Source organism: Nocardia sp. NPDC046473, assembly GCF_040645995.1.
GTDB lineage: Bacteria > Actinomycetota > Actinomycetes > Mycobacteriales > Mycobacteriaceae > Nocardia.
On sequence record NZ_JBEYZJ010000005.1, the window covers coordinates 115,344 to 173,014 of the forward strand.

50 protein-coding genes (2 of these 50 cut by a window edge) are annotated in these 57,671 nt (G+C 66.6%); 23 read left to right on the top strand and 27 right to left on the bottom strand.

The window, feature by feature from the left end; all coding sequences use genetic code 11:
* The 7 genes in view from ABZ942_RS18370 to ABZ942_RS18400 are tightly spaced (at most 44 nt apart) and all read left to right on the top strand, a layout consistent with a single transcriptional unit that may run on beyond the window.
* Window positions 1-173 carry the 3' portion of an LLM class flavin-dependent oxidoreductase gene (locus tag ABZ942_RS18370; protein ID WP_357383407.1) on the top strand. It extends 940 nt beyond the left edge of the window, so 173 of the gene's 1,113 nt are visible here — the last part of the coding sequence; its start codon lies beyond the left edge, outside the window; its stop codon occupies window positions 171-173.
* Window positions 174-217: 44 nt separating this feature from the next.
* A complete protein-coding gene (locus tag ABZ942_RS18375; protein WP_357383409.1) occupies window positions 218-1,450 on the top strand; it encodes an MFS transporter in 1,233 nt (410 codons plus the stop codon).
* Window positions 1,447-1,935, top strand: coding sequence for a cobalamin-dependent protein (locus tag ABZ942_RS18380; protein ID WP_357383411.1), 489 nt, complete (start codon window positions 1,447-1,449; stop codon window positions 1,933-1,935). Before ABZ942_RS18375 ends, ABZ942_RS18380 begins: the two co-directional genes overlap by 4 nt.
* A complete protein-coding gene (locus ABZ942_RS18385; RefSeq protein WP_357383413.1) occupies window positions 1,935-3,173 on the top strand; it encodes an ATP-grasp domain-containing protein in 1,239 nt (412 codons plus the stop codon). Before ABZ942_RS18380 ends, ABZ942_RS18385 begins: the two co-directional genes overlap by 1 nt.
* Window positions 3,170-4,657: a hypothetical protein gene (locus tag ABZ942_RS18390; RefSeq protein WP_357383415.1), complete on the top strand. Its 1,488-nt coding sequence runs from the start codon at window positions 3,170-3,172 to the stop codon at window positions 4,655-4,657. The genes ABZ942_RS18385 and ABZ942_RS18390 overlap by 4 nt, the downstream gene beginning before the upstream one ends.
* Before the next feature lies 1 nt (window position 4,658).
* Window positions 4,659-5,906 (top strand): methylaspartate mutase, encoded by a 1,248-nt coding sequence (locus tag ABZ942_RS18395; RefSeq protein ID WP_357383417.1) that lies wholly within the window; start codon window positions 4,659-4,661, stop codon window positions 5,904-5,906.
* Between the two features lie 20 nt (window positions 5,907-5,926).
* Window positions 5,927-7,168: an ATP-grasp domain-containing protein gene (locus tag ABZ942_RS18400; protein ID WP_357383419.1), complete on the top strand. Its 1,242-nt coding sequence runs from the start codon at window positions 5,927-5,929 to the stop codon at window positions 7,166-7,168.
* Window positions 7,169-7,234: 66 nt separating this feature from the next.
* On the opposite strand, the gene ABZ942_RS18405 is transcribed toward ABZ942_RS18400, so the two are convergent.
* A complete protein-coding gene (locus ABZ942_RS18405) occupies window positions 7,235-8,359 on the bottom strand; it encodes an NAD(P)/FAD-dependent oxidoreductase (protein ID WP_357383421.1) in 1,125 nt (374 codons plus the stop codon).
* 104 nt (window positions 8,360-8,463) lie between these two features.
* On the opposite strand from ABZ942_RS18405, the gene ABZ942_RS18410 reads away from it, so the two are divergent.
* The gene (locus tag ABZ942_RS18410; RefSeq protein WP_357383423.1) at window positions 8,464-9,165 is read left to right on the top strand and encodes a TetR family transcriptional regulator; all 702 of its coding nucleotides are present in this window, start codon (window positions 8,464-8,466) and stop codon (window positions 9,163-9,165) included.
* Between the two features lie 67 nt (window positions 9,166-9,232).
* Here ABZ942_RS18410 and ABZ942_RS18415 read toward each other — a convergent pair whose 3' ends face one another.
* On the bottom strand, window positions 9,233-9,697 hold the full coding sequence (locus ABZ942_RS18415) for a helix-turn-helix domain-containing protein (RefSeq protein WP_357383425.1): 465 nt from the start codon (window positions 9,695-9,697) through the stop codon (window positions 9,233-9,235).
* Between the two features lie 92 nt (window positions 9,698-9,789).
* Between ABZ942_RS18415 and ABZ942_RS18420 the strand changes: the two genes are divergently transcribed.
* Complete coding sequence (locus ABZ942_RS18420; protein ID WP_357383426.1) at window positions 9,790-11,010, top strand: MFS transporter; 1,221 nt, start codon at window positions 9,790-9,792, stop codon at window positions 11,008-11,010.
* 54 nt (window positions 11,011-11,064) lie between these two features.
* Here the strand turns inward: ABZ942_RS18420 and ABZ942_RS18425 are convergent, their stop codons facing one another.
* The 8 genes from ABZ942_RS18425 to ABZ942_RS18460 form a co-directional block, all read right to left on the bottom strand.
* On the bottom strand, window positions 11,065-11,925 hold the full coding sequence (locus tag ABZ942_RS18425; RefSeq protein ID WP_357383428.1) for a GNAT family N-acetyltransferase: 861 nt from the start codon (window positions 11,923-11,925) through the stop codon (window positions 11,065-11,067).
* Window positions 11,926-12,031: 106 nt separating this feature from the next.
* Window positions 12,032-13,252: a helix-turn-helix domain-containing protein gene (locus tag ABZ942_RS18430; protein WP_357383430.1), complete on the bottom strand. Its 1,221-nt coding sequence runs from the start codon at window positions 13,250-13,252 to the stop codon at window positions 12,032-12,034.
* A gap of 143 nt (window positions 13,253-13,395) precedes the next feature.
* Complete coding sequence (locus ABZ942_RS18435; RefSeq protein WP_357383432.1) at window positions 13,396-14,643, bottom strand: helix-turn-helix domain-containing protein; 1,248 nt, start codon at window positions 14,641-14,643, stop codon at window positions 13,396-13,398.
* Between the two features lie 282 nt (window positions 14,644-14,925).
* Window positions 14,926-20,532 (bottom strand): SDR family oxidoreductase, encoded by a 5,607-nt coding sequence (locus ABZ942_RS18440; protein ID WP_357383434.1) that lies wholly within the window; start codon window positions 20,530-20,532, stop codon window positions 14,926-14,928.
* Window positions 20,529-21,929, bottom strand: coding sequence for an acyltransferase domain-containing protein (locus tag ABZ942_RS18445; protein ID WP_357383436.1), 1,401 nt, complete (start codon window positions 21,927-21,929; stop codon window positions 20,529-20,531). Before ABZ942_RS18445 ends, ABZ942_RS18440 begins: the two co-directional genes overlap by 4 nt.
* 22 nt (window positions 21,930-21,951) lie before the next feature.
* Window positions 21,952-23,751: an acyl-CoA dehydrogenase gene (locus ABZ942_RS18450; protein WP_357383438.1), complete on the bottom strand. Its 1,800-nt coding sequence runs from the start codon at window positions 23,749-23,751 to the stop codon at window positions 21,952-21,954.
* A 14-nt stretch (window positions 23,752-23,765) separates the two neighbouring features.
* Window positions 23,766-24,749, bottom strand: coding sequence for an acyltransferase domain-containing protein (locus ABZ942_RS18455; protein WP_357383440.1), 984 nt, complete (start codon window positions 24,747-24,749; stop codon window positions 23,766-23,768).
* The gene (locus ABZ942_RS18460; protein WP_357383442.1) at window positions 24,746-25,825 is read right to left on the bottom strand and encodes a ketoacyl-ACP synthase III; all 1,080 of its coding nucleotides are present in this window, start codon (window positions 25,823-25,825) and stop codon (window positions 24,746-24,748) included. The genes ABZ942_RS18455 and ABZ942_RS18460 overlap by 4 nt, the downstream gene beginning before the upstream one ends.
* 306 nt (window positions 25,826-26,131) lie before the next feature.
* On the opposite strand from ABZ942_RS18460, the gene ABZ942_RS18465 reads away from it, so the two are divergent.
* Complete coding sequence (locus ABZ942_RS18465; protein WP_357383444.1) at window positions 26,132-27,286, top strand: LLM class flavin-dependent oxidoreductase; 1,155 nt, start codon at window positions 26,132-26,134, stop codon at window positions 27,284-27,286.
* Between the two features lie 71 nt (window positions 27,287-27,357).
* Here the strand turns inward: ABZ942_RS18465 and ABZ942_RS18470 are convergent, their stop codons facing one another.
* The gene (locus tag ABZ942_RS18470; RefSeq protein ID WP_357383445.1) at window positions 27,358-27,531 is read right to left on the bottom strand and encodes a hypothetical protein; all 174 of its coding nucleotides are present in this window, start codon (window positions 27,529-27,531) and stop codon (window positions 27,358-27,360) included.
* Window positions 27,532-27,649: 118 nt separating this feature from the next.
* Here ABZ942_RS18470 and ABZ942_RS18475 point away from each other — a divergent pair, with 118 nt between their 5' ends.
* Both ABZ942_RS18475 and ABZ942_RS18480 read left to right on the top strand, forming a co-directional pair.
* Entirely contained in the window at window positions 27,650-28,537 is an 888-nt protein-coding gene (locus tag ABZ942_RS18475; protein WP_357383447.1) for an LLM class flavin-dependent oxidoreductase, read from the top strand.
* 64 nt (window positions 28,538-28,601) lie between these two features.
* Entirely contained in the window at window positions 28,602-28,763 is a 162-nt protein-coding gene (locus ABZ942_RS18480) for a hypothetical protein (RefSeq protein ID WP_357383449.1), read from the top strand.
* A gap of 10 nt (window positions 28,764-28,773) precedes the next feature.
* On the opposite strand, the gene ABZ942_RS18485 is transcribed toward ABZ942_RS18480, so the two are convergent.
* A complete protein-coding gene (locus ABZ942_RS18485; RefSeq protein ID WP_357383451.1) occupies window positions 28,774-30,888 on the bottom strand; it encodes a prolyl oligopeptidase family serine peptidase in 2,115 nt (704 codons plus the stop codon).
* A 204-nt stretch (window positions 30,889-31,092) separates the two neighbouring features.
* Here ABZ942_RS18485 and ABZ942_RS18490 point away from each other — a divergent pair, with 204 nt between their 5' ends.
* From ABZ942_RS18490 to ABZ942_RS18510, 5 genes are all read left to right on the top strand, one after another.
* Window positions 31,093-31,521 (top strand): hypothetical protein, encoded by a 429-nt coding sequence (locus tag ABZ942_RS18490; protein ID WP_357383453.1) that lies wholly within the window; start codon window positions 31,093-31,095, stop codon window positions 31,519-31,521.
* The gene (locus ABZ942_RS18495; RefSeq protein WP_357383455.1) at window positions 31,518-35,153 is read left to right on the top strand and encodes a tetratricopeptide repeat protein; all 3,636 of its coding nucleotides are present in this window, start codon (window positions 31,518-31,520) and stop codon (window positions 35,151-35,153) included. The genes ABZ942_RS18490 and ABZ942_RS18495 overlap by 4 nt, the downstream gene beginning before the upstream one ends.
* 549 nt (window positions 35,154-35,702) lie before the next feature.
* A complete protein-coding gene (locus ABZ942_RS18500) occupies window positions 35,703-37,022 on the top strand; it encodes an ATP-binding protein (protein ID WP_357383457.1) in 1,320 nt (439 codons plus the stop codon).
* A 114-nt stretch (window positions 37,023-37,136) separates the two neighbouring features.
* On the top strand, window positions 37,137-38,528 hold the full coding sequence (locus ABZ942_RS18505; protein WP_357383459.1) for a cytochrome P450: 1,392 nt from the start codon (window positions 37,137-37,139) through the stop codon (window positions 38,526-38,528).
* Between the two features lie 66 nt (window positions 38,529-38,594).
* The gene (locus tag ABZ942_RS18510; protein WP_357383461.1) at window positions 38,595-39,134 is read left to right on the top strand and encodes an ester cyclase; all 540 of its coding nucleotides are present in this window, start codon (window positions 38,595-38,597) and stop codon (window positions 39,132-39,134) included.
* Here ABZ942_RS18510 and ABZ942_RS18515 read toward each other — a convergent pair.
* Both ABZ942_RS18515 and ABZ942_RS18520 read right to left on the bottom strand, forming a co-directional pair.
* The gene (locus ABZ942_RS18515; protein WP_357383463.1) at window positions 39,131-39,523 is read right to left on the bottom strand and encodes a hypothetical protein; all 393 of its coding nucleotides are present in this window, start codon (window positions 39,521-39,523) and stop codon (window positions 39,131-39,133) included. The two genes, ABZ942_RS18510 and ABZ942_RS18515, sit on opposite strands and share 4 nt — an antisense overlap.
* A gap of 30 nt (window positions 39,524-39,553) precedes the next feature.
* Window positions 39,554-39,973 carry a DUF2000 domain-containing protein gene (locus tag ABZ942_RS18520; RefSeq protein WP_357383465.1) on the bottom strand — a complete coding sequence of 140 codons (420 nt, stop codon included), beginning with the start codon at window positions 39,971-39,973 and terminating at the stop codon, window positions 39,554-39,556.
* A 50-nt stretch (window positions 39,974-40,023) separates the two neighbouring features.
* On the opposite strand from ABZ942_RS18520, the gene ABZ942_RS18525 reads away from it, so the two are divergent.
* Window positions 40,024-40,833, top strand: coding sequence for an AraC family transcriptional regulator (locus tag ABZ942_RS18525; RefSeq protein ID WP_357383467.1), 810 nt, complete (start codon window positions 40,024-40,026; stop codon window positions 40,831-40,833).
* Window positions 40,834-41,021: 188 nt separating this feature from the next.
* Here the strand turns inward: ABZ942_RS18525 and ABZ942_RS18530 are convergent, their stop codons facing one another.
* Both ABZ942_RS18530 and ABZ942_RS18535 read right to left on the bottom strand, forming a co-directional pair.
* Window positions 41,022-41,897: an LLM class F420-dependent oxidoreductase gene (locus ABZ942_RS18530; RefSeq protein WP_357384549.1), complete on the bottom strand. Its 876-nt coding sequence runs from the start codon at window positions 41,895-41,897 to the stop codon at window positions 41,022-41,024.
* Window positions 41,898-42,056: 159 nt separating this feature from the next.
* On the bottom strand, window positions 42,057-43,343 hold the full coding sequence (locus ABZ942_RS18535) for a cytochrome P450 (RefSeq protein ID WP_357383469.1): 1,287 nt from the start codon (window positions 43,341-43,343) through the stop codon (window positions 42,057-42,059).
* Between the two features lie 203 nt (window positions 43,344-43,546).
* Here ABZ942_RS18535 and ABZ942_RS18540 point away from each other — a divergent pair, with 203 nt between their 5' ends.
* Together ABZ942_RS18540 and ABZ942_RS18545 are read left to right on the top strand one after the other, a co-directional pair.
* Window positions 43,547-43,624 (top strand): tryptorubin family RiPP precursor, encoded by a 78-nt coding sequence (locus ABZ942_RS18540; RefSeq protein WP_218023992.1) that lies wholly within the window; start codon window positions 43,547-43,549, stop codon window positions 43,622-43,624.
* 81 nt (window positions 43,625-43,705) lie between these two features.
* The gene (locus ABZ942_RS18545) at window positions 43,706-44,767 is read left to right on the top strand and encodes a cytochrome P450 (RefSeq protein ID WP_357383470.1); all 1,062 of its coding nucleotides are present in this window, start codon (window positions 43,706-43,708) and stop codon (window positions 44,765-44,767) included.
* 81 nt (window positions 44,768-44,848) lie between these two features.
* On the opposite strand, the gene ABZ942_RS18550 is transcribed toward ABZ942_RS18545, so the two are convergent.
* The 9 genes from ABZ942_RS18550 to ABZ942_RS18590 all read right to left on the bottom strand — a co-directional run bounded on the left by ABZ942_RS18550 (window position 44,849) and on the right by ABZ942_RS18590 (window position 50,716).
* The gene (locus ABZ942_RS18550; RefSeq protein ID WP_357383472.1) at window positions 44,849-46,078 is read right to left on the bottom strand and encodes a DUF6596 domain-containing protein; all 1,230 of its coding nucleotides are present in this window, start codon (window positions 46,076-46,078) and stop codon (window positions 44,849-44,851) included.
* Entirely contained in the window at window positions 46,075-46,467 is a 393-nt protein-coding gene (locus ABZ942_RS18555; protein ID WP_357383474.1) for a YciI family protein, read from the bottom strand. The genes ABZ942_RS18550 and ABZ942_RS18555 overlap by 4 nt, the downstream gene beginning before the upstream one ends.
* 81 nt (window positions 46,468-46,548) lie before the next feature.
* Entirely contained in the window at window positions 46,549-47,553 is a 1,005-nt protein-coding gene (trpS, locus tag ABZ942_RS18560) for a tryptophan--tRNA ligase (RefSeq protein ID WP_357384551.1), read from the bottom strand.
* Between the two features lie 380 nt (window positions 47,554-47,933).
* Entirely contained in the window at window positions 47,934-48,110 is a 177-nt protein-coding gene (locus ABZ942_RS18565; RefSeq protein ID WP_357383476.1) for an ATP-grasp domain-containing protein, read from the bottom strand.
* The gene (locus tag ABZ942_RS18570; protein WP_357383478.1) at window positions 48,107-48,325 is read right to left on the bottom strand and encodes a hypothetical protein; all 219 of its coding nucleotides are present in this window, start codon (window positions 48,323-48,325) and stop codon (window positions 48,107-48,109) included. Before ABZ942_RS18570 ends, ABZ942_RS18565 begins: the two co-directional genes overlap by 4 nt.
* A 106-nt stretch (window positions 48,326-48,431) precedes the next feature.
* The gene (locus tag ABZ942_RS18575; RefSeq protein ID WP_357383480.1) at window positions 48,432-49,082 is read right to left on the bottom strand and encodes a serine hydrolase domain-containing protein; all 651 of its coding nucleotides are present in this window, start codon (window positions 49,080-49,082) and stop codon (window positions 48,432-48,434) included.
* 72 nt (window positions 49,083-49,154) lie between these two features.
* Window positions 49,155-49,829, bottom strand: a complete 675-nt coding sequence (locus tag ABZ942_RS18580) for a DUF1877 family protein (protein WP_357383482.1) — start codon at window positions 49,827-49,829, stop codon at window positions 49,155-49,157.
* Window positions 49,830-49,864: 35 nt separating this feature from the next.
* On the bottom strand, window positions 49,865-50,323 hold the full coding sequence (locus ABZ942_RS18585; RefSeq protein ID WP_357383484.1) for a DUF1801 domain-containing protein: 459 nt from the start codon (window positions 50,321-50,323) through the stop codon (window positions 49,865-49,867).
* Window positions 50,324-50,365: 42 nt separating this feature from the next.
* Window positions 50,366-50,716, bottom strand: coding sequence for a VOC family protein (locus ABZ942_RS18590; RefSeq protein ID WP_357383486.1), 351 nt, complete (start codon window positions 50,714-50,716; stop codon window positions 50,366-50,368).
* Between the two features lie 159 nt (window positions 50,717-50,875).
* Here ABZ942_RS18590 and ABZ942_RS18595 point away from each other — a divergent pair, with 159 nt between their 5' ends.
* On the top strand, window positions 50,876-53,671 hold the full coding sequence (locus ABZ942_RS18595) for a LuxR C-terminal-related transcriptional regulator (RefSeq protein ID WP_357383488.1): 2,796 nt from the start codon (window positions 50,876-50,878) through the stop codon (window positions 53,669-53,671).
* An 8-nt stretch (window positions 53,672-53,679) separates the two neighbouring features.
* Here ABZ942_RS18595 and ABZ942_RS18600 read toward each other — a convergent pair whose 3' ends face one another.
* A complete protein-coding gene (locus tag ABZ942_RS18600; protein ID WP_357383490.1) occupies window positions 53,680-54,309 on the bottom strand; it encodes a glyoxalase in 630 nt (209 codons plus the stop codon).
* A gap of 186 nt (window positions 54,310-54,495) precedes the next feature.
* On the opposite strand from ABZ942_RS18600, the gene ABZ942_RS18605 reads away from it, so the two are divergent.
* Window positions 54,496-55,029, top strand: a complete 534-nt coding sequence (locus tag ABZ942_RS18605; RefSeq protein WP_357383492.1) for a nuclear transport factor 2 family protein — start codon at window positions 54,496-54,498, stop codon at window positions 55,027-55,029.
* A gap of 26 nt (window positions 55,030-55,055) precedes the next feature.
* On the opposite strand, the gene ABZ942_RS18610 is transcribed toward ABZ942_RS18605, so the two are convergent.
* Window positions 55,056-57,026 carry a S9 family peptidase gene (locus tag ABZ942_RS18610; protein ID WP_357383494.1) on the bottom strand — a complete coding sequence of 657 codons (1,971 nt, stop codon included), beginning with the start codon at window positions 57,024-57,026 and terminating at the stop codon, window positions 55,056-55,058.
* A 148-nt stretch (window positions 57,027-57,174) separates the two neighbouring features.
* Between ABZ942_RS18610 and ABZ942_RS18615 the strand changes: the two genes are divergently transcribed.
* Window positions 57,175-57,671 carry the 5' portion of a DUF2993 domain-containing protein gene (locus ABZ942_RS18615; RefSeq protein WP_357383496.1) on the top strand. The gene runs 199 nt beyond the window's last position, so the window shows 497 of its 696 coding nt (coding positions 1-497); it begins with the start codon at window positions 57,175-57,177; the stop codon falls past the right edge of the window.

Sequence of the window (57,671 nt, forward strand, 5' to 3'; positions counted from 1 at the left end):
CCGCGCTGTGCGTGGTCGGCAGCTATCAAGAGGTTGCCGACTACCTCTATCAATACAAGGCGGTCGGGGTCAGCGAATTCATCTTCTCCGGCTGGCCGACTCGCGACGAGATGCGCATCTTCTATACCCACGTGCTGCCGCTCATCCGTGAACACGAGAGACGGCTGGGGTGAAGCAACGGGCGGTGCCACGGCGCCCAGGGACGGCAGCCGACAGGGTGGGTAAGCACAACGCGTTGTTCGCCACCGGCGTTCTGCTAGGTCTGATTGCCGAACAAGTTGTGCTGTTCGCGGTGCCGCTGTTGATCTTTCACGACACCAAACAGGTCTCGACTCTCGGCTTCGCGTTCGCCCTGGAGTGGTTGCCCGCGCTGATCGCCTACCCGTTCGCAGGTCTGCTCGCGGACCGCGACGGTGGCGCAAGGCTGTTCACCCGGGTCGCGGTGATGCGCGCGGTCATCCTGGTCATCGTCGTGCTGGTCTGCCTGACCCGGCCGGGCTGGATGGTGCCCGCGTTGATGACCGGCGGTGCGTGCCTGTCGGTCTGCGTGGCACCCATCCGCATGTCGATCGAGCGGATGGTGCCGCAGATCGCCCGCGACTCGCAGATCGCCACGGTGCAGTCGTTGGTGCAGAACATGGAATTGCTTGCCATGGCCCTCGGGCCCGCCCTGGCGATCTTGGCCGCGGCCTTCCTCGGCAAGCTGTGGCTGCTGCTCGTGGCCGCCGCCGCGTTCGCGATCAGCGCGGTCACCTGGCTGCCGCTGCCCCGACCGAAGGTGCGCACCGCCGTCGGGTGGGCGGCCCGAGAAGTGTTGGCGGAGTTGGCGATCGGCTGGCAGCTCATGGTGCGCATCCGGCCGGTGCTGCTGCTCGGCATCCTCAACTTCACCATCAACCTGGTGGTCGGCGTGCTGATCGTCTCCAACGCGGCACTGGTCACCGATGTCTTTCACGCGCCCGACTCCGCGTACGGCCTGCTCAATGCGGCCGTCGGTGTCACCGGGCTACTGAACCTCCTGCTGATGCCGGCCTTGTTGCGTCGCTTCGGCGTCGAACCCATTGGGGCGATCGGCTTTTGGCTGATGTGCGGCACAGTACTGATAGCCGCCCTCGCACCCTCTTATCTGGTCTATGCCCCCGCCTTTGTCGCGATGCTCGTCGGGGATGCGCTCTACAACATCTACAACCGCACCCAGCGGGTGAAGGTGATTCCCGGCGAGCATCTCGGCAAGGTGATGGGTCCCTTCTATCTGCTCAACCTGTTGTCCTATCCGATCGCGGGCCTGCTGATCGGTGGTCTGGGCGCCTCCATCGGCGCACAACGACTCGCGCTGTGGATGGGTGGACTGCTCTGCCTGTTCGGCGCGGTTTTTCTGCCGTTGACGATGGCCAGTTTCCGAAAAGCCTTGCTGGCCCGCGAGAACGCTAACGTTGAGGTCGTGACATGAACGCTCGTTTCCGGTGCGTGCTGAGCACCGTCGAGTCCGATTCCCATCTCTGGAACCTGGTTTATCTGCAGAAGCTGCTCGAGGAGCACGGCGCGACGGTGAACAACCTCGGCACGTGTACGCCGGTGCAGCATGTGGCCGACGCGATCCGCGCGGACCGGCCCGACCTGCTGGTCGTGTCGAGCGTGAACGGTCACGGATTCCACGGCGCGCAGGTGCTGCTGTCCGGCCTGCGGGAACGCGGGCTGGAGGTGCCGTGCGCGATCGGCGGCAAGCTGACCACCGCGGTATCCGACGACGACCGAGTCCGCCGCGAACTGCTCGCACTGGGATACACCGACGTGTTCCTCGGCGACGACGCCATCGAGCGGTTCCGCGGTTTCCTGCGTTTCGGTTTGGCCCAAGGATTTTCGGCCTGGCGCGCGGATCGGGCGCTCATCAGTCCCTGGGACAGTGAGGACGCGGCAACGCGAGAGGTGTTCTGATGCATATCGTCATCGTCAATCGGTGGCCGCGGTTCTTCGACGGGATCCGCTGGGACAACGAGCTCACTCGGTACGAGGAGTTCGTTGATCACGAGGCCAATCAGGTCAGTTACGTCGTGGACGGTCCCGGAGCCGATGGCGTGCTTGCGGATCCGGCGAAGATCGCCTGCCAGGTGCGGGTCGACGACGTCAATGATGTGGCGGCGCTCGGCGCGGCCGTTCGGGAGATCATCGAACGGGTCGGGCCGGTGGACGAGCTGATCGCGTTGTCGGAATTCACGCTGGAGATCGCTGCCAAAGTTCGTGCGGAGCTTGGTATTCCGGGTCCGACCGTCGATGAGGTCGCCGTGTACCGGGACAAGGTACGGATGAAGCAGGTGCTGGACGAGGCGGGCATCCCGGTGCCGCGGTTCGCCGACTGTACGAGCGTCGAGCAGGTGCGGGCTTTCGCCGAATCCTGCGGCTATCCACTGATTCTCAAGCCGCTCGGTGGTGCCGCGAGTATCGGCGTGCGCAGGGTGGACAACGCTGCGGAATTGGATGCCGCGCTGGCGTCGATCGAGTTGGCGGACTACGAGATCGAGGAGTTCATCGCGGGACAGATCTACCATGTGGACGGCTTCGCGGACGACGATGCCCGCGTCGCGTTCCAGGCGGTCTCCCGCTACCTCAACGACTGTCTGTCCTTCGCGCACGGAACGCCGCTCGGCTCGGTGCTGATGGGGCCGTCACCGCAACGGACGTTGATCGAGGACTTCTCGCAGCAGATCATCGCGGCACTCGGCTTGCGCCGCTTGCCCTTTCACCTCGAGGTGTTCCTCACCCCGTCGGGCGATCCGGTGTTCCTGGAGATCGGTGGGCGAGTGGGTGGCGCCGAGGTGCCGCATCTGCTCTATCGAGTGTTCGGCGTCAACCTGTACGAGATGTTCCTGCGGGTGCTCTCGGGTGGTCCGGTCCCGCCGGTCCCCGAGGTGGTCGACTCCTCCGGGGGTTGGCTGATCATGCCCAAGTCGGCCGAGCGGTCCGAACGGGTGCTGCGGGTTTCGTCCATGCGGGACCAGGTGCCGATCGTCTGGCGTGAGCTGCTGCCCGCGCCGGGCGAGGTGCTGGCGCCGGGCGGCGCGTACGACGCGCTGCATCGTGGCCGCTTCATTGTGGTGCACGAGGATGAGCACGTCGTCGAGGCCGGCATCCGAAAGATCATCGAGAACTTCGACTTCGAGGCGGAACCGCTGTGAATGCTGGACATGATGCCAAAGACGATCTAGCGCGTTACGAGCAGCTGATCGGATTCCTCACCGAGGACGAGCGCCGCGGGGTGGCGGCGGTCGGCGACAAGCTGATCGAGGACGCGGGCGGTCTCACCAAGCTCGCCGACTACAAGGTCATGGTGGCTTACGGCGGCGGCAAGGACAGCACCTATGTCGTGGCCTTCGTGCGGGCCGTGCAGTTGCGTCTGCAACTCGCCTACGGCAGAACGTTTTTGATGCGGGTGGCCAACATGCGGCACGCCGGTGTGGTGAGCGCGGTGATGGAGAACATCGATCGGGTGTACTCGGCGCTGGGTCTGCTCGACGATGATCGGGCCGAGCTGCTCACCATCGACCACACCGAGATCCGCCGCTTCCGTGTCGATTTGCCGCTGCCGGACAAGCTGGTGGCGATCAACCGGCTCGACGTGTTGATGAACGGACACCGGTCGGCCGGTGACGGACGACCCACCTTCTGCAACAGCTGCAACCTGGCGGTCGCCGACTTCTACGGTCGGGCCGCCTGGTGGCGCGGCGGCGTCGACGCGATCATGACCGGCGACTCCCGACGGGAACAGGCGCTCTACGCCGCGTGGATTCTGCGGCTGGCCAAGGGAATCGGCATCGACGTGCAGCGCAAAGGTATGACGTTCCAGGATCTGCTTGCCGCGCTGCGTGGCGTCGGCGACGCGTATTTCCGCGAACTGTTCGGCGACGACGAGCACGAGCCCGCCGAACGCGAAGTGGCCGTGGGTGATCGGTCGGTGCAGCCCACCTTTGTGTCGATCTATGACCTGGTCAGCTATCGCGTGCACGATCATTGGGATCTGATCGTCGATTTCCTCGGCTTCCGGTTCGATGACCTGGCCTTCAGCTTCACCGAATCCGATTGCGCCAACCCGACTCTCATGGCACATCTGCGCGGGCTGCGGGTCGAGTACGTCGAGGGGCGGACCTATCAGGCCGGGATTTCGGAGTATCTGGAGTTCGCCGAGACGATGATGCGCCGGAAGGAGATGCCGGACAGTCTCATCGCGCTCGCCCTCGGTCGCTACGAATCGCCGGACAAGGTCGTCGAACAGCGTCGAGTTGCGGCCACCTACGCCGAGAATGCGTTCGGGCTGGGCGAGGACGAGCTGGTCGCGATGGTGTTCTCGCCGTTCACCGATGCAGGTGCGCGACTGGCGGAATTCGTCGAACGGTGCCATCCCGAGCGGGTCGACGAGGTACCGGCCTTGCACGCCGCGCTGCGTGGTGAGCCGGGGAGCGACAGCGCGGCGGGGTGGCTGGCGGAGGTGTCCGGGCTGTCCATCACGCACCTGCGCACGCTGTATCGCAGCGCGCTGGTGGACTTCGCGGCCGGTGACACGGTGATGGCCAGGGTGCGCGCGGGTGATCCGCACAAATCCCAGGTGCACACCGTCGACGCGCGCTCGGGATTGCCGACGCTCGAGCTGATCTCGGGTCGGTGACGTGGCTGGGTTCTTCGACAGTTTCGTAGCGGACCGCGCTGCCGCCGGGCAGTTGGTCGTCCAGCCGCGGATGGGCATGGGCAGCTTGTCGGCGATGCGGTCCGGTCTCGCGCGGGTGGCCCACCTGGATTTTCCGGTGATCGGCACGCTCACCCTCGACAGCTACACCCGGGTCGGCGACTACCAGAGCCCGCTGGAACGCCTCGCCGCGGGGGAGGAGCTGAACGGGTATCCGCTTGTCTCCCATTCGATCGAGGAGACCAAGAAGGTGCTCGCCGACCTGTACGGACCGACGTTCCCGGTTCAGGTGCGACACGGTACTGCGTTGCCGCTGCGGGTCTTTCAACGGTTGGTCGAGGTCGGCCTGGACGCGACGGAAGGCGGGCCGGTCTCGTACTGCCTGCCCTACAGCAGGCTGCCGCTGCGCGATGCGCTCGAGGCGTGGGCGGAGAGCACCCGGTTTCTTGCCGACGCGGCCGAATTCGGGCATATCGAGAGCTTCGGCGGTTGCCTGCTCGGCCAGCTGTGCCCGCCGTCGCTGCTGGTGGCGATGGGGATTCTGGAGGGGTGTTTCTTCCGGCAGCACGGCCTGCGGTACATGTCATTCAGTTACGCGCAGGGGACACTGGCCGAACAGGACCGGGGCGCGTTGCGAGCGTTGCGGACCCTTGCCGCGGAGTACCTGGGCGATGTGACCTGGCATGTCGTGTTCTACACGTATATGGGTCTTTTCCCGAGGACACCCGACGGCGCGACTCGGCTGATCCGCGACAGTGCCCGGTTGGCCATGGCGACCGGGTGTGAACGGATGATCGTGAAGACGGTGTCGGAGGCGTGGCAGATTCCGTCCGTCGCGGAAAACATTGCGGCGCTGCGTATTGCGTCGGAAGAGGCGGACGGGCCGCTGGATCCGGCGTCCCCGGCCGAGGCGCAGTATTTCGGTGAGGTGCTCGATGAGGCGCGGACCCTCATCGATACGGTGCTCAACCTCGACGCGGACGTGGGAGTGGCGCTGCTGCAGGCCTTCACCGAAGGGCTGCTCGATGTCCCGTTCTGCCTGCACACCGACAACTTCGGGGCCGCCACCTCCGTTATCGATGAGCAGGGCGCGCTGCGCTGGGGAAAATTGGGCCGACTTCCGCTGCCCGCCAGTGCCGGTCGCGAGGATCTTGCGCGCCTCGGTTCCGACGCGCTCTACGGGATGCTCGACCACGTTGCGAATAGTTATGACAGCAGGCTGATTCCATGACCGAACCGATGAGAGATGCCATGACCGAGGTTGATTCGTCCATCGTTGTGCTGGTGGATGCGTTTTCCACGGGAGCGCTGCTCGCTCAGCAGGCGCGGCACAAGCACCGGCTGATCCATGTCCAGTCCCGTTCCCAGCTGCCCGCGACCTTCTCCGCGAGCCTGCCTGCCGAGCTGTTCGCCGAGGATCTCTCCTACGCGGACCAGGCCGACGACGTACTGCGCAGGCTCGCCGAACTGGGACCGGTCGCGGTCATTGCGGGCAGCGAGTACGGCGTCGAGGTGGCCGACGAGATCGCCGCGAAACTCGGCTTGCGCGGCAATGATCCGGCGCTCTCGCACGTGCGACGGGACAAGTTCTACATGCTGGAGGCGGTGGCCGGTGCGGGGTTGCGGACCACGCGGCAGCGGCGCGGCAGCGATGCGGGGCGGCTGTTGGCATGGCGGCGGGCCGAGGGCCTCGGGCGGGTGGTGGTCAAGCCGCTCGACAGTGCGGGATCCGATGACGTGTTCATCAGCGATTCCGAGACGGAGGTTCGGGCCGCCGTTCACGCGATCATCGGCAAGACGAACCTGATGCTGCGGACCAATGCGGCGGTGCTGGCGCAGGAGTATCTGGTCGGGGACGAGTTCATCGTCAATTCGGTCAGCCGGGACGGCAAGCACTGGTTCACCGACGCGTGGATCAGCCACAAGTTGACGGTGCGGGACAACCGCCGGATCTATGACTGCGAGGATCTGCTGTCGCAGGAGGATCCGCGGTTCACCGAGATCCTCGACTACGTTTCGGGCGTGCTCGACGCGCTCGGCATCGCGAACGGGCCGGCGCACACCGAATTGATCTATACCGCAGCAGGTCCCGTGCTGTTGGAGACCGGGGCACGGCTCTCGGGGCTGGCCAACCCACGCGCACTCGATCGCGGCACGGGCGTGAACCAGGTCGACCTGACGATGGACTGTTACCTCGGCGAGGGGCGCGCGCTGGCGGCGCAGCCGTCGGTGTATTCGCGGCGAGAGCGGGCACGCTGTGTGAATCTCATTGCACACCGGGAGGTTCCGCTGCCCGCGCGGACGCTGCGGGCGGAGCTCGAACGACTGCCCGCAATCGAGAGCGTGCGGTTCCGTATCGCCGATCAGGCGATGACCAGGCCGACAGTCGATCTCAATTCGTCGCCGGGCGTGGTGTTTCTCGTGCATCAGGATGCCGCCGAGATCGAACGGTCGTACCGGACGCTGCGCCGGCTGGAGCACGAGCTCCTGTAGGAGCCGCCGCACAGACCGAGAGCGTCGACGACGAATACATCGGTGCGGACGCGCCGATCCAACGGTCTACTCGTGTCCGGTGAACATGGTGACCAGGCTGTGCGGTGCTTTGTCACCGGACATGAGCTCGTGCAGTTCGGCGCCGTCGATGGCGATTTCGGTGCTGCGCGGGAACAAGGCGAGCTCGTATTCGGTGATCGCGGCCTCGATGTCGTCGGGGTGGGCGGCGAGGGCTTTGCCGAGTTCGGCGCCGTCGAGCATGGCCAGGTTGGCGCCCTCGCCGTTCGGGGGTGCGAGGTGGGCGGCGTCGCCGACCAGGGTTACGCCGGGCACTCGGTCCCATTGGTGGTCGATCGGCAGGGTGTAGTGGGGGCGGAAGACCGGTGCGGTGTCGGCTTCGGTGATCAGTGCGGTGAGTTCTGTTGCCCAGCCGTCGAATTCGTGGGCGATGCGCGCCTTGGTTGCGGCGGCGTCGGTGAAATCGATTGCGGCGAACCAATCCAACGATCTGGTCAGCGACACGTAGGTGTGCAGGGTGTCGCCGCTCTCGCGGTGCGCCTGGATTCCCTTGCCGGGCGCTGGTGCGATCAGTGACCCGCCGCCGACTGCTTTCGCGGCGGCGGGGTGGCGGGTGTCGGCGTCGTACAGGTAGGTCTCGACGTAGGAGATGCCGGTGTATTCAGGTGTGGCAGTGGACAATAGGGGCCGGACCTTTGACCACGCGCCATCGGCGCCGACCAGCAGGCTCGTCGTGATAGTGCTGCCGTTGGTGAAGGTGACCTCATGGCGGCCATAGCCGAGTGCGCGGGTACCGCTGACCTTGTGCCCCCACTGGATGGTGCCGACAGGTAGCGAGTCGATCAGCATCTGTCGCAGCTGGCCGCGTTGCACCTCGGGGCGGCCGCCGGTGCCGTCGTCGGGCTGGTCGAACAGGACGGACCCGTCGCGGTCGAGGACTCGGATCGCCTGGCGACCTTCCAGGATGAGGCTGCGGAACTCGTCCGATAGGCCGGCCGCCTCGATGGCGAGCTGCCCGTTGTAGTCGTGGATGTCGAGCATGCCGCCCTGTGCGCGGGCTGTCGGTGAGGGTTCGGCCTCGTAGACCGTGACCGGGATGTCGTGGACGTGCAGGACGCTGGCGAGGGTGAGTCCGCCGAGTCCGGCGCCGATGATCGTGACTGGAGTGGGCATGGTGGGTCCTTCGGGATCGAGGCCGGTGCGGTTCGGCAACTATGGAATGCCGTTCCAACCTAACACAGGTTGGAACGGCGCTCCAGACGTGTCAAGATGGCGGTATGGCATCGCGGGCGGGTAAGGAGAAGCGGCGGACGGATGCGCTGTCCCGGGAGCGCATCGTCGAGGCGGCCGTCGAACTGCTCGACACGGCCGGTGAGGGCGGGCTGACATTCCGGGCGCTGACCGAGCGTCTCGCCACCGGGCCGGGGGCGATCTACTGGCACGTGGCGAACAAGGGTGAGTTGCTCGCCGCCGCGACCGACGTCGTTGTCGCCGCGGCACTGGCCGCCGAGCCCGCCGAATCCGTGGCTTCCCCGCAGGACGAGATCCGTGCCGTCGCGCTCGGGCTGTTCGACGCGATCGACGAACACTCCTGGCTCGCCACGCAACTCGCCGTGCAGTTCTCCCGCAGCCCATCGGGGTCGGTAGCGCCGCAGATCGTCGAGAGCATCGGGCGACGGGTCCAGGCGCTCGGTGTCCCCGAGGGCAGCTGGTTCACCGCGACCTCGGCACTCGTGCACTACATCCTCGGCGCGACCAGTCAGTACGTCACGAACAGTCAGGTCCTGGCGGCCGACTTGGATCGCGGCGAGTTCCTCGGCGACGTAGCGAAGGCGTGGGCGGAACTCGACCCCGCCGACTACCCATTCACCCGGGCCGTCGCGGGCCAGATGCGCGAACACGACGACCGGGAGCAGTTCCTCGTCGGCATCGATCTCGTGCTCACCGGCATCGCCGGTCTCCATCGGACCGAGGGATAGGTCGAATGCGAGCTGCGACATGGCGATTGGCTCGCCGAAGGTGGTAATCGCTTGTCGTGCAGCCGAGTTACCGAGATGACTCGGGCACCTTGCGAACTCGGGTGGTCGCCGCGGTGACGCGCTTGCCCGCGTGGTCTTCGGGGCGTAGTCGGGCGACGGGTCGGCCGTCGTGGTCGACGAGGGTCGAGTGGGGCTCGTTGCCGGTGAAGGCGTGGCGTTCGCCCCATTGGCGCAGTGCCACGACGGTGGTGAAGAGGTCCTGGCCTGCTGCGGTGAGTTCGTAGCTGTGCCGCTTGCCGCCGGGGGCGGTGCTGGTGGTGAGGATGCCGTGGTCGACGAGCTTGCGCAGGCGATCGGTGAGGATGTTGCGGGCGATTCCGAGGCGCTGCTGGAAGTCGGTGAAGGTGGTTGCGCCGTCCATGGCGTCGCGCACGATCAGCAGGCTCCAGCGGTCGCCGACGAGGTCGACGGTTCGCGCGACCGGGCAGGTGGGGTCGGTCCAATCGCGGCCGGCGCCGGGTGTCGCGGTCATGTGCCTCCGTTCAATCAGTTGCACTTTGAAACTATTATGCCCTATCGTCAAATAGTTGCATTTTGCTACTAATTTCGGGAGGTGTTGTGGCCATGGGAGTCACAAGATCGCAGCGGTGGGTGCTGGCGCTGGTGTGCGCGGTGGCCGTGTCGACGATCTATGCGATCCAGCCGGTATTGGAGACGGCGGGCACTGGCCTGGGGCTGGCGCGCGGGTCACTCGGCTGGCTGGTCGCGGCCGGGCAGGTCGGCTACTTCGCCGGTCTCGTCCTGCTCGTTCCGCTCGGCGACGTGCTGAATCGTCGTCGGCTCATCACCGTGCATCTGGTACTTACCGCCGTGGGGGCCGTGGTCGTGGCCGTTGCGCCGAATGGTGTCGTCGCGGTGGCGGGGCTGGTGGTCGCGGGTCTGTTCGCGGTGGTGGTTCAGGTGACGGTGGCCTATGTCGCCGCCGTTTCCGCGCCGAACGAGCGGGGTCGCAATATCGGTGCGGTCACCTCCGGTGTGGTGATCGGCATCCTCGGTGTCCGCGTCCTCGCGGGCGTCCTCGGCGACACGGTCGGCTGGCGGGCCGTGTACGCGCTGCTCGCCGTGTTGTGCGTGGCACTGGCGCTCACCGTTCGCGCGACGCTCGACTCGGACAGCAGGACGCCCGGCGCACGGTACGCACAGGTTTTGGCATCGATGGGGCGGCTCGTGCGCACGGATCGGCTGTTCCTGAGCCGAGGACTGATCACCCTCTTCCTCTTCGCGTCCTTCGGAACCCTCTGGAGCGGGCTCGCCCTACCGCTCGGCACCGATCCATGGAACTTCGGCACCACGCAGATCGGCCTGTTCGCAGTGGTGGGCTTGGCCGGAGCGCTCGGCGCAGGCCGCGCCGGACGGTGGGCCGATTCCGGTCGCGCGCAAGTGATTACGGGCTCCGCGCTGGTGTTGCTCACCGCCTCCTGGTTACTCATCGCCCGAACCGAATCAACCCTGTTGCTGCTCATCATCGGCATCGTGCTGCTCGACTTCGCCGTCCAGGCAGTACACGTCAGCAGCCAGCACCTGCTGACCGCAGCGCACCCGAACCGGGCCAGCAGCGTCATCGGCGCCTACATGGCCTGCTACTCCCTCGGATCCGCCCTCGGCGCGATCACCACCACCTGGGCCTACAGCACCTGGGGTTGGTCGGCCGCCTGCTGGCTCGGGGCCGCCTACTCACTGTCCGCATTGGTCCTGTGGGGACTGGCCCAGGTCACCGGCCGCACCGCCGCGAGTTCGCCCGAGCCCCAACCGAAGTCCCGAGAAGCGGCAACCCTGCAATGCTGATGAGGCGTGGGCGGCGCGGGTTTCGGTCCATGCGGCTCAGGTGACAGCGTCGCCTCACACCGTCGAAGAAGATTCAGCGATCGGCGCTGAGCCGGCTCGCGGTAGTGAACCGACCGCTTCCCGTCGGCGCAGTTGTGCGCCGGTCACGAGTCGGTACACCGAAGTGCCGTCGGTGGCCTTTCGACAGGACACAGCCTGGAAACCGCTGGCGATCAAGTCGCTGAGGACGGCGCATACTCGCCGTCGCAGCGCCGCGCCGTCGTGTCCGCATTGATCGTCGTACGCGGTCGGAATGGCCAAGAGCATGGTCTCGGCGTCGCCGCGCGGATCGAGCTCGGGGCTGCCGACGACGAGCCCGGAGGGTGGTTGCGGCCAGTGGACGGCGGGTTTGGTGAGTTCCCAGCGGGCGATGATCCGGTCGGTGGGGTGCCCGCGGTCGCGTCCGGAGTCCTCGATGCCGTAGAGATTGGGGGCGAAGCCGCAGCCGCGGGCGCCGAGGACGTCGAGGTAGAAATATGCGTTCGCGGACCGTAGTGGGTCGTAGGCCCACTGGATGGTGCGTAATCCACGGGTGAGGGAAATACTACGCAAGAAATGCATCAATGCTCGACCGATGCCGGTGCTTTGCCGGTCGGCTCGTACTACCAATAGCTCCATGTAGTGGTATATCGAAGCAATGCGTCCGCCGCCATCCAGGTCCAAACCGGGAAAGCCGTAGCTGAAGCCGACCAGTTCCCCATTTACCCGTGCCCCGAGTGCGATGCTGCCATTGTGTGCCAACGCGGTCAGCAGTCGGGGGCTCGGCGCGGGGTCCTCCGGCCGTAAAGCGAAGACATCACGATAAAGAGCTATGGGGTCCGACAGGCTGCCGGGCTCGATCAGTTCGCTGACGATCACGTCAGTAATCGCGGTCATATCGCGAGGCTACCGTTCGCTTCCAGATGGAAGTGGTAGACATGAGCTAGCGTTCACCATTCGGTTATCAACCGGCAATCGCGCGGACCGGCTCGGTCTGCGTGATTCAGCGGAGTCCGGCCACTCGGGCGAGTTCGTGCAACTCCGGGCGTATGAGTCGATTGTCCTGCTTGATGAGATATTGCAGCGTCGACTGAGTGCCGGAGCCATAGCGAAAGTCCTCGGGACAGACATCGACGGCCTTGCCGAGAGCGGACGAGGCTCCGGCATAGTCGTTTCGGCGAGCGCAGGCGTAGGCGCCGGCCAGGTGGAATCGCATTCTTCCGCCGACCGGGTGGGCGTCCGGGACATGCTGGTGCGCCGCGAGCTCGGCGGCCTGGTCGCAGTGGCCGCCCCAGAGCATGATCTCGAGGCGAGCGATCAGGGATTCGGTGGGGCCGAACGGAATACCGTACACCGCGTGATCGCGATCGAATCGGTTCGCCTCGTGCGTCGCGGCGACAGTCAGCCTGTCCGACTCGGCAATATTGCCTGCCGCGGCGGCGCCTTTTGCCGCGAGTAACCGCAGCGCGCCGACCAATACGGTTTTGTCGACGGAATCGGCGGCCTCGGTCAGGCGCTGCGCGGCGGCCATGGCGTAGTCATAACACTCGCGCGCTTGCGACAGTCCCAGCATGCCGTTGCCGGTATGCCAGGCGCAGGCCGCCAGCTGCCATGGGTTTTGCCGCTGTTCGGCAACCATCGTCGCCCGATCCGCAGCGGTGAAGGCAAGGTGGTGTGAGCCGACTCTGGTAAGAAATCGCCGGGACAGATGATAGCTGAGTAACAGTATCTCCCCGGCTTCGTCGTCGGGCGACAGCGAATACAGCAGGCGAGCGTCGGTCACCACCGGGGGGAGGGATTCCGCCAATTCCGTGTACCTGGTCGGTGAGTGTTCCCATATACGCTGGCACCGATGTAACCGTTCGGTCAGATCGCGAATCGATTCGGTGGCCGCTCCGGTGTGGCCGTGGCCTCGAATTGGCGAATGGCCGATAATGCTGTGTTTCAAGGATTCGGCGAGGTTATCCCCGGCCTCGACGCTCGCGGGCGCCAACTGTGGCGGCAGTGCTATCAACTCGCCCATGTCTTCTATATGCAATGCCTCGGCGAGCCGGAAGATCACCGCTATGCTGTCTAGCGGCTTATAGCCCGACTCGACGAGACGTAGCCATTCTTCACTGCGGCCGACTTGCTCAGCGAGGGCGCGACGGGACAGGTCGCGTTGTCGCCGCCGCAATTCGAGTCGCTCCCCGATGGTCAGCGGTCCTGTTCTGGGACCTGGCATGCTGTTCACAAATCCCCCGTTCGGCTATCGAATGGTTGCGGCGACCGGTACGTGCGAACTGACTTGTGACAGCATTGTCATCTGGAGTTTTACCCATCCGTCGGCGGAGTAATCCGCGAACTTTCTCGGCTTCGGCCGATGGGTCAGGCCAGGCCGGCGGCGGCCAGTAGCTTGGCTAGGTCACGTCTGGTCAGGTGATGGTCGTGGCGGGAGAGTTTCTGCAGCGTGCGGTGTGCCATCCAGTCGAAACGGAGGTCTTCCGGACTGGCCAGCTCGGCTTGCTGCAGCGCGAGGGTCGCGGCGAAGTCTTCACCTTTGCGGCCGTAGGCATAGGCGGTGGTCAGGTAGTAGCGGGCGCGGACATCGACAGCGGCGTTGTCGGGCAGGTGAACCTCGGCCGCGAGCCGGATCGCCTCGTCGACCTGGCCGAGGCGCAACGCGATGTCCATGCCGGTGATGGCCACTTCGGGGACGCCGAACCAGATGGTGCGCAGGCCGGCCGCCGGGTCGAGTCGCTCGGCGATGCGGGCTGCCCCGGCGAGGAGTTCCTTGGACTGCTCGAGGTCGCCCGCGCCCGCAGCGCATTCGGCGGCCAGTAGTAGCAGCGCGCCGTACACCGGGCCTTCGGTTTCCGCCGATCGGGTGGCCGCGGCCAGCCGATGTGCGGCGGCGAGCGCGTAGTCCCGGCTTTCCGCGTGATACCCCATCGAGAGCAGGGCGCTGGCGACGTGCCAAGAACTCACCGCGACGAGGATGGGTTGTGCGGGTTGGGTGAGGATGCCGATCGGGCGGTCGGCGACGAGCCAGGCCAGGTGGTAGTCGCCGACCCGGGTCAAGACGAAGCGGGCGAGGTGGTACGCCTCGACCAGAACTCTGCCCGACTCTTCGAGTTGCCCGTCCGAATGTGCCTGGGCGGCTGCGCGAATCGACCGCGCCGAGGCCAGCACCTGGGGTAGCCGGGCAGCCAGTTCGGTGTAGCGGTGGCCGGAGCCGAGCCAGCTGTACCAGCATTGGTCGAGGCCCGCGCGGACCGAATCGAGGGTCGGCAGCGGGTTCGCGACCGCCGTGGCGAACACCTGCGTCGACGGGTGATCCATGATGGCCCGGTTGAGTGCGGTGAGCTGCAAACCCATTTCGCCGATGTCGCGTGCCCCCGAGCGGCTCGACGAGGGCAGGCCGATCAACTCGACGGGATCATCGAAACGCAGAACCTCGGCGAGCCGGTACATCATCTCGATACTGTCGAGTCGACGGCTGCCGCGCTCTATCTGGCGCAGCCACTCTTCGCTGCGTCCGGTCAGTTCGGCGACCACCCGACGGGAAAGCCCCAGCCTGCGGCGGCGTAGCTCGATTCGCTCGCCCGCGCTCAGCGTCCGGTGATTCACGACCATCTGAACCCCTCTTCTTGGTGGCTCGTGATCGGGTGTCGCTCCTCGCTTTCACGGGTCGTCGTACCTGCTGAACAATGAAGTTTAACCGAAGAATATTGCGGGGAAATGTCTTTCGATCCGACTGCGCGCTTGCAGATGCACGTGCGTCCGCCAGCGCATCGCGGGATGCGCTGGCGGATAGCTGGGGATCGGTCGAACGGACGAAAGCGCTGGTCGCTATCGTCGATACCGACGGAGGAGGGTGCCTGCGGCGCCTATCGCGCGCGGTCATCCATTCGATCGTTACCTCGCCGTGACCTGCTGGTGGCGGTTGTCGAGGCTCGGCCGAACGGACCCTAACTGTTGCATCGACAAGCCGGTCATTTCCAGCAGGAGCAGGCCATCCGGTGCGATCGCCCGGAATACCCCGGTGCTGGCCAGCTCGCCGAGTAGCCGAATGTCCGCGCCGTATCGCTCGGCCAGGCCGATGTCGTTGGCGGACAAGGTCGCCAGATCGATTCGGTCGATCTTGCGTGGCACGAAGACCGGCTGGTCGGTATCGGTCCCGGCGGCCAGTGCGAAAGTGCGCAGCATCGCGTCGAGCAGCAGCCACGGGATGCGCATGCCGTCGAGGCAGCTCGCCGTGTCCGACGGCAGCGACCACCTGCCGAGGGACCGCCGATCCGCCGCCCGGCAGCACGTCAGGTTGGCGAACATGCCACCGAGGTGTACCGGCGAATCAGCCAGCCGATATGGATCCTGCACGGATCGGCCGTCGAGATCGGGAACGTCGAGCCGGGGCCGTTCGACGGTCGAATCGGCTGGGCAGACCAGGACTTCCGTGCGGAAGTGGCGTCGTCGAGCCTGGTGCGCCCCGCCGTTCGCTGCGGCGACGGCGGAGCTCAGTTCGACGGTGATCGCCGAGGTGGCCGGCTCGTCGGCGGTGTCGAGTGTGGCCGTGATCCGCAGGTCGACCGGCCGACGGCCGGCGAACGGTTTGATGAACGCCTCGAACCTGGTGTTGCGATATCCACCGACGATGGTGCCTGGACACAGCGCCAGCGCCGCCCGTGCCGCGATTTCCAGCATCAAAGTCCCTGGCACGGTCGGCTTTCGATCGACCAGGTGATCGGCCAGGTAGGCGTCGCGAACGGGATCGAACGTGTAATGCCAGCATCCCCGGGTCGCGTCGACCCGGGTGGGTTCGCCCAAGTATGTATCGACCGGACGCCCGTCGGTCGAAGCATTCTCGACCACGACGTGCGGTCGATCACCGCGCAGCATCCGGAGTTCGTTGTCGCCGAGGAAGACCGCGCAGCCGGCGCTCGGTGCGAGTTCGGCGAGGAAGAGGGCGGTCCCCTCGTCGGTGGTGATCGAGCTGAGTTGGCCCTGTCGTTGCAGGTAAGTGCGGTTCAAGTGGTCCGAACGAAGTCCGGTTTGTCCCCACAGCGGGAATGCGACGGTGAACTCGTGGTCGTCGGAGAACCGGCCGCAGGCGGCCAGGAAGTCGTTGGCGGCGGCATAGTCGACGTCGCCGGGCAGTCCGATCGCGCCTGCCACGGAGCCGATGTTGCACCAGCGAATCGGCGCGTGCTCGGCCAGCGCGGCCTTGAGGTGCTGATAGCCGAGGACCTTGGTATCGCGAACCGCGCGGAAGGTCTCGAACGACTTGTTCGTCAGCAACGCGGGCTCGGACAGCCCGGCCGCGTGCAGCACGAAGTCGAGTCGGCCCGCGGTCGACAAGACGGTGGCGACGGCGGCCCGTACCGAATCGGGGTCGAGTACGTCGCAGGAAAGGCAGTGCAGCCGGTCCGCGCCGAGTCTGTCGGCGAGTTCTCGGTAAGCCCGTTGGCGGACAATGGCTTTCAGATGGCCGTCGGCCTGCTCGACGATGGACCGGACGGGTCTGGTCGGGTCGTCCTCGCGGAGCTGCCGGATCAGCTCCACGCGCAGGTCCGCCACTGCGGCGTCGTCGGCCGCGTGCACCGGCTCGGCGAACTCGGTGGGGTCGGTGCGGGCGAGTAACCAGACCGTGGGCTTGACCCGTTCACTCAGTGCCCGCAGCATCGCGATCGGTAGCCCGCCGGTTCCGCCGGTGACCAGGATTACCGAGTCGTCGGTGATCGGCAGGCCGGTGCCGGTCGTGGGCAGCGCGGCGGGCGTGAGCACCTCGCGATATCTGGTTCCGCTCCGATACCACGCCACCGATCCGGCGGTGGCCGAAGATCTTTCGCGCGCCAGCAACCGGATGGCCGCGGCGGGCGGTGCGTCGGTGAGCACCGCGGCAATGCGCGCGCCGCTGCGTTCCCACCCCAGACTCTTCACGAAGCCGGTGAACAGGGCGGCGTACGGATATGGCCGGCCTGTTGCCGGCTGACCGGGCAGCAGTACCATGAGCGAGCTGTTCACGGTCCAGCGTGGCCACAATCGTTGGGCGGCAACGAAAGTGAGATCGTGTAGGCGCAACTGAGCGGTCAGGTCGGTACCGGGCGGTGCTGCATCGGCGGTGCAGATCACCGTCAACGCGGGAGTCGCCTGGTCGATCAGCGCCTGCACGCGACTCTCGCCCGGATCATCGACGTCCGCGTACAGCACCGTTGCTTCAGCCTGCTCCAGTTCGGCGCGCAGGTGCTGTGCCAACTCGGCGGAGCCGACAAGGACGACGCTCCTCGCTGGGATCGCATTGTGCGACAACATCTCTCGCTCGTGTGGCGCGGCAACCAACGCAGGGACATAGCGTTTGGTGAGGTGGTCCGGTGCCGGCTTTCCCGCCGTCACCACCCGGACTCGGTCGCCGTTCGGCAGCGACAACTCCGAAGTCGCGGCCGTGCCCTCGACGGCGCGCAGCAGTTCCACCGCTCCTGCGGCGCCGAGATAGTCCGGGGCGGTGGCCGGGTCGGCCACGGTATCGCGTTCTCCGCGAGCGAAACTCACTCGCGCCAAGATCGGCCAGCCACGTCGGCCCGCTTCCTCGGCGGTGGCTATCGCGATCAGGAATGCGCCTTCGGCTAGCGATTGCGCCGGGCGGCCGAGAATGTCGGCGAGCTCTCGGCTGGAGTTACCGTTGAGCGCAAGCAGCATGGCGAGATTCAGATCGCCGGTCTGCAGATACCGTCGAGCGGTGCTGAGGGCGGCCAGCGCGGAGTCGTCGCCGGCGTCGATGGCAACGCTCATGCCACGCAGGTTGTGTCGACTGGTGATGCGGGACGCGATGACATTGGTCATCACGCCCGCATAGGTGTCCTCGTTGCACTCCGGTACCCGGGCGCGCACCGCCGCCAGCATCGACTCGATGAGTGGCGTCAAGGTCTGTGCGGCAGCGGAATTGGTGACAGCGCCGAGCGCATCGTCGCCGTAGGTGCGGGTGATCGCGTCGGCGAGTGCGACGGGGACACCGGTGTGCGCGGTGATGACGCCGGTCGATTCGCGTACCTCGGCCCATAGTTCGCCGTGCTCGCGAAGAAACGTGTCCGCGACCTGGATGGCCATCAGATGACAAGGATCGATCGTCGCGATCGTTTTGGGCGTCAGCCGTACTTCGGCCGGCGTGGGTGCCGGATAGGGGACAGCGAACCGCCGATCCGGTGCGTCGCACTCGCCGCGCAGCCAACCGGTTATCCGCTCGCGACCCGGGTTGCCCGGCAGGTGGGCGCTCCACGCGACCACGGCCAATTCTTCGCTGCTCGTGTGCCTGCCGGACCGAATCCGGTTGTCGCGCACGCGATCGGTCACCAGCAGGTGGCCGTTGGTGCCGCCGAACCCGAAGGCCGAGATACCCACCAGCCGCGGCCGCTGTGCGTCGGCCGCAAAGGCGGTGTCGCGCGCGGATACGCGGGTGCGATCGGTCTGCACCCCGGCCGGCGTCGCGGTGAATCCGTACTGCCCCGGTATGTTTCCGGCCCGCAGCGCCTCGACGGCATGAATCAGCGAAACGGCGCCCGCGGCCCAGCCGGTATGACCGACCACCGCCTTGTTGGAACTGCACGGATAACCGCCGGGTGGCGCAACGGCGGCCAACGTCTGCAGTTCGGTGCGGTCGCCGGCCGTGGTGCCGGTGGCGTGCGCGACGATCCAGTCGACGTCCGCGGGCGATGTCTCGTTGACGCCGCGGGCACGTTCGATGGCCAGCCGCTGTCCCGCGGGGTTCGGGGCCGCGATCGCCTTCCCTCGGCCATCGGCGGCAGCACCGAATCCGGTCAGCACGCCGAGGATTCGGTCGCCGTCGGCGCGGGCGCGGGCGAGCAGCTTGAGCGTGACGACAGCGGCCCCGTCGCTGAAAAGCGTTCCGTCGGCCGAGGTGTCGAAGGACCGGACCGCGCCGCCGCGCGACAGGCCACCGAGTTTGGCGAACATCACGGCCACTGTTGGGTTCAAGACCTCGAACCCACCGCAGTAGGCGATATCGCAGTCGCCGGCCAACAGTGCTTTGGCACCGAAGTCGACCGCGTAGAGCGAGGACGCGCACGCGGTATCGATGACCGTCGCCTCGGTGACCCGGTCGACGATTCCGGCGATGGCGGCGTCCACCACCTGCGTGGGCAGCACCGGCAGGCCTGTGCCTGCTCGGTGGTAGCGCTGCCGCAGCAGGCCGCGCAACCGGGTCGCGGCCGCCGGGCCCGCGGCCTGGTCGACCGCGCTGCCGAAAGTTTCGGTGACCAGATGTTCGGCCAGGGTTTGGCTACCGCCGGGCCAAGCACCGACATAGACCGCGCAACGGTCGGTCGATGTCAGGTGGACGCCATCCCTGGCCTGCAGCAGGCTGTGCCGGAGCCAGCGCGTCGCTTCGTCGCGGAGGGGGCCGTCGGCGGCCTCCTGCGCGGCGAGTGTCGGATGGGGACGGAAATCGTGAATGTGGCCACCGACTCGGCAGTAGGTGCGATCGATGGCGGCGCGATCGGCCGCGTAGAAGTTCTCGATCGCGAATCGTTCGCCCGGCTCAGTGAATATCGGTGCGGGCCGCGACAGCAGATCCCAGAATTCCCGCGGGCTGTTGGCGCCCGCGATGGCCAGGCCGGTGCCGACCACCGCGACGAGCTGGTGGTCGGAATCGGTGGATTCCGGTGGTGGAGTAGGCGGATCCGCGGTCGGCACACCGTCGGTGACCGCGGCTTCGGCAGCGGAACTCGCAGGCTCGGCGGCCGGCGCCAAACTTGCCGATCCGAGGGAAAGCCCGCCGTCGGCGAGGATCACCTGCCCCGTGATGAACGCCGCGCGATCCGATGCCAGGAACAGCACGATCTCGGTGAGGTCGGCCTCGGTCGCCAGCCGGCGCATCGGCGTCGCCGCGAGCACCGTCTGCCGGAAAGCGCTGCTGTCGGGGAACAGATGACTGGTGGAGTTGTCGATCAGGCCGGCGGATGCGGTGTTCACCCGGATGCCGGCGGCGGCGAATTCCACTGCTAGATAACGAGTGAGCGCCTCGAGCGCGGCCTTGCTCACCCCGACCGTCGCGTAGTTGCCGATGACGAGACCGGCGCCGATGGAGGACAGATTCACGATCGAACCGTGCCGCCCGGCCATCAGGGGTGCGGCAGCCTGTGCGCACCGCCGACTGCCGTCGAGGTTGACGGCGAGAGCCTTGGACCAGTCACTGTTGCGCAAGGTCGACATCGGGGCGAGTGTTCCGCGTGCGGCATTGTTGATCAGGATGTCGAGTCCGTCGTGGCGATCGGCGATCTGGCCGAACATCGCGCGAACGGATTCCTCGTCGGCCACCGAGCCACGGACGAGCTCGGCGGAACCGCCGAGCTCGTGTATCTCGGCGAGCGTTGCGCGCGCGTCGCTTTCGGAATGAAAGTAGTTGACGAGCACATGCGCGCCCTGCTCGGCCAGCCGCAGGCCGATCGTGCGCCCAATGCCCTTGCCGCCGCCGGTGATCAGCGCTGTCTTTCCGGTGAACTCACCACTCATCGCGGGATACCTCCCGTCGGGACCGGTGCCTGCTCGGCGCCGTCGGCGAGACGACGCAGCAACTCGGTCAGCTCGGTGAGGGTCGAATAGGACGTGACGCGCAGTTCGGCGGCGGGTTCGGGCAACCCGAACCGCTGCCTGACCAGCCGGAACGCTTCGATCTGCTTGATCGAGTCGATGCCGAGATCGGCCTCGAGGTCGACGTCGGCATCCAACAGATCGACCGGATAGCCCAGCGCTTCGGCGTAGATCTCGCGGATCTGCGCGAAGAGTTCGTCCGCCGCGGGCAGCGACGCAGGTGGGGCGCTCGCTTCGGCCTGCGGTGCCGGTGCGGCGACCTGTTCGGTGGCAGGTGCGAACGAGGTCGGTCGGTGGCCGTTCGTGGATTCGATGGTCGGCGGCGTAGCGGCCGGGACAGCATCGGTCCCTGCGGCGTCGACCGAGCCGACCGCCTGCCGGAACTCTGCCGCCGAGCACCGCCGCCGCAGCGGCGCGACCGTGCCCGCCGCAGCGGGCAAACAGGTAGAGACCATTGCGGTCAGCGTGTCCCGACCGCCCGACTCGACGTAACGGCGTACGCCGTCGCGGTACAGCCGCAGCAACCCGTCGTAGAACAGCACCGGCTGGATCAGGTGACGTGCCACCCAGGCGCGGACGTCCTCGGCGGACGTCAGGTAACGACCGAGCACCGGCGAGTAGACCGGGATTCTCGGCTCGGCGACCGGAAGGTCGGCGAAATCTCGGGCGAATGTCTCGGCGGCGTCGCGCAGCAGCGGGTGGTGGAACGGCCGGGCAGCGCGCAGCCGGGTCGCCCGAATGCCCGCCGCCGCGGCGATGTGCTCGACTGCGGTGAGTGCGGTGGTCGGTCCGGAGATCACGCATTGATCCGGGCCGTTGTCCACCGTGACGACGGCGCTCGGCTCATCGATGAAGCCGACCAGGTGCGTCGCGCGGTCCCTGCCCAGCGCCAGCGCCACCATGCCACCGTCGGGGATCGAACAGCTGCGCAAGGCTGTCGTTCTGCCGAAGACCAACCGGGTCGCGTCGCGCAGGGTGAGGGCACCGGCCGCCGTGAACGCCGATACCTCACCGAGGCTGTGTCCGACCACGACGTCCGCGTCCAGGCCGGCCGCGACCAGCATCTGATAGATGACGATATTGCTGGAGAACAAGGCCATATCCAGGTCTGGCGATTGATCGGCCACCAAGTCGTCCAGCGATGCGGCACCGGGGTCGATCAGCAGCCGTGATATCGGAGCATGTCCCTGTTCGTCGCACATCTGATCTAGTTGAGCCAATGTCGCTTGTGCCGAGGGGAATTCGTCGATCAACTGGGCCAGGACGCCGGGTACGTACGATCCTTGCCCGGGGAACATGAAGGCGGTACGAGCGCTCATTGGTGACTTCCTTTGCGGAGTTTTACAGTTCCGGCAGGTCGAAGGTGGCCGCGAAATCCGTTATGTGCGGGACGAGTTCGTCACAGCGGGCACGACGCCGTTCCCAGATATGGTCGAGCAGCGGCGTCGGGGTCAGTCGTTGGTCGGCCAGGAATCCGGCGTTGCGTTGAATCCAGGACAGTGCGTACAGCTCCAGCAGCCCGCGCACCGGCGCGGGCGCGCTGTGATGCGCACTCTGCAAGAGCTCCAGGACGATACGATCGGCCTGTGCCGCGGCGGCCGTCTGCGCGAGTGCGAGATTGTCGTTCCATGCGGTGAACTGGTCGTGCCCCGCGCGACGCGCAGCTTCGATCTGGCTGACCAGGCGGTGGTGGTAGTAGCGTTCGGTGGTGCGCGCCAATGAAACCCAGGCGCGTGGTGAGGTCAGATCGGTGGCATCGGGCGGCCTCGGCTCCGGGCGGGGCGGCCGGTATCGATGCGGATCGGCCATCGCGTGCGCGGTATCCAGCAGGATGAGATCGTTGTCGCCGCCCGCGCAGAAGTACGAGTTGACGAAGCCGTGAAAAGCGTTGAGGCGATTGTGCGCAACGAAGCCGGTCGCGCCGCAGTGGGTGCGGCAGCTCGCGATCACCTCCAGCGCGAGGCGGGTCGCGAAGGCCTTCAGCAGGGGGAGTTCGCTGTCGACCGCCGACCAGGGAGCCCACGTGGCCGCGCCGTCGGGCGCGGGAAGCGTTGCGGCACTGGCGCGGACCACGTGCCGGCCGACGATGGCCAGGGCGTACGCGGCCGCAAGCGCGCCGAGCACCGCTTCTTGTTGATTGCGATAGCGGATGAGGCCTTGCTCGGGTGCCAGCCGCCCCATCGTCAGCCGAGTTGCGGTGTGCGACTGCAGAATTCTCGCCGAGTCCTGGGTGACACCGGCGCACGCCGCGATGACGCCGCGCCACACATGCGGTGCCCCGATGCTCATCGTGCGGGCGAGGCGCTGCGCGGCATCGCCCGCGTCATCATGGAACCGGCCGTCGGCGTCGATGGTGGCGCCATCACTGAGCCAGGCATGCAACGGAATTCGCATCCGGTCGAACCGCACATAGGCGAAATCGCAGGGCAGCGCGTAAGTATCGGGTGCCGGGGTGATCTGCACGCCGGGCAGGGCGGCGCCGTCGGGGCCCCGCACCGGGACGATGAACACGAACGTGCCCCGTTCCTGCCCGCCGACGATCAGCTGCGCGTAGACCGCGCCGGTCTTCGGGACGCCGGGATGGCCGGTGCTGCTGGGAAACTTCCGCGCGTCGGCATCGGGGGTGTGCAGGATGAAGCCGCCGGTCTCCGGGTCGAACGAAGCCTGCGTGCGCGGGTGCAGGTGACTGTTGCTGCGGGCGCCCTCGGTCATCAACGCGGAGCCGAAGGCCTCCATCGACTCCAGCGCGGCCCGGGTCTCGGCCAGGCCTGCGGCGGGCCCGGACCGCAGAATCGGCGCGAGCACCAACGTGTAGTGCACCAGCAGGATATGGAACAGGTCGGGATCCGCGAGCGCAGCCCTGGCCAGCAAGGCCGACAGCATGCGTGGCGAGTCGAGCAGCTCGGTGGCCGGCGGCGCGGTCCGTCCGGCATGCCGTGCTCGGGCATACGCCAGCGTCAATCGTTCCTGCCGGGAGATGCCGTCGGGCCAGCTGAAGAACGCGTCGGGGATCGCGTCGTGCAGCCGAGCCCGAGTCTCGTGTTCGGCCACCTCCGATGCGGAACCGGCCGAGAAGCGCAGCAGCTCGGATCGTGGCGGACTGCTCGAGCCGATCGTGGCGAGATCGTGGTCGATGGACATCGCCGTTCCTTTCCTCACCGCTGTCGAAGGGGGACAGGGGATTTCGACGGTGTGCCGGTCAACCAGGACAGATCGCCGGCCAACGGCGCCAGGGTGCGGGCCGCGGGCAGGGTGGCGTGCACGCACCGGCTCAAACCGTCGCCCACCCCGAGCTCGATGAACAGCGTGGTGCCCGGTGTGTCGGTGTGCCGCAGTGCTTTCACCAGATCGACGGGTTTGACGACACAATCGACCAGGGCTTCGCGCAGGTCTTCGGTATCGGCATAGGTTCGCCGCCCGACCGGCGAATGCACCGGCACGCGCAATGGGCGTTGGCGGGTCCGGCGCAGACCCGCACGGAATCGGTCTGCGACGACGACAAGCCCCGGATGGTGTGAGGCGTAGGGCACCGCGAGTCGCACCAGCCGGGGACCGTCGCCTTGCCGCTCGAACAGCGCCGCGATCGCGTCCGCGGGACCGCTGACGATGGTCTGCTTCGGGCTGTTGACGCACGCGACAACAAGATCCGACCGACCGACCTCGTCGAGCAGTAGGCGAGTGTCGGGCTCGGACGCGAGCACCAGCACCATGGCGCCGCGTCCCTCGAAGCCGCGGAACGCGGCGTTGAGCGCACAGACCGCGCGGGTGCCATCGGTGACGTCGAAGACGCCCGCACAGACCAGGGCGGCGATCTCGCCGAAGCTCTGTCCGACTATCACGTCGGGGCGAAAACCCGCCGCGGTCAGCAACCGATCGAGGACCACGGAAACGGCGTAGCTCGCGAGCTGCGGGATTCCCGGTGCCATCGCCGGACTCGTGCTATCGCTGAGCAACACCTCGCGAAGCCCTTGTCCCGCACCGTCGGACGCTCGTTCGATGTCGGCTATGAGGTCGTAGATGGTCGCGCGGGACGCACTGTCCGCGCGATAGAGATCGCGCAGTGCGCACCGTGGATCGCCGCCCTGCCCCGGGACGAGGAAAACGATGCGGTGCGGCGGTTGCGGGTCCCGCTCGTTCATCGACCGACCCCCTGGTCATCGATGCTCCAGGTGAGAACCGTGCTCCCCCAGGTGACACCGGCGCCGAACCCCACGATCAGTATTCGGTCACCCGCGTGCAGCCGTCCGGCGGACTGGGCTTTGGCCAGCGCGTATGGCATCGATCCCGCGCCGATGTTGCCCACCATGTCGCCGACGATGATCAGGCGCTCGACGTCGAATCCCGCGTCCGCGCAGGCCCTGCGCAACAGCACGGGATTGGGTTGGTGCGTGACGATCACGTCGATCTGGTCGGCGGTCAAACCTGCTCGCCGTAACGCGCTCGCGGCCGCTTTGGGGAAGATCTCGAGAATGAAGTCGCGTACTGCCTTGCCGTCCATATGGATGCGATGCTGTCCACGTTCCAGGGTGTCCGTGCTCGCCGGACGCCGGCTGCCACCCGCCGGGATGAGCACGTCGCCCGCGTGGTCGCCATCCGAGCCGAGTTCGATCTGGTCGAATCCTGTTCCGGCGGCGACCGGCCCGAGAATCGTCGCGCCCGCACCGTCACCGAACAGCACCGCGGTGGCGCGGTCGGCGGGGTCGAGGAAGCGCGAATACGCCTCGACGCCGACCACGGCCGCGCACCGACCTGCGGTATCGCCGCGGAGGTAATCGACGGCGACACGGGTGCCGAACAGCCAGCCGGTGCAGGCGGCGGACACGTCGAAGGCCACCGCCTGGTGTGCTCGCAGCAGGGCCTGTACCCGGCATGCCGTGGACGGGCCCAGTTCGTCCGGGGTGGAGGTCGTCACGATGATCAGGTCCAGATCACCGGCGTGGAGCCCGGCCGCGTTCAGCGCATCGCGTACCGCGTCGGCGGCGAGTTCGGACGCGGACTGGTCGCGGTTGCAAACGTGGCGTTCGTGGACTCCGGTGCGTTCGACGATCCACTGTGGCGTCACGCCCGCGGCTTCGGCGACTTCGGTATTGGTGCGCACTCGCTGTGGAACGTAGCCGCCGGCTCCGAGAACTCCGATAGCAATTCTGTCGCTACCGAAGTGACGGTTGCGATTGTTCGAGATCCGATCGAGGTATCCGAGATTGTCGTCTGCCATCGATATCACTTACTTCCGTTTCGGGAGGACGATCTCCGAAACGTACTATCGGTCTCCGGCCGCCTGCCCTACCGCGGATGGGGCCAACGCCCTCGAATCTGTGGTCCCGACCACCGCCGTTGTTACGCTCGCCCATTTCCAACATGCCTTGGGTACCAACTTCTGCGGTGGGCCGGTACCTACAAATTTTGTTGGATTGTCCGCCGGGTGGTCGTTCTATGTTCGTTGGACTCGACGGCGATGCGGAGCGGCTGGCGGATGTTACCCGGATTCGCATGACCGTATTCCGACGACCCGGGAGGTCTCATGCGGAAGGCGGACAGATTCCGTACCGGCATACTCGACCTGAGTTTGCAACCCCGAATCGCACCCGATCTGACATTCCGCGTCAATCGGTGGCTCGCCGCCGCGAGTCGGGCGGATTCGCTCTTCGTACCGGATCACCTCACCGGTTTACTGCCCGGCTCGATCTGGCAGCCGCGGTATATCGGGGCAGCACAGCTGATACCCAAGGCGAACGCGCATTACGATCCGTGGACCGCACTCGGGTACATCGCCGCGCAGAACAGCCTCAAGCGACTGCGGCTCGGTGTCGGCGTCACCGACGCCGGACGCCGAAACCCCGCGGTCACGGCTCAAGCGGCCGCCACCCTGCACCTGTTGAGCCGGGGACGCGCGATCCTCGGTATCGGACCGGGGGAGCGAGAGAACAATGAGCCGTACGGGGTTCCGTGGCACGCGCCGGTGGCCAGATTCGAGGAAGCCCTCGCGACGATTCGGCTGCTGTGGGAGTCCAATGGCCGCCCGGTTACCCGAGATTCCGAGTACTTCCCGCTGCACGACGCGATCTTCGAGATTCCGCCGTACCGTGGCACCAGACCGGAAATCTGGATAGGGGCGCATGGCCCGCGCATGCTGCGTTTGGCGGGGCGATATGCGGACGCCTGGTTCCCCGCCTATCCGCAACCCGTGCCCGAATACCGGAGTAGTTTGGCGCAAATGCGGACCGCGGCGTCCGACGCGGGCCGAGATCCGATGTCGGTAACACCGGCGGCGATGATCTTCGTGATCACCGGATTGACTCGGGCCCATATCGACGAGACGGTCGAATCGGTGGGTGCGCGGGCGTTCGGCCTGTGCATATCGGCCGATATGTGGGCGCGGCACGGCGTCGAACATCCAATGGGGTCGAATTTCACCGGTATCCAGGATCTGCTTCCGCAACTGCTGGACGAGGACACCGTCCTTTCGTATGCCGAGAAGGTGCCGGGGTCGTTGGTTCGGGATTACTGCGTCACCGGAACCCCTGCCGAAGTCGAGGAACGTATCGCCGAATTACGCGACAACGGTCTCCGGTACGCCGTGCTGGTAGATCTCAGCACATTCCATCCTGATATCAAACGAGGACTCGCCGCATCCATTCCGTTCCTGCGCATACTCAGAAGGCTGCGCAGGTTGTGATCGCTGATTTGTCTGCCAGGGCCCGGAAGATTACCCAATTCAACGGAGGAGCGCCGGAAATGAGCGTCGAATCAACCCATCGGACACAGTGTCGCGCACCGTGCGGCAGGCTGGTCGATGACGATCATGTCGAGGATTCCGACGGATTCGGGATGATCGTTCGGATCGACCGATACGCCTGCGGGTGCCAGTACGTCCGCCGCGACTATCACGACGGCAGCATCGGCGAACGCACGATCCGCCATGACGGGAAAGAGCTCCCCGCGGAGCTACGTCCAGAGCAGGGATGTTAGGGACCGGCGTCGTCGAAGTATGTTCCGGTAGAGCCCGAGGGCCCGCTGACGCGGCTGGCATGATCTCGGTGTGAACTTACGATTCGGGATTCAGGTGGCGCCGACGGCGACCGAGTTGCCGCAGCTGCGTGCGATGGCGAAGGTGGCGGACCGGGAAGGGCTGGAGCTGCTCGGCATTCAGGATCATCCATACTCGGGTGGGTTGGCGGATACGTTCGCGGTTATCGCGACGGTGTTGGCGGAAACCGAACGGCTGCGGGTGTTTCCGGATGTCGCCAGCCTGCCGTTGCGCGGACCCGCGATGCTCGGGAAGCAGGCCGCGACCTTGGATCTGCTCAGCGGCGGGCGATTCGAGCTCGCGTTGGGAGCGGGCGCGTTCTGGCCCGCGATCGGCGCGATGGGCGGCCCGGTGCGGTCGAATCCCGAAGCGTTGCAGGCGCTCGAGGAGGCCACCGCGATCATCCGGGCCATGTGGTTGCCGGGGACGAAGGCGAAAGTCCACGGCACGCACTACACCGTGCACGGCGTGCAGGCCGGGCCCGCACCCGCGCATCCGGTCGGGATCTGGTTCGGCAGCGTCGGTCCGAAGGCCAACGCCCTCACCGGGCGGATCGCCGACGGGTGGGCCGCGCCCATCCCGCACTACCTGCCGTACGAGAAATGGCAAGCGACACAGGACATTATCTCGGCCGCCGCGATCGATGCGGGACGTAAACCGGCCGACATCACCCGGATGGCGCAACTCGTCGGCACCATCACCGACGCGCCCGGCCCGGTGACGCTGCGCGGCGAGGAACCGATTCGCACCGACGCCGCGGGCTGGGCGCGCATTCTGGCCGACCTCGCCGTGGACACTGGCTTCGACACCTTCGTGTACTGGCCGGAATCCGCCGACGACACCCAGCTCCGTCGCTGGATCGGTGACGTCGTCCCGGCCACCCGAGCCTTGGCCGCCTGACCATCCCCGGAATCTTTTGAGCGACCGCCGGGGAGAGCGGGACCTATCGGAGTAGAAAGGGGGGATGGGAAAACAGGCCGTCGTGGTGTTGTATGTGCTCGCGCTGGTGGCTGTTGTGGTTGGCGTGGATGTCCTGTTCTTCAGGCATCAGTTTTGGGCGCGGCTGATGGTGAACGTCGGAATCGTGTTGGTGTTCGCGGCGTTCTATTTGCGGTTTCTGAAATAGGTTCGGCCGGTCAGCGGAGTGAGCGGCGCAGGAATTCGAGTTGGAGGAGGAGCAGGTTTTCGGCGACCGACTCCTGGGGGGTCATGTGGGTGACGCCGGACAGGGGGAGTACTTCGTGTGGGCGGCCGGCGGCCAGTAGGGACGAGGACAGGCGGAGGGAGTGGGCGACCACAACGTTGTCGTCTGCGAAGCCGTGGATGATCATCATTGGGCGGTGTGGTTCGGCTGCGTCGACCAGGCCTGCGTCATCGATGAGTGAGTTGCGCCGATAGATTTCCGGCTGCTCGTCCGGGTGGCCGAGGTAGCGCTCCATGTAGTGGGTGTCGTACAGGCGCAGATCGATGACCGGCGCACCTACTACGGCTGCGTGGAATACGTCCGGGCGGCGCAGTGCCGCGAGCGCCGCCAGGTAACCGCCGAAGGACCAGCCGCGGATGGCGACTCGGTTCAGGTCGAGGGGGAAATCGTCGGCGAGCGCCTGCAGCGCGTCCACCTGGTCCTCGAGCACGACTGCGGCGAGGTCGTCGCGGATCTCTTTCTCCCAGGCGGGGGAGCGGCCGGGAGTGCCGCGGCCGTCGGCGACCACGACGGCGAAACCCTGGTCGGCGAACCATTGCGAGGTGAGATGCGGATTGTGTGCGGCGAGCACCCGCGGGCCGTGTGGTCCGCCGTAGGGATCCAGGAGGACCGGGAGCGGGGTCGAGCCGTCGTAATCACGGGGGAGTAGGACGGCGCAGGGGATGCGCCGTTTGCCTGCCTCGGTCAGGGTCACCCGCGGGGACAAGCCGGGATCTGCCGCATACGTGGCAATCGTCGCCACCTGCGTTCCGTCGCGAAGCACCTGTATGTCGGCGCCCGGCCGGTCGAGTGTGGCAGATGTCAGCACGGTGATGCTCCCGGCGCGCACCGCCGAGTGCACGCCCGGCTGGTGCGAAACACGTTCCAGGCCAAGCTCGTTGACGCGATAGACGTGAACCTCGCCGGTTTCCGGCGCGTCGGCCTCGGCGCCCGCGGACGCGGTGATCAGCACGTCGTCCGGCCCGACGTCGAGTACCGCGCGGACGTGCAACTGTGGGCCGGTCAGCGCGCGTTCACCGACCGCGAGGACCCGTGCGTCGCCCTCGTCGGCGACTCGTACGAGCTGTCCCGACGGGTTCCAGCAGGGCACGCCGGGGAAAAGATCGAGCCACACCGGATCTTCGTCGGTGTGCACGGTCTGAGTCGCGCCGGTCTCCGGGGACACCGCCAAGTACAGCTGACTGCGCTGATCGCGCGCCTGTACGAGCAGCAGCGGAGCACCGGCATCTGACCAATGCACCTGCGCGAGATACGGATAACGCGCCCGGTCCCAAGCGACCTCCGTGCGCACTCCATCCAGGCCGATCACGAACAGCTGTACGTCCGCGTTGTTGGTTCCGGCCGCCGGATAGGCGACCTGTCGTGGGTCATCCGCGGGTCGGGCCGGGTCGGCGATCCACCAGCGCTGTACCGGCGTGTCATCCACGCGGGCGACCAACAGGTGCTGCGAGTCCGGCGACCACCAGAATCCCCGGTAGCGGCTCATCTCCTCCGCCGCAATGAACTCGGCGAGACCGTAGGTGACGTTGGCCGACTCCGGCTCGGCGAGCGCCCGCTCATCCTTGCCCTCGACGCTCACGACCCGCAACGCACCGTGCGCGGCATAGGCGACGTGCCGACCGTCCGGGGATGGGCGCGGGTCGATCGCCGATCCGGCGGCAGGGAGTTCACGTGTCGTGCCGCCCTTCAGGTCGGCCACGAACAACCGGCCCGACAAGGCGAAGGCCGCCATCTCCACGGCCGTGTCGGTGGCATAGCCGACGATGCCTGCACCGCCCTCGCGGCTGCGTTCGCGACGCGCGAGCTCTTCGGGTGGCAGGTCCTCGGTCGCGCTGCCCAGCAGGACGCGCGGATCGGCCGCCACACGCTCCTCGCCCAGCGCCAGATCGAGAACCCACAGGGAACTCGCCCGGTCTGTACCGGAGGTAGAGCGCAGGAATGCGACGCGTGCGCCGTCGGATGCCACGGTGAAAGCACGCGGTGCGCCGAGCGTAAATCGCTGGGTGCGAGCGCTCAGACGGGGGAAGGAGTCGGGCGTCGTCGACATGCCTCCGACCCTACTGGCTGAGCCGAAGGTACTATCAACCGCACGGGATTTCTTCTGTCAGTGAGTGTTTCGGCGGAATCAAATCGCGCGTCCCGGCAGAGATCTCGGGTTTCGGGGAGGTGCTGAAAGCCGGCCGGCCCAGGGCGTTACCTCCCTGCCGAAATTACCGGTGTGTCGGCGGACGGTCGCGCCGATAATGGCGGTGTGATCCAACGATTCCTGGGGTGGGCGATCGGTCTTGCTGGTCTGATCGGTCTCGGATGCAGTATCTGGCTGTTCGTCGCGGTCGGGCTGGACAAGGCCGACAAGCTGGCGAGTGTGCTCAGTTTCTTCCTCGCCGCCGCCGGGGTTGTCGCTGCCGTGTACGGCGTGGTGCTGACCCGGCGGGCGAGCGCCGGCGATATCACTCAGGGAGTCAGCGACTCTGCGGTCGGTGGCGGGGTGCTCCAGGCGGGCCGGGTGCGCGGCAAGGTCACGTTGCGCCGTACCGGGGGGAGTCCCGCCGCCGCGCCCGGTGCCGTTCCGGCTCCTTCCACGGTGAATCCGCCACAAGGTCAATCGGTTTCGCACAGCCGGATCGCCGGGCCGGTGGACCAGATCCATGACGCGGACGAGCTAGACGCGGACCGGTGAAGTTTCCGTGGCGACGGTCCGTCAAGGGACAGTCGATCAGCAACACCGTCGTCTTCCGCGACGTGATCCAGATCGCCGGCTCCGGCAATGTCACGATCTCCGGAAACCAGCAGCAGCACTACCGGATCGAGAATCTGCCTACCGCCACGGCGACCGTGTCGAAGGAGCGTGCACGGGCCCAGCCCGCCCGGCTGCTGCACTCCAGGTACGAGGCGGTGCCGTTTATCGGCAGGCACGATGAGATCGCCAGACTCGACGAATGGATGAGCCAGCCCGATCAACTCGGGGTCCGGCTGATCCACGCCGGTGGCGGGCAGGGCAAGACCAGACTGATGACGCACTACGCCGCCCAATCCGCCCGCGCGGGCTGGGCGGTGTGGCGGGCGCTGTACGCGCCCGATTCCGATATCCCGCAGGATCCGGTCGAACTCGGTGGCAGCAGCGGCGTTCTCGTGCTGGTCGACTACGCCGACCGGTGGCTGCTGACCCATCTGCGCAGGCTGGTAGCCCAGCTGCACGTGCTCGCGCTGGAGCGTGGTATTTCGATAAGGGTGCTCATGGTGGCCCGTTCGGCGACCCACTGGTGGCCCACCCTCGCCCACGATCTGGAGGGCGGATTCGATATCGCTGCCGACACCATCGAGCTGACGCCGCTGGGCACACAGCTCGACCGGGCCACCGTCTTCAGTTCGGCGGCAGCGGCTTTCGCCGCCGCGATGGGCGTCAACGGCGACCGGCCCGTGATTCCACCTGCGGAGATCGATCTGGCGCAACCCGGGTTCACGTCGGTGCTTTCCCTGCATCTCGCCGCCCTCGTCACCGTCGACAGCCAGTTGCACGGTGCCGATCTGCCTGGTGACCAGGCCGCACTGTCCGGCTATCTGTTGCGCCGCGAACAGACGCACTGGACCCGGCTGTTCGAGATCGGGCACATCACCGCGCGCCCCGAGGTGATGCACCGGGTGGTCTGGCTGGCCACCCTGATCGGTCCGGTAACGCCGCATCCGGCCGACGGCATTCTTCGGCACGTTGGGCTGGTGTCCACCTCGGATCGGGCGCACGAGCTGATGGACGACCATTCGCGCTGCTACCCGTCGGAAGACCCGCACACGGTATTGGAGGGACTGCATCCGGACCGCCTCGGCGAGGACTTCGTCGCACTCTCCATCCCGGGCCGGGCACCTCACGGGGCGCAGGACATGATCCTGCCGGACCCCTGGACCGGTGCGGCGGTGCAGCGGTTGCTCGACACCGCGACCGAACAGGCGACGCCGGTGGCCTGGTGGACCCCGCAGGTGATGACGAACCTGGTGGAGACCGCGCGCCGGTGGCCGCACGTCGCCGCGGAGATACTGTTCCCCGTGGTGCGTAACCACCCACAGGCGCTGATCGCCGCGGGCGATGCCGCGGTCGAGCGCTTCGTCAGGTTGGACGGCATCGACCTGACGGTTCTGGCAGCCATGGAATCCTGCTATCCCCAGCACTGCCGCGAGCTGGACATCGCCCTGACGGTCGCGCTCATCTCCACCAAGGCCTATCCGGATCGGCTTGCCGCGGAGCAGGATCCGGCGCGGCAGGCCCGGATTCACCGCATCCACGCGCAACGGCTCAACGACGCCGGTTCGTACTCGGCCGCCCGCGCCGCCGCCACCGAATCCACCCGCCTCCTGCGGAGCAGGGTGGCCGTCGATCCCGCCGAACTCGCGGCGGCACTGATCCAGCTGAGTATTGCCGAATTCCGGCTCGGTCTCACCGGCGACGCGGTCGGTAACGCCCGCGAGGCGATGGCGCAGTACCTTGGCCTGTCCTCCCGCGATCGGCACGATCATCTGGACGATATCGCGGTGCTGGCCAACAACTATGGCACCTGGCTGGCGACCGAGGGCGATACCCGCACGGCGCTGACCATGACCGAGACCGCCGTCGAGGTCGGCCGCGCGCTGGTCCGGGAAAGTGTGGATCAGCATGTCCTGCTGCCCGGGCTGGCCTCGTCGTTGCACAATCTCGGCTATCAGCTGTCGATCATGGGACGCGATACCGAGGCGCTGACCGCGATCGAGGAAGCGGTGGCGTTGCGCCGGGATCTGGTGCACTCCAAACCTTATGACCACCTGGGCGACCTGGCCGAATCACTGCGCCTGCTCAGCGCTCAGCTGGCCCGGCTTGGGCAGACCGACGAGGCGCTCACGGGCCTGCGCGAGGCGATGCTGATCATGGAGGTGCTGGTCCAGCGCAAACCGACTGTCTACCAAGAGGCTTCGATCACCGTCTGCCGGCAGATGGTGGGACTGCTGCTGGATATGGACCGGCGCGGGGATGCGGTGGAACCGGCCGAGCAGGCGGTACAGGGGCTGCGTACGTTGGTCGGATCGGGTGCGGTGCAGCACCGATCCGCCCTCGCGGAGGTGTTGCAGCTGCTCGGCGATCTGCTGGCGGATCAGCAGCGTTCGGCCGAGGCGCTGCTCGCGGCCGAGGAGGCGCTGAGTCTGCGACGCGAGTTCCAGACGACCGGGCCGGAGGCCGAGTCGCCCGCGCTGGCGGCCTGTCTGGCGACGGTCGCGATGCGGCTTTCGCAGGCAGGGCGGATGGAGCAGGCCGAGCCGCTCGCCGGCGAGGCGGAGCGGATCTATCGTGGCTTGGCCGAATCGGACGTGTCCTACCGGCTACCGTATGCCGGTGCGCTCGAGATACACGACGCCGTGCTGGTGGGGCTCGGCCGTGACGCCGAGGGCCTGCCGATGCTCCGGGAGACGGTGACGCTGTATCGCCGCCTGGTCGAAAACGATGCCGTACACCTGCTCGGCCTGGTCGCGGCGCTGGCCAATATCGGCAGGCGCGCAGCCGATTCCACCGATGAAGAGGAAGCGGTAACGGCGAGCGCGGAAGCCGTCGAACTTTGTTGGCAGCTCGCGGCGGGATACACCGGTATCGACTCGGCCGTACTCGCCGACGCGCTACTGGTGCACGGCACGAATTTATTTGCGAAGCAACGTATTGCGGATTCGGTGGCGCTCTGCGACGAGGCTGTTGGGCTTTACCAGCAGCTGGTCGCCGACCGGCCGGACGCCTACCTGCCGAATCTGGCCGACGCCTGGCTACAGCTGGCCCTCGGCCATGCGGCGGACGAGCAGTTTCAGGATGCGCAAGCCGCGGCAGGCCAATCCCTTTCGCTCTATCGATATCTCAGCAAGGCCGATCCGTACACGCATCAACTCGGCTTCGCCCGCGCTGCGGAATACCAGGGGATGTGGGCGGTGCAGTCGGGCGATCCGCTCGCGGCCATGGCCCCGTTCAACGAGGCCCTCGCCGCCTACCGGAACCTGTCCGAGCGCGAAATGAATCCTGACCATCTGGCTCGTGTGGCCGCGACGCTGCATCAAATCGCACACGTCGGCATGCTGACCGGACGTGTCGGGAACGTGCACTCCGCCATCCGGGAGTCGGTCGCGATCTACAGTTCGCTCAACGCGCATCACGCCGACCGATACCAGGAGGAACTGAACGCGGCCACCAGCACCCACACGGCGATCCTCCGGTACTTCGACCACTATTGGGCCTGGGTCCGTGAGCAGGAGGAGGCCAAAAAGCAGCAGGACCGCTGGGTCGAGTGGATCGGCGGCCACGAGCAGTAGAGCGCAGCGGTTTTCGACCCTGTCTGCCGGGAGCTCAGCAGAACCACCCAAGTGCATTGATCGAGTTGGTGGCCGGCACCGGCGAGATCGCTTCGGCGGACGCGGTCCCTACCTGCTGACGCCCGGCACGTCAATCGAAATCTTGGAGAAATTATCCGCAGGGGATTTTCTTTACCAAATTTAAATGCCTCACCTCTTGCCTTATCGGCGATTCGGAATTTCGGTCAGTTGTCCAACTTTGATCTGATGGATGAATCGTTAACTGGCGGCGAATCGGACCAGTAGATCCATGTGAAGCGCTCGTCAGCGTGCGATAACATGACGGAGATCGAAGTATTTCCCCTGTTGGGGCGCATATCACGCCGTCACGGCGGCACTGTGAGCGGTGTGGCCAAATTCATAGACAATAGCTATTGTCCCATTTTGGACATTGTTCTTTAATTAGGCAGCTACGATCAGGCAAATTACATTGCATGTGGTTTTCCGTTATCCAGGATGCTCCGCATGCGCCCCTGGGAGAGCGGTGCAGAAATGCAAAACTTGTCACAGATGTTGAAGTCGTCGAACGGCGGGTTCGAGGAGTACGCCGCCAGGACTGCCCGCGCGCTGTATCCGGCGGTGTTGGTGTGCGCTCTCGTGAGCATGGTTGTCGTCGTGGCCGCCGTGTCCAGTGCGCCGGCGACATTCCGGGTCCCGCTCGCGCTGGGCGCCACCATGGTCTCGATAGTGTTGTGCGTCGCGGTGGCCGCGGCTGTGCACTACCGGCAGGCCAGCGCATCGTCGGCCACCGATGCGGCCGTCCGAATCGAGGCCGCGAACGCGGCTGCGGCCGGGTGGGCGCGGGAGGCGGCGGATAGTGAGGGCCGCCGAAGTGCGGCAATGGCGGCATTCGCGGTCGCGGCAGGCCGGATGCAGGCGATGACCACCGGCATGCTGGCGGAGCTGCGCGCGATGGAGGACCGGCACGACGATTCGAGCATGCTTGCCGACCTGTTTCTGCTGGATCATCGCTCCGCGCAGGCGGGCAGGCTCGCCGACAGTCTCGCCGTGCTGAGCGGGGGTCGGTCAGGGCGGCGGTGGCCCAACCCGATTTCCGTCGAGTCGATCGTGCGTGGCGCCATGGGGCGCGTGGCGGGTTATCAGCGGGTTCGGCTGCGGGTCGCGATCGATATCGCGATCGCCGGGCACGCGGCGGAGGGCGTGATGCACACCGTCGCCGAACTTCTCGACAATGCCTGCAACTTCTCCCCGCCCACCACCGAGGTCCAGGTGTATACGGCCGAGATTCCCGCCGGGCTGGTGATCACTATCGAGGACAGTGGATTGGTCATGAGCGAATCGGCGCTGCGGCGGGCCGAGCTGCTCGTATCAGGTTCGGACCTGGGGGACGGCAGGCACGGTCCCACCTCGGATCCTTTCTCCTTGATCGGCACCCGGCTCGGTCTTGCGGTGGTGGGATCGCTGGTGCGCAAGCACGGACTCACCGTGTCGTTCCGCCCCTCCGCCATCGGTGGGACGGCAGCGGTTGTGCTGGTGCCGCGGGAGCTGACCACCCCGGTCAATCGCTCGCCCGGGTCGATTCCCGCGGCCACCGCACGAGAGTCGCTGGCGCCGGTCATCCGGCCCTACGCGACTGCGCAGGAAGACGCACCCGACGTCACCGATTCGAGGCCGCCGCAACGGCGGGACCGCACGCTGGTCGGGCTCCGGCCCGTATCCCCGGATGGTATGTCGATCCATGGGGCTTGGGCCCCTCGCGCGCGCGTGCCGGTCGGTCCCGAAACCGACAGTGCCCCTTCGTCTTCCGCCGTGAACGGCGACTACGCTGGGTCCCCGCCCCACACCGGAAACGGGGAGGTGTCCCAATGATCGAACAAGCGATGGGCGCGAACAAGATTACCCTGCGCCATCCGCATGCTGCCCCGAGAATGCTTGACGCACTGTGGAATTCACCGCCCGCCACTACAGCCGAGGAGGTGCCCAGTGGACTCCGCAACCTATAACTCGCTGCCGGTCCAACGCGATGCCGCCACGCAGCACCGGTCGCCGCTGGCTGATGACAGCACCGAACCCAGCGGTTGCCCGTTTCGCCCGGAGTCGACACTGGTGCCATTGAGCGACAACGGTTTCCGCGCCGACCCCCACGAGCTCTATCGGACGATGCGCCACGAGCACGGGCCGGTGGTCGCCGTCGAACTGCCAGGCGGTGTTCCGGCGTGGCTGGTCATCGGCTACCTCGAATTGCATCAGGTCACCGGCGATCCCGTATTGTTTCCGCGGGACAGCAGACTGTGGAACCAGCGGGCGAACATCCCCGCGGGGTGGCCACTGCTTCCGATGATCGACCAGCCGAATCCGTCGATTACGTCTACCGTGGGCGCGATTCATCGCAGTCATGTGGCGATGGTGGAGCCCGCGCTGGAGTCGGTCGACCTCGTCGCCTTGCGGCGCACCTGTGAGCACCTGGCCGATCACCTCATCGATACCTTCTGCGGAAGGGGCACAGCCGATCTCGTCGCCGACTTCGCCGAACCACTGCCGATGTCGGCGCTGGCCTGGATCTTCGGCTTCGCCGAGGAGGATGGGTCGCAGTTCATCGGGATGTTGAAGGCGCTGACCGGCGGCGGCCCCGACGCGGGGTCGGTATATCCGCGCCTCGCCAAGCGGATGCAGCAGTTGCTCGCTGCCAAAAGAGCCAGGCCCGGTGCCGATCTGGTGTCGCGGATGCTGTCCCGTCCCGAGCCGTTCACCGATGCTGAATATGCGCTGGATTTGCTGGCGGTCATCGCTGCGGGGTATCTGCCGACCGTCGACTGGATCGGGAACTCGGTACGGCTGATGCGCACCGACGATCGATTTGCCGGGGCACTCGGCGGCGGACGGCACAGTGTGGCGCACGCGATGAACGAGGTGCTGTGGGAAGACCCGCCGATCCAAATCTTCCCGGGTCGCTGGGCAGCCAGCGACACCAGGCTGGGCGATAAGGACATCCGAGCAGGCGACCTGCTGCTGCTCGGATTGGCCGCCGCCAATGCCGACCCACACGTCGACAGGCAGCCCACCGAGAACTGCACGGCCATCGACACCGGAAACAGCGCACACTTCGCTTTTGGTCACGGGGAGTACCGGTGCCCGTTCGCGGCGCAGCAGATCGCCGAGATCATTGCGCAGACCGGCATCGAAGTGCTCCTGGACCGGCTGCCCGATCTCGATCTTGCCGTGCCCGCGGCGAACCTGGTCCGATGTCCGTCACCCTTTCTACGCGGAATCACGTCCCTGCCCGTCCGTTTCACCCCTGTTCGCACGACCGGAACTCCCCCGTTGGCGGGCGCTGCGCACACACCGGGTCTCTGGCGATCGACCAACTCGCATTAAACGAATTGTTCGTCGCAGGCGATAGATAGTGGAGACATGTTGCCTGCATGCGATTGCGAGGTCCTCATGGACAGCACTTTCCTGACCGCGGCCGATACCGCGCGCGCTGTGGCCATCCGCTCGGTGGAGATCATGGCCGCCGGTGAGCTCGCCGATTTCGACGCGATAATCCACCCGGCGGCGACCAACCGGGAGGCCAAAGCCGAGCCGCCTGCCGCCCGCGGTCGCGGACCCGCCGCGTATTACGCGACAGCGCTGTGGCTGCGCGCTGCGTACGCGGATCTGCACCACACCATCGAGGCTGCCGTGGTGGACGGCGAACTGGTGGCGCTGCACACCACCATGCACGGGCGTCATGTCGGGCCGTTCGTGGCGTATGCCGAGGATGGGCAGGTGGATCAGGTGTTTCCGCCGACCGGCAAGACTTTCGCTGTCACGCAGTCGCATTGGTTGCGGATCGTGGATGGCAAGGTGATCGAGCACTGGGCGAATCGGGACGATCTCGGGCAGGCGATGCAGCTGGGCTGGGTGCCGCCGACTCCGATCTATCTGCTGCGGATGGCGCGGGCCAAGCGTAAAGCTCGGCGGGAGAATAAGACTCGCTAGTCGAGACCGACGGCGTACTTCGAAATTTGTCGGCGGATCCGGGCGTAGCGCGCAATCTGCTGACGAAACCTCTTGTATCTCTGAGAAGATGGGGGCGGTTGTAAACACATTGCAATAGCCCGGGGGGATGCGCTCATGTCGCGCAGAGAATCGATTTCCTTGCCAGCTGTTCGTTGGAACAGACTTTCTTCGATGCTGGCAACGGTGCTGGTCAGCGCTATCGTTGCGGCCGTAGTGGCGGGTGGCGTTGCGCCGCGCGCCGCCGACCCGACACTGTCGAAGACAGACAGCTCGTTGTGGCGGTGGCCGTGGCGATGGTCTTGGACATGGCGATGGTCGTGGGATTTCACAGTGGTTGTGGGAGCAGCTGATACGAAGAAATCATCCACCTGAACGATGCCGAGTCACGGCATTCGGGTTCACGGATGCATTCGCGCACCTTTGAGTATCTTGTCGACGACGTTGCGCGGCCCGTATACGGTGAGGCCGACGAGATCCAGGTCGGCCGCGCCGACCGCCCGCACCGCGGCCCGATTGTCGTGGTCGTTTCCGGTGGTGAACAGGTCAGAGGTGAAGATCGCTGTCCGCAGTCCCCGCGTCCCTGCCTTGCTGTGCGCGCTTTGCAGTACCTCCTTGTCGCCCTCGAAGACGAGCACCGGCTGCCGGAACATCGGGAGGTAGCTTGTCGCGTCCGCGTCCTCGTATGGCTCGCCGATCACCCCCGGTTCTGCCGTGCCGAGGCCGCTGACCAGAAAGGCCGTCACGTTCAGCCGCTGCCAGGTCGGGAGGTCCTCGCGCAGCAGTACGGCGATCTTGGTGTCGAATCGTAGGTTCTCCATGCCGATGACTCTGCCGCCGACCGGCCCGCCGCGGCTTGTACGATCCTGGCATGGTTGGCGGCGCGGTCGAGCAGGTCAGGGCCTGGCAGCCGCGGGTGCCGGGCATCGTCGAGGTCTTTCATGCCCGTTTCATCGGACACGTCTATCCGATGCACGCCCACGATTCCTGGACGCTGCTGATCGTCGACGACGGTGCGGTCCGCTACGACCTCGACCGGCACGAACACGGAGTCCTCGGCTCGGTGGTCTCGCTGCTGCCGCCGCACGTTCCGCACAACGGCCAGGCCGCGACCGCGCACGGATTCCGCAAGCGGGTGCTGTACCTCGACGATGCCCATCTGTCCGAGGCGATGATCGGTAGGGCCGTCGACAGCCCTACCTTTACCGACCCACTGCTGCACCGTCGCGTCCGCGAGTTGCACACGGTACTCGGCCACGTCGGCGACGAACTAGAGGCAGCCAGTCGCCTCGCGCTGATCCATGACCGGCTCGGCGACCTGCTGCGCGGCACCGATCCGCCGGCCCGGCGCGCCGATCCCGGATTGGCGCACCGACTGCGCGAACTGCTCGATTCCCGTACCGCCGAAGGTGTTTCGCTCACCGAGGCCGCGGCCGTCCTGCACGCGGACCCCACCCACCTCATTCGGGCGTTCAGCCGCGAGTTCGGCATGCCACCGCACCAGTATCTGATCTCCCGCCGGGTCGATCATGCCCGCCCGCTGTTGCTCGGCGGCATGCCCGCGCGAGAGGTGGCCGCCGCCACCGGTTTTCATGACCAGCCGCACCTGATCCGGCACTTCAAACGCATTCTGGGCACGACGCCCGGGCAGTATGCGCGCAGCGCGGACGGCCTGCGCTAGGGAGTGCAGCACGAGTAGACGCCCCCGGTGGTCACGAAGGCGTAGCTCGTGCGGTGATCTCTCGGGGCGTGCGGACACGAGTGTCGGATCCGGACGCTGCGACGGCGATCATGGCGCGACCGATCTCGCGAGGCATCTTGCCTGATGGCGATGGGGATTGCCGGGATCCGCCGCTTCGACATAGGGCGCTACCCGAGTTCGGCGAGCTGCGGGACGGCTGGTGCCATGCCGTCGATCCAGGCCGCTGGTGCGCCGCCCATCGGGATGACCAGGACCTCGTGGACGCCGAGTTTCGCGTAATCGGCCATCCCGTGGACGAATTCGTCGCGGGTGGCGGGTGTCGGGCGCGGGTTGCTGGCGACGATTGTTGTGCGTATTTCGTTGTAGTCCCTGCCGACGTCGTCGCAATGGCGGCGCAGGATGTCGAGTTTGTGCGCAACGTCCTCGGGAGACGAGCCGACGAGGTTGCAGGCGTCGCCGTACTGGGCGACCAGTCGTAGCGTCTTACGCTCTCCGCCACCGGCGATGAGGACCTTGGGTCGGTTGATCGGCTGTGGTGAGCAGAGGGTTTCGGCCAGTTGATAGTGCTTGCCTCGAAATGGCTTGTTGCTCTGCGGGTCCCACATCTGCGCGCAAATGCGCACTGTCTCTTCCAGTCGCTCGAACCGTTCCGCGACCGGCGGGAAGGGCACGCCGAGCCCGCGATGCTCGCGTTCGAACCAGGCGCAGCCGAGGCCGAGTATTGCCCGGCCGCCGGACAGCACATCGAGGGTGGACACGATCTTGGCGAGCAGGCCGGGATGTCGGTAGCTCACGCCCGTGACGAGTAGGCCGAGGCCGATCGTCGAGGTGTGCGCGGCGAGATAACCGAGGGTGGTGTATCCCTCCAGCATGGCGGACTCCGCTGGCAGGCCGGTCAACTCGATCTGGAAGTAATGGTCCATGAACGACAGCCAGGTCGCCCCCGATGCTTCTGCCGCGGCGCCGACCCGGGCCAGTTCACCGGCGATAGCGGCAGTGCCGCCGTCGATTTCGAAATCGGAAAGATGGAAACCGAGATCCATGAAGTCCCCCCGTGCATGGATGATCTGTACCGCCACGGTAGGTCCTGCGGGCGTAATTCGCCACGCTTCGCGCAGGAACAGTCGAAACCGCACCTGCAGTTACCGGGTGCCGTGACGCCGGATCCGGCACGAGCGTGCGGATCCTGGGCAGGTGTGGCGTTACCGTTCGGGCGCTGATGCCTCGGGAATGGATTCGGCGGGTGGGATGTCGGCGGCGTGGCTCGGTACCTCGGTGCGCCCCAGTCGGACTGGCAGTTCGATGAGGGTGGCGAAGCCGAAGTTGTTGTGCCAGGCCAGGTCCGAGTAGGCGCAAGCCAGTCGTAGATTCGGGAAACGCTGGAGCAAGGCCGAGAAGGCGATTGTTGCCTCCATTCGGGCCAAGGGGGCACCTACGCAGAAGTGGGCTCCGTGACCGAAACTGAGGTGCTGGCCCGCATCGCGGCCGATATCGAGCCGGTCCGGCTCCGGGAAGATTGCCGGGTCGTGGTTCGCCGCGGCGACGGCGATGTGCACGAATTCGCCCGCTGGGATTTCCGTATCCCCGATCAGCACCGGTTCCGCGGTGTAGCGGATTGTGGAGAAATGGATCGGGCCGTCGAACCGCAGGAACTCGTCGACGGCAGCGGGTAGCGCGGAAGGGTTGGCGCGCAACGTATGTGAGAGCGAGTCATCGCGCAATAGTGCGAGCGATCCGGTCGTCAACAGATCTACCGTAGTTCCGTGCCCGGACACCAGCAGCATGACGGCCATGTCCAACAGTTCGACTTCGGAGAGCGAGTCGCCGTTGTCGCGGGCGTGTATCAGCTTGGAGAGCAGATCGGCACCCGGGTGAGCCCTTTTTTGCACCACCAATTCCCTTAGGTACGAGCGTAACTCGCGGAAAGCGTCGGCGCGCTCGTCGCCGACGACCTGGAACAGCTTCCGGGCCCACTGCTGAAATCCCGGCACGTCGCTGCGCGGCACTCCGAGCATGTCGCAGATCATTCGGACCGGCAGCGGGAAAACGAATGCCGCGAGCAGGTCGATCTCGTCGTGCTCGGCCATCTCGTCGAGCAGTGACTGGGTGGTCTCCTCGATGTGTGGCCGCAGTTCGGCGATGGCTCGGTGCGTGAAGGCTTTGTTGACGAGCTTGCGCAGGCGGATGTGTTGGGGCGAGTCACTATTGGCCATGTTGTGATCGAGGTTGGCCAGCGGCGCGTTCGCCGGCGCCGTCGGATGCTTTCGGCGGAAGAGCTCCTGGATGCCGTCGGCGCTCTTGCGTAGTCGCGGATCCCGCAGTGCGGCACGGGCTTCGGCGTAGCCGACAACCAGCCAGCTCACCACTCCCGAGGGCGCGCTGACCCGCAGCACCGGTCCCTGCTCCCGCCACCGGTGGTAGTACCGGTGCGGATTGGCGTGAAAGTCGGCGTCCAGCGCTTCGATCCGAGTCGAGGCCGCGAGATTCATAATGCGCCTTCGTTATTCGTCGCGTGTGCAAGATTGACCATTTTGCACGGTACGCAAGGGCGCATAATTTGTGCGTCACAGGCCCATCATTCTGCGCTAACTTCTCCGAAACGCATCTGCGCGCAACATGTTTCGCTTACCCTCGACGGGTGCCTGTGATCCAGGTGCATTCACCAGACACACTCACAACCGGAGGTGGAGTCATGACTCTCGTACGTATGGTCAAACGGATGAAGCAGCAGAAGAGCCTGAAGAAGTACGCCTGGTACGGGTGGATCTGACGCTCCTCCGCAGTTGTTGCACTCGCGCCCGCTGGTTACCGTAGCGGGCGCGAGTCCCGTCCAGACATCCGGGAGTTCGTCATGTCCATACGGCACAGTGCCGGAGATATTCGGACCGTTGTGTTTGCGCCGCGAATCGCCGAACTTTTCGAAAAGTACCGTGGCGAGGACCTTTTCCGCCTCGAGCCCGACACTATCGGCATTGCCGGAGCTGATCTGCTGGACGCGGTGCTCGACGCCAGGCCCGCGCGGCACGACGAACGACCGACCTTCAAGCCCGTGCGTCGACGGCTGGTGAGCCGGGCCGATTCCGCCGCATTCATGCAGGCCGTCAGCGCGGACGTGCGCTCGGCGTTGAAGGCTCCGCTCGATGCCGACGGTCCGCTCGTCGGCGTCTGGCCGCAGCGCGCGCACGATTACGTTCGCGATCTCGTCTTCGGCGGTGAAGATTTCCGATTCCGGCTGCTGGTCGACCGCAGGCTCGAGTTGACCCCGAAGCTGACCTGGTCGGCGGTCACCTCGGGTGCCGCGCTGATCGGCCGGACGGGACAGCGACGACCGCTGTCGAAGCTGGCGACACAGGTGTTCCAGGCCAACGGTTTTCGCGATCGCCGGTACGCCATGTACCTCTATCGCCGGGTCGCGGCGCCGGTGTGTTTCACGGTGGCGGCCCTGGTCACCAGCGCGATGTGGCTGGCGTCGCCGTTGGATCCGGAAACCTCGAATCGCAACATTCTGCTCGAGACCCTCCGGTTGCTGCCGCCGTCCTGGAATATCCTGCGTCTCAAGGGTTCTGAGTATCCGGCCGTCGACGCACGGATCGGCGGGGGAGACGACCTGCTGCTGCTGCCGTTACTCAGCCATCGCGACCCCCGCCTCTGGGAAGCGCCGGACGAATTCCGTCCCGAGCGCTGGGACGGCCTCGACCCCGAGAGTCACCCCGGTTACCTGCCGTTCGGCCCTGCGGCGGAACGATGCTGGGGCCGTCACATGGTCATGCCGCTGGCCGAACGCATCCTCGACCTCGCTCGCCGCGACGGGCTTCGAGTCGACCCGAAACAGACCGTCGGGAAGGTTGAACTCGACGGTCTGCTCGAGATCGCTTCCGTGCGGGTGTGCGCCGGATCGACTGTGGGGCAGTAGGTTCCGGAGAGGTTCCGTGGAAGCTGCCGCCGACCGGATCGCGGGCATATCGCCCTCGTAGCGTGGCTCGAGCGGCCGTAGCTAGGCAGGGTCGCTGAGGCGACGGACGCGATCATTGAGGTAGCGCTGTTCGGGGACGCTCGCGGTGAGTTGCGCAGCGCGCCGGTAGCTTTCGATGGCACCGGCCTGGTCGCCGATCATTTCCAGGAGATGTGCACGTACCGCGTGCGTCCGGTGATGACGGCGCATGGCCGGGTTGTCGAGCAGGGGTGCTATCAGGTCCAAACCGTGCTTCGGGTCGACGGCCATGCTGATGGCGACTGCTCGGTTGAGCGTCACGATCGGGCCTGGTGCGACGCGGTCGAGCAGGTCGTAGAGGATGCTGATCTGCCGCCAGTCGGTGCTCTCCCAGGTGGGTGACTCCGCGTGCACGGCGGCGATCGCCGCCTGCAACTGGAACCGGCCGACATGGCCGCGGGGCAGGACCCGCTCCAGGATGCCGACGCCCTCCGCGATCAGGTCACGATCCCACCGGGAACGGTTCTGCTGGGCCAGCGGGATCAGATTGCCGTTCTCGGTGCGGGTCGCGGCCCGGGAGTGGGTGAGCAGCATGAGGGCCAGTGCGCCCGCGACCTCGTCGTGATCCGGTATCGCGCAATGCAATTGGCGAGTCAGTCGGATCGCTTCGTCGGTGAGGTTGCCGTCTACCAGTACGCCACCGGCGGAACGGGTGTGGCCCTCGGTGAACAGTAGATGGCACACATCGAGGACGGATGCGATGCGCGTGGGCAGGTCCGATCGGCTCGGGAGTTCGAACACCGCACCGGCCGATCGCAGGGTCGACCGGGCTCGGGTGAGGCGTTGCGTCATGGTGCGTTGCGGCACGAGGTAGGCGGCGGCGATCTCACTGACGCCCAGGCCGCCGACGGCGTGCAGGGTCAACGCGACCTGCGAGGAGCGGCTCAGGCTGGGATGGCAGCACAGTACGAACATCTGCAGCATGTCGTCGCCCGGTTCCCCCGACGGTACGAGGTGCGCGTCGCTCGGCTGTGCGACGGCCACTGCCTCCTCGCGCCCGGCTCGCGCGCTGTCGGCACGGAGCCGGTCGATCAGTCGTCGCGACGCCACGGTGATGAGCCAGCCGCGTGGATTCGCGGGTACTCCGTCGCGCGACCACTGCACCGTCGCCGCCTCGGCGGCCTCCTGGGCCGCGTCTTCGCAGTCGCCGAGGTCACCGTGCCTGCGCAGCAGGGCGGCGAGGACGTGCGGCGACTCGTGCCGCCACATGTCCTCCACCACCCGGTTGTTCACTGGTCGTCGCCGCCCGGCCACATCGTCGGCCGCAGTTCGACGGTCTCACCAGGACCGGCGAACTGGGCGGCGATCTCCTCGGCGCGCGTGTGGCTTTCGACATCGATCAAGAAGAACCCGGCCAAATGTTCCTTGGCCTCCGAATACGGACCATCGGTCGCCAGCGGCTTCCCGTCGGCCCACCGGTACAGCCGCGACGACTCGGGCGCTCCGAGGGCCTCGCCCGTCACCAACTCACCCTTCTCCTGCATCTCGCCGAGCAACTTCTCGAAATCGGCGGTCATCCGCTCCCGTTCTTCCTGCGGCATCGCCTGGTACTCGGGCAGAAAGTCGCCCGTCGGATGTCCCCAGGGCTGTGGGTTGGAGTGAATCAGGATCACGTACTTCATCGCCGCTCCTTCGCGATTGCGGATGCGTCCGGCTGACCCATCCATACCCGAACGTCGGAGCGGACGCCACGATGTCGACATTCAGTATGCGGTTCCCATCGCGGCGTGCACCTCGTCGAGAGTGCGGGTTGCGATCTCGTTGGCGCGGCGGTTCCCATCCCCCAGAACACTGCGTGCATAGTCCGGATCACGCGCGAATTCGCTACGGCGTCGGCGATGTGGCGCGAGGAAATCGTTGACCGCGTCGGCGGTGACCTTCTTCAACGTGCCCGCCCCGGCATCGCCGATGTCATCGGCCAGCGCTCGTTCATCGCCACCGGAACACAGAGCGGCCGTGGTCAATAGCGCGGAGACACCGGGACGGTCGACCGGATCGAAGGTGATGAGTCGTTGCGAGTCGGTCGGGGCGCGGCGGATCACAGCGGTCGTTTCGTCTGCGGTCATCGACAGTGCGATCGCGTTCCCATAGCTCTTGGACATCTTCCTGCCGTCGAGACCGGGAACTTCGGGTGCGGAGGTGAGCAGGGCCTGCGGTTCGGGGAAGACATCGCCGTAGCGTTCGTTGAAGCGCCGGGCGATCACCCTGGTCAACTCGACGTGCGGCAGATTGTCCTTCCCGACGGGAACCAAGTTTCCCTTGCAGAACAGGATGTCTGCGGCCTGGTGGACCGGGTAGGTCAGCAGCAGTCCGCTGAGTGCGCGTCCGGATGCCGCGTGCTCCGCCTTGACCGTGGGATTGCGGTGGAGTTCGGCCTCGGTCACCAAGCTGAGGAACGGCAGCAGCAGTTGGTTGAGGGCGGGGACCGAAGAGTGGGTGAAGATGGTCGCCCGGCTCGGGTCGATACCGGCGGCCAGATAGTCCAGGACGGCGCTGTAGACGTTCTCGCGGACCTTCCCGATCGCGTCGCGGTCGGTGATGACCTGATAGTCGGCGAGGATGACGAACGTGTCCACCCCCAGCTCGTGCAGGCGCACGCGTTCGGAAACGGTGCCGAAGTAGTGGCCTAAATGCAAAGGGCCGGTTGGGCGTTCGCCGGTGAGAATGCGGTACCGATGCGGGTTCTCGGTGACCGCGGCACGCAACATTTCGCTGCGTTCGACGGTGGCGGAGAAGGTATTCAACGTAGGGCTCCTGGATGGTCAAGGGGCCGTACGAAACCTCGTGCACGTCAGATGTGACCTACGGGCTGCGTACAGCCCGCGGACATGGTTAGTCGGGCTGCTGGAGCAGCCACCACCACGCCTGTCGTATGTTCGTCACCCTGCAACGATAACAACGACGGTACGCACAGACGAGCGTGACGGCCATCCGGCGCTGGCGTCGACCGAGCCCATTGCGTTCCGGCGGGTGACTACGAGATTCCCTCGTTGGACCTGCAGGAAGGGCTGGACCCCTTGGGGCGCAAGGGTTTCAGGTTGCACGTGCGCGGTTGACCGTCGATCCCGCAGCCCAGCGCCCGCCCGTTCTACTGATTCGGGCCGCTGGGGTGTGGAGCATCGAGTAGTGCGGTGACGATGAGGTCGGGGTCGATGTCTGTGGGAAGGTCTGAGACCTGGCCGTCGCCGACTTCGATCACCCGCCAGACACCGTCGGTGCGTAGGGCGAGGTCTGTGGTGATGAAGCGTGGGCCGAGCTGCTTCACGCGGTCGAGGGGATCATCCAGCCGCGATACCAGGCCGGTCCGCGATCGCGTGGCACGGAACGCACCGCCGCGGCGGGATCGCCGGCCAGCAGCAGGTCGTGGTCGATCAGCCCGATTTCCGCGCCGAGTGCGCGGGCGGCGGCTGTCTCGGCGGCGAAATGAGGATCGGTGCGGCGCTGGTTGAGCGGATCCGTACACGAGAGCAGGGTGGGCATCGGATCATCATCCTGCGTTGCCTGTTTCGGGCGCACCGCATTTCTGCAGCGGTCGTACCAACCCCTATAGCCAGCGGAGTCCGCCGCCGAGACATCCACGGGATGGTCACCCGCACAGGGCGTGGTCCAGCAAGTTGCCGATGTCCACGGTCGTGGGTGTGCCGGTGAAGGAGATGGTGATCGCACGCCCGGCTGCGGTGGCACCGGTGATGCCAGTGAACCCGTGGACGCCACCGACATTGCCGACATATTGTGCGCCGCAAGGGAGTTGGGTGTATCCGACGCCGAGACCGTAGGACATGCCGTCACCGTTGCCCATGTCGCTGCCGTCGAGCATTTGCCGCAGTAGGGTCTGCGACACCACCTGCCCGGCCAGCAGCGCCGTGAAGAACCGGTTCAGGTCGGCGCCGGTGCTGATCATCGCGCCTGAGGCCCAGGGCAGCGACGGCTCCATGAGCGTCTGGTCGGTGACGGTGCCGTCGACGGTGTCGTAGCCGGTCAGATGCGGGTCGCGCAGGCCGGTTTCGCCGGTGGCCGGTAGGTAGGTGTTCGACAGGTCCAGCGGAGTGAGGATGCGGTTGCGCAGCGCATCGGTGTAGCGGTGTCCGGTCACCGCCTCGATCAGCAGGCCCGCGACGATGTAGTTGGTGTTGGCGTATTGGAATCGGGTGCCGGGGGCGAACTGCGCGGGATGCTGCAGGGCGAGGGCGACTTCCTGTGTGGGAGTGTAGGTTCGGCCGTCCAGCGCTGCCCCCAAAATGGCTGCCCCGAAAAGTGTGGCGGCCTAGGTGAAGGGATGTGCTGCGGGGCACGCGCCCGATCACTTGATTCAGTCGAGTGTCACCAGCACGCATTCGTCCAGGTCGGCGGCAAGCCGATACAACTTTGCATACTCGGCCAGTAGATCAAGAAGGTATTCGCGATCCTGCGGACCTTTATAGACGCCGGACGCCACCATCGCGTCAGCGTCGAACAGCCGAGCCGCACTCTCCACACTGTTTTCCACGTAGTCGGCTACGATCCGCGCCGTAGTCGGACGGACGAATCGGAGTGTAATCCCTTGTCCCGCAGTCGCATCCGAGGCAAACGGCTCGGCCCCGATTACGGTGATCTCGGCCAGCCCGTCCGGATTCCGCCCTTCGCCCTCTCGACGGTTCGGCGCAAGTAACCAATAGACGGCATCCCACGCCCGCGTCGAGAAGGTTCGGTCGAGGATGCCGGGTCGCTCGCGCACGATCTGCCGAGCGACGGGTGCCAGCTCCCGCCAGACGGGATCGTCCCGGTATTGCGAATTGGTCAGATCCTCGGTTGCCAACCTGCTGAAGAACACAATCGCCTCCTCGGCCGCCGCCCGATCGTGCATCGCACGTTCCAGCAGCGGATCGTAAGGAATCGCCTGGTATCCAGCGTCGAGGCCCATCCTCAGACCATAGAACTTCTCGGGTTTCAGCCCCGCAGGGTGGCGATGACGGCGTGCACGTGCTCGCGCTTGGGCTATGGGCAAGGTTGTCGTAGGCGGCTCGGGCGAAGTCCGGTGGCTCAGCTCGCCGCTTTCGCGACCAGTGCGCCGATCAGCTGTTCGTCGGCGGGAGTGAGGCCGGTGACGGCGAAGGAGGTGGGCCAGACGGTGCCCTCGTCGAGGGTGGCTTTGTCTTCGAAACCGAGGGTGGCGTAGCGGGATTTGAACTTCTCGGCGCATTTGAAGAAGCAGACGATCTTGCCGTCCTTGGCATAGGAGGGCATGCCATACCAGAGTTTGGGAGTCAGGTGCGGGGCGTGTTCGGTGACGATGGCGTGGATGCGTTCGGCCAGCGCGCGATCGGAGTCGTTCATTTCGGCGATCTTGGCGAGGACGTCTGCGGTGCCGTCGGCCCTGGTGGCGCGCCCGCCGCGGCGGGCGGCGGTCCCGAGCTCCTGGGCGTGGTCCTTCATGGCGGCGAGTTCCTCGGCGGAGAAGCCGACGGTGGGCTTGTTCTTGGGGGCGGTGCGAGTGGTCATTGCTGTTTCCTCCGTGGGATTGCGGGTTGGTTTCGGTGGGCTTCAGCGATCTTGGAGCAGACCGAGGACGTTGCCGTCGGGGTCGGCGACCTCGGCGACCCGGCGGCCTTGGCCGACATCGCGCAGCGCCTGCTTCACCGTCGCGCCGGCGGCGGTCAGTTCGGCGAGTTTGGTCTCGATATCGGGCACCTCCCAGTAGATGACCGGGGTGGTGATGGCCTGCGGGCCACCGTCCGGCACCAGGCCGATGTGGTGACCGTCGATGTCGAAGCCGACGTAGTAGGTGCCTTCGATCTGCGGCGGCACACCGAGCAGGGCGGTGTACACGGCAGTGGCCGTGGCTAGATCGGAGACGGGGTGCAGCACGGTCTTGATGCCCTTGGCTGCGGTCATGTTCACTCCTGTATGTCCGATGTTTGTGCTGGTCGGTATGGGAATTACGTTATGTCCGGCGAGACGGCGTGACATCCGTGGTGACCACGGAACGCACCACTGAGAGACCCACCTAGGTGTCCTCGCGCGTGTGAAATGGCGGTACGTGAGAATGTGGGTGTGTCGAAGTCGAAGCCCGCCGCCGGGATCTCGGACCGTGAGGCCGAGGTGCTCGCCCTGGTGGGGCAGCATCGCAGCAATGCCGAAATCGCTGCGCAGCTGTTCATTTCCGTGCGCACCGTGGAGACCCATGTGTCCTCGCTGCTGCGCAAGGTCGGGGTTGCGGACCGGCGCGCGCTGGCCGGCCGGGCGAGCGAGTTCGAGGAGGCGACGGACAGCGCCGCGGCGGTCGCCGTGCTGCCCTCGCCGCTGACCTCGTTCGTCGGCCGCGAGCGGGAACGCGCCGCGTTGCGCGAGGCGGTGCGGACGCATCGGCAGGTGACCGCGCTGGGGCCCGGGGGAGTCGGCAAGACGCGGCTGGCCTTGGCTGTCGCCGCGGACCTTGTCAGTGAATTCACCGGCGGCGCATGGTTTGTGGACCTGGTGCCGGTGACCGACCCGGCGATGGCCGGGGCCGCGGTGGCGCGGGCGCTGGGGCTCGGCGAGCAGCAGGGGCGCAGTCTCGACGACTCGGTATCGGCCGCGCTGGGTGAGCGTCGGGTGCTGCTGGTGCTCGACAACTGTGAGCATCTGCTCGACGGGGTGGTGCCGTTCATCGAACACCTGCTCGCGCATAGCTCGAACGTGACCGTGCTGGCCACCAGCCGGGCGCGGCTCATGGTGCCGTTCGAGCAGGTCTACCCGGTGCCGCCGCTGTCGCTCGGCGACGACGCCGAAGACGCCGTGGCCTTGTTTCTGGATCGGGCCACGGCACTGGGCTGGTCGGTGGACGCCGAGCAGCTGGACCAGGTACACGAGATCTGCGGACGGCTCGACGGGTTGGCGTTGGCCATCGAACTCGCGGCCGCTCGGTTGCCCACCCTCGGACTCGACGGGCTCGGCGCTAGCCTCGCGGATCCGTTGCGGCTGCTGGTCGGTGGCCGCCGCGCCGACGAACGGCATCAGTCGGTGCGGGCCACGCTGGATTGGAGTCAGGCGCTGCTGACCGCCGAGGACCGATGCGTGCTGCGGCGGGTTGCGGTGTTCGTCGCGCCGTTCACCGCCGTCGACGCGATGACGGTGGCGGGATCGCCGGAATTGGATCCGATCGCGGTCGCCGATGGGCTGGCTCGGCTCACCGAACAAAGCCTGCTCGCCGTCGTGCGCGCCGCGCGCGGCACCCGGTACCGGGCACTGGAGACCATCCGCCAATACGAACGCGAAGAACTGGCCACCGCCGGTGAACTCGACGAAGTTCTTGCGCGCCACCTCAATTGGTGCACGGCGACCGCCGACAAGCTGGTCGCCGACCCCGCGCCGAACACCCGCGAATGGCGCTGCGCGTTCGATGCCGCCGCCGACGATATGCGCGCGGCACTGACTTGGGTGGCGGCGCTACCCGAGCGCAGGGCCGACGCACATGAGCTGGCGATTTCCCTGGCGCAGTTGGCTTTCCGTCGAAATCTGATCGGTGAATCCCAGCGACGCTACGAACAGGCGGCGGCGCTGACCGATGACCCGGTCGCCGCCGCTGCGGCGTTGCGGCGTGCCGCCGAGGTGGCCGGTTGCCGGATGCGCGGCGAGGACATGTATCGCCGCTATCGCGCCGCCGCCGAAACCGTCGGCGGTGCAGGCGATTCCGCGGCGTCAGCCCGGGATCTGGCCACCGCCGCGATCACCGTCTACCGCATGTCCGACACGTTCGCGCAGCCGGTTGCGGCGGGCGAGGCCGCGTCGCTGCTGTCCGAGGCGCGCGAACTCGCCGGTGCGGACCCGGCCGCACTTGCCGCCGTGGCCCTCGCCGAATGCGGCGTGCTCGCCGAGGGCGAGTCGGAAACCGTTGCGCCCGAGGCGATCACAGCCACCGATTCCGCACGCACCGATCTGCCGGAAACGCTTGGCACTGTGTCGATCTCGCTCGCACAACGGGCTGTCGAATTGGCCGATCGCACCGGCGACCCGCTCGCCGGCAGCGCGGCGCTCGACGCCCTCGCCGCGGCTCAATGCTGGGCCGGGGATGTCTTCGCCGCCGCCGAGACCACCCGCCGGCGGGTCGCCTTGCTGGCCGCCCTGCCGGTGACGCCCGCCAGCGCCCTCGAACGCGTCAACGCGTTGTCCGAGTCGGCCGATATCGGTATCGGAGTCGGCGACCTCCGAGATTCCCGCCGTTGGGCCGAACAGCTGCGTGATCTGCCGTTGCTGGCCGAGCGCGGTGATTTCGCCACCTCCGCGCTCCTTGTCGTGGACGCCCTGCTCGGCAATCTCGATGAAGTAGTTGCCAGCAGTGGACAATTCGTCGATTCCTGGGAGCTCTCCGGCCGCCCGAGCGTCCCCAGTCTCGCCCCGGCCGCCGCGGCCGTCGCGATGGCCCACGGTCTGCGCGGTGACGACGCCGCACGCGCCGAGTGGCTGGCCATCGCGGATGCCCTCGGCGGCACGTCCGACCGTGGGGTCGCCTACCGTGCCGTCTTCGACGCCATCGTGCTGCTCGACCGTGGGCAACCCGAGCCGGCACTGGCCGAACTGGCCGCCGAGCCGGACACATTGGACGAGCGCACTATCTGGATTTGGCGACACTGGTATGTCGCTCTGCGCGCCGAAGCCGCGGTCCTGGCCGGCCATCCGGATGCCCGCGGCTTCGTCGCTGCGGCTCGGATCACGGTGTCCGGCAACCCGATTGCCGGTCCGATCGTCGAGCGGGCCGCCGCCTTGCTCGACGATGACCGCGGCCGACTGCACGCCCTCGCAACGGAATTCGAACGCGCCCAGTGCCCCTACCAGTACACCCGGAGTCTGGCACTTGCCGCGGGGGCATGATCGCCGGCTCAGGCCGCTGCCTCCCACACATAACCGTCCGGGTCGGTGAACGAACCGATGCCGCTGTCCATGATGAGGCGGTGCGATCCGCTGCCTGCCAACGCGACCCCCGCCTCCTTGGCGGCAGCCTTGCGCGGGTACAGCGCCAGGGTGACCGGCGAGCCCGGCTTCGCGAACTCGGCGTACTTGCCGCCGAAGCTCTTCGACGCGGTCAAGCCGCGATCGACATAGAACTTCTTGCTGGCCTTCACATCCGCCACGCCCATCAACAACACCAGGTCGTCGATCTCGCGGGTGAACGGGCCCACATCCTTCTTCTTCGAGGTGGCGACCTTCCAGATCGTCCCCTCCGGCGCCTGCACCACCGCGCTGTAACCCCACAGGCTCTTCTTCGCGGGCTCGAGGACGGTGAACCCGGCGTCGACCGCGGTGCCGACGAGGCTGTCGACGGCGGAGGGCTGCGACACCACCAGCGACAAGATGAATCCGCGGAAACCGGTCGTCGGCGCCGACGAAGCCCGGAACCCGAGCCGGTCGCCCAGACCGAACGCGGCGTCGTAGATCGCGGCGGTGGCCCGGGGATCGGCCACCTCGAGGTGAATGTTGATGTCGGTGCTGATGTTTGCGTTGATTTCCATGCTCATAACGCTAGGCACAGGCCGCCACGGTCACATCCGTGCCGACCACGGAACACACCACTGAACTGAGACCGAGGGAGTACGGAAAGGCCGCCGCCCGAGCGATGTCGGGCCCGTGGGTAGGTGCGCCGCTACCAGGAGGTGCGCGGCCTGGTAGTCCGGCTGTTCGCTGCCGATCATCGATGGATGAGACGAGCAGCGAACGATGCAGAAGACCGGGGCCATGCGGGCGGAGTCCGCGTGCTGACCGCCGTGGAAACCGTGGCGGCGGCCCATGTGCGGTGGTTGTGGGGCTGGGATCGTCAGCAGGGTGATCCGCCGTTCGACCTCCGTGCAGTCCAGGGTGAGTTCTACGACTGGGATGCCGAGGACGTCCTGCTCTACGACGACGCCGACCCCGAGCACCGCGTGGCGCGCAGTGCCGAGGAATACCGGTCGCTGTGGGAGCCGGTCTTCGAGCGGCTGGTGGCGGCGGACCATCGGCTCGCCGACGGTCCGCACGTACTGGTGTCCGGCGACCTCGCCGCCTCGCGGTTGGTCTTCCTCGCGCGGCTGGTATCCGCCGACGGCACCGAGACCGGCTTGCGCGCGACCAGTTCGCTGACCTGGCGGCGCGCGGCCGCAGGTTGGCGGATCGTCTGGGACCACACCTCGTCAGTCGCCGTGGATGGGAAAACCCTTGCAGCCCTGATGGACTCGTTGCCTGGCTCAGATCGCTAGTTCTTTGCCATAGTCGGGCGAGTGCGTCAGGTGAGGTTTTCTACGGTTACCGGGTCGATGTTTTCGGCTAGGGGTGGTTTGAATCCGAAGACTTGGGCGTAGAAGCTCAGTTCGGCGTCTAGGGCGCGGCGGATGTTTTCGGCGCGGCGGAAGCCGTGTTGTTCGCCTTCGAAGACCAGGAAGGCCACTGGGATTCGTCGTTCTCGTAGGGCCTCGACGATCATTTGTGACTGGTTGAGCGGGACTATCGGGTCGTCGCTGCCCTGCAGGACGATCAGGGGTTTGCGGAGTTGGTCTACGTGGTGGATGGGGGATCGGTCGCGGTAGATATCGCGGCGGGCCGGGTATTGGCCGATCAGGCCGTCGAGGTATCGGCTTTCGAATTTATGAGTGTCGGCGGCGAGGGCTTCGAGGTCGGCGACTCCGTAATGGTCTGCGCCGGCGGCGAAAGGGGTGTCCGGGCGGGCGAGGGCGGCGAGCGTCGTGTAGCCGCCCGCCGAGCCGCCGCGGATGGCGAGCCGTTGTGGGTCGACTCGGCCGTGCTCGCCGAGCCAGCTGGCCGCGGCGATGCAGTCGGCTACGTCGACGATGCCCCACGCGTCTTTGAGCAGGTCGCGGTATTCGCGGCCGTATCCGGTTGAGCCGCCGTAGTTTACGTCGACGACGGCGAATCCTCGGCTGGTCCAGTATTGGGTGGTCAGTGACAGCGTCGGCAGCGCGGAAGCTGTTGGGCCGCCGTGGATCATGACCAACAATGGTGGCAGTTCCCCTGCCGGGCCGCCGTATTGGTTGCTCGCGGGTGGGTAGAACAGCGCGTGCGCGGTCCGGGGCGCGCCGGTGCGGTCCGTCGAGGGAAAGGCGATCGGCTCGGGCACCGAGAGCGTCGCGGGGTCGAGGCCGAGCTCTCGTGGCAGCCGGAGCGGTTCGACATGTGGGGTGCCGCCGCCGAATTCGATGCGGTAGACACCGAATTCGGTAGTCGGCGTGGCCGCCACCACGACGACGGCGTTCGCATCGGCACGCGCGATCGAGGTGATCGTGGAGAAGGGGAGGTCCTGGTCGGCCACCGTGCCATCCGGGTGGCGTACTCCGAGGGCGTCGTAGCCGTCGCGCCAGCGGGCGAAGACGATGCTGCCGTCGTCGAGTGTGGTGTAGCGCGCGGACCCCAATTGCCAAGCGGGCATGCCGATCTCGGCGTTGAGTTCGATCACGGGGGTGACCGTGCCGCCGGGCGTCCAGCGGTAGAGGTTCCACCAGCCGCTGCGGTCGGCGAGGAACAACAGCGAGCCGTCGGGCTGCCAGCGCGGTTCCATCACGGATTCGCCCGGGCCGCCCGCGACGACGGTGTCGGCGCCGGTCGCGAGATCACGCACTCGCAGTACGGTGTCGTCCCACGGCATGGACGGGTGATCCCACGAGACAAAGGCGAGCGAACCTCCATCCGGACTCAGCCGGGGCGCGACGACGAAATCCGGTCCGGTCACCAGGACTTCCGGCTGCGACTCGCGGTCCGCGGACAGACGCACGATCTCGTTGCGAACATCGATCGCGCCGCGCCCATCGGCTGGATGGTTTTCGCGGACGGCAAGGACGGCACTGCCATCCGCGGCGAGCTCGCCGTCGCCGTATCGGTCGCCGCGGGGCGTGGTGGGGACCGGGGTGAGCGGTACGGGCACACCGCCGGGCTCGAGCCGGTACAACCGCTGGTCGGCCCAGTTGGTGAACCAGAGCACGCCGGCGCGCACGAACCAGGCCGCGCCGCCGTATTCGTGGACCGCGGCACGCGCGTCGATGCCCTCGGGCAGCAGGTCGGTGACGGTACCGTCGGCGCTGCGACGCACGACCTGGGTCCGGCCACCCTCGGCGGGACGGCCCTCCGACCAGTAGACATCGGTCCCGTCCACCCGTACGTCCCACAGCCGCACCGCGGCCGTGACGACGAATTCGGAGGTGATAGCGGTCGGCCATGACCCGAAGGGCAACTCTGTAACAGTCACCGCGCCCAGACTAGTCGTTGTGCCAGCGCCCGGATCATCCCAGCTCTTCGGCCCTATCCGACCGACCGTGTCCATCGACACCCTCGCCGGAGCCGAAATGTACTCGACCAGGCAAGCATGATGGTGGGATGACCGAGCCGGTGAGCGCATGCGCGCATTTCTGATATTGATCATTGTGCTGGCGATCGCGCTGGTCGTCGGCGACCGAGTCGCGGTCGTGATGGCGCAGAACGAGATCGGCCGCAAGATCGCGGCGGACTACAAGCTGCCACAGCAGCCGAGCGTCGATATTCGCGGCGTCCCGTTCCTGACCCAGGCGCTGGACGGCAAGTACCACGACATCGGCATCCGGGTCGGCGACTGGAGCGAGCAGAACCTCTCCGTGCGCAACCTCGATGTCACGTTGACCGACGTGGCCGCGCCGCTGACCGACCTGCTCAACAACCGGACCTCGAATCTTGTTGCGGCAACGGCGATGGCGACGGCCGTGGTGCCCTACGACACCGTAAAGGGTTACGCGCCGAAGGGAGTGGAGTCGATGTCCGACAGTCCGGACGGGCTGCGGGTCACCGGGACGTTCTCGGTGGAAGGTATCCCGGTGCCCGCGACGATCGTCGTCACCGTCGCGCCGACCGACGACGGGAT

Coding starts and splice junctions, on each gene's coding strand:
- ABZ942_RS18380 (WP_357383411.1), top strand. CDS start 1,447: ATGAACGCTCGTTTCCGGTGCGTGCTGAGCACCGTCGAGTCCGATTCC.
- ABZ942_RS18385 (WP_357383413.1), top strand. CDS start 1,935: ATGCATATCGTCATCGTCAATCGGTGGCCGCGGTTCTTCGACGGGATC.
- ABZ942_RS18400 (WP_357383419.1), top strand. CDS start 5,927: ATGACCGAGGTTGATTCGTCCATCGTTGTGCTGGTGGATGCGTTTTCC.
- ABZ942_RS18405 (WP_357383421.1), bottom strand. CDS start 8,359: ATGCCCACTCCAGTCACGATCATCGGCGCCGGACTCGGCGGACTCACC.
- ABZ942_RS18410 (WP_357383423.1), top strand. CDS start 8,464: ATGGCATCGCGGGCGGGTAAGGAGAAGCGGCGGACGGATGCGCTGTCC.
- ABZ942_RS18415 (WP_357383425.1), bottom strand. CDS start 9,697: ATGACCGCGACACCCGGCGCCGGCCGCGATTGGACCGACCCCACCTGC.
- ABZ942_RS18420 (WP_357383426.1), top strand. CDS start 9,790: ATGGGAGTCACAAGATCGCAGCGGTGGGTGCTGGCGCTGGTGTGCGCG.
- ABZ942_RS18425 (WP_357383428.1), bottom strand. CDS start 11,925: ATGACCGCGATTACTGACGTGATCGTCAGCGAACTGATCGAGCCCGGC.
- ABZ942_RS18430 (WP_357383430.1), bottom strand. CDS start 13,252: ATGCCAGGTCCCAGAACAGGACCGCTGACCATCGGGGAGCGACTCGAA.
- ABZ942_RS18435 (WP_357383432.1), bottom strand. CDS start 14,643: ATGGTCGTGAATCACCGGACGCTGAGCGCGGGCGAGCGAATCGAGCTA.
- ABZ942_RS18440 (WP_357383434.1), bottom strand. CDS start 20,532: ATGAGTGGTGAGTTCACCGGAAAGACAGCGCTGATCACCGGCGGCGGC.
- ABZ942_RS18445 (WP_357383436.1), bottom strand. CDS start 21,929: ATGAGCGCTCGTACCGCCTTCATGTTCCCCGGGCAAGGATCGTACGTA.
- ABZ942_RS18450 (WP_357383438.1), bottom strand. CDS start 23,751: ATGTCCATCGACCACGATCTCGCCACGATCGGCTCGAGCAGTCCGCCA.
- ABZ942_RS18455 (WP_357383440.1), bottom strand. CDS start 24,749: ATGAACGAGCGGGACCCGCAACCGCCGCACCGCATCGTTTTCCTCGTC.
- ABZ942_RS18460 (WP_357383442.1), bottom strand. CDS start 25,825: ATGGCAGACGACAATCTCGGATACCTCGATCGGATCTCGAACAATCGC.
- ABZ942_RS18465 (WP_357383444.1), top strand. CDS start 26,132: ATGCGGAAGGCGGACAGATTCCGTACCGGCATACTCGACCTGAGTTTG.
- ABZ942_RS18470 (WP_357383445.1), bottom strand. CDS start 27,531: ATGGCGGATCGTGCGTTCGCCGATGCTGCCGTCGTGATAGTCGCGGCG.
- ABZ942_RS18480 (WP_357383449.1), top strand. CDS start 28,602: ATGGGAAAACAGGCCGTCGTGGTGTTGTATGTGCTCGCGCTGGTGGCT.
- ABZ942_RS18485 (WP_357383451.1), bottom strand. CDS start 30,888: ATGTCGACGACGCCCGACTCCTTCCCCCGTCTGAGCGCTCGCACCCAG.
- ABZ942_RS18500 (WP_357383457.1), top strand. CDS start 35,703: ATGTTGAAGTCGTCGAACGGCGGGTTCGAGGAGTACGCCGCCAGGACT.
- ABZ942_RS18510 (WP_357383461.1), top strand. CDS start 38,595: ATGGACAGCACTTTCCTGACCGCGGCCGATACCGCGCGCGCTGTGGCC.
- ABZ942_RS18520 (WP_357383465.1), bottom strand. CDS start 39,973: ATGGAGAACCTACGATTCGACACCAAGATCGCCGTACTGCTGCGCGAG.
- ABZ942_RS18525 (WP_357383467.1), top strand. CDS start 40,024: ATGGTTGGCGGCGCGGTCGAGCAGGTCAGGGCCTGGCAGCCGCGGGTG.
- ABZ942_RS18530 (WP_357384549.1), bottom strand. CDS start 41,897: ATGGATCTCGGTTTCCATCTTTCCGATTTCGAAATCGACGGCGGCACT.
- ABZ942_RS18535 (WP_357383469.1), bottom strand. CDS start 43,343: ATGAATCTCGCGGCCTCGACTCGGATCGAAGCGCTGGACGCCGACTTT.
- ABZ942_RS18540 (WP_218023992.1), top strand. CDS start 43,547: ATGACTCTCGTACGTATGGTCAAACGGATGAAGCAGCAGAAGAGCCTG.
- ABZ942_RS18545 (WP_357383470.1), top strand. CDS start 43,706: ATGTCCATACGGCACAGTGCCGGAGATATTCGGACCGTTGTGTTTGCG.
- ABZ942_RS18555 (WP_357383474.1), bottom strand. CDS start 46,467: ATGAAGTACGTGATCCTGATTCACTCCAACCCACAGCCCTGGGGACAT.
- trpS (WP_357384551.1), bottom strand. CDS start 47,553: ATGTTGCGTGCCGCGGTCACCGAGAACCCGCATCGGTACCGCATTCTC.
- ABZ942_RS18570 (WP_357383478.1), bottom strand. CDS start 48,325: ATGCCCACCCTGCTCTCGTGTACGGATCCGCTCAACCAGCGCCGCACC.
- ABZ942_RS18585 (WP_357383484.1), bottom strand. CDS start 50,323: ATGACCACTCGCACCGCCCCCAAGAACAAGCCCACCGTCGGCTTCTCC.
- ABZ942_RS18590 (WP_357383486.1), bottom strand. CDS start 50,716: ATGACCGCAGCCAAGGGCATCAAGACCGTGCTGCACCCCGTCTCCGAT.
- ABZ942_RS18600 (WP_357383490.1), bottom strand. CDS start 54,309: ATGGAAATCAACGCAAACATCAGCACCGACATCAACATTCACCTCGAG.
- ABZ942_RS18605 (WP_357383492.1), top strand. CDS start 54,496: ATGAGACGAGCAGCGAACGATGCAGAAGACCGGGGCCATGCGGGCGGA.